Below are 56,981 nucleotides of genomic sequence, written 5' to 3' on the forward strand. Positions count from 1 at the left end.
CCCACCCCGCACCTGCGCGAGCAGCAGGAGCAGTTGCGGGCCGAGCTGGAGGCCGAGGCCGAGTCGGAGGGGAGCACGCACCGATGACCACCGTCGCCGTCAAGCCGGCCACCATGGCGCAGGCCCTCACGCGCGCGCTGCGCGACGCCATGGCCGCCGACCCCGCCGTGCACGTCATGGGCGAGGACGTCGGCACCCTCGGCGGCGTCTTCCGCGTCACCGACGGACTCGCCAAGGAGTTCGGCGAGGACCGCTGCACGGACACCCCGCTCGCGGAGGCGGGGATCCTGGGCACCGCGGTGGGCATGGCCATGTACGGCCTCAGGCCGGTCGTCGAGATGCAGTTCGACGCGTTCGCCTACCCGGCGTTCGAGCAGCTCATCTCCCATGTCTCGCGGATGCGCAACCGCACCCGCGGCTCGATGCCCCTGCCGATCACCATCCGCGTCCCGTACGGCGGCGGCATCGGCGGCGTCGAGCACCACAGCGACTCCTCCGAGGCGTACTACATGGCGACTCCGGGGCTCCATGTCGTCACGCCCGCCACGGTCGCCGACGCCTACGGGCTGCTGCGCGCCGCCATCGCCTCCGACGACCCCGTCGTCTTCCTGGAGCCCAAGCGGCTGTACTGGTCCAAGGACTCCTGGAACCCCGAGGAGCCCACGCCCGTTGAGCCGATAGGCCGCGCGGTGGTGCGGCGCTCGGGCCGGAGCGCCACGCTCATCACGTACGGGCCGTCCGTACCCGTCTGCATGGAGGCGGCCGAGGCGGCCCGGGCCGAGGGCTGGGACCTCGAAGTCGTCGACCTGCGCTCCCTGGTGCCGTTCGACGACGAGACGGTGTGCGCCTCGGTGCGGCGGACGGGACGCGCGGTCGTCGTCCACGAGTCGGGCTCCTTCGGGGGCCCGGGCGGGGAGATCGCTGCCCGGGTCACGGAGCGCTGCTTCCACCACCTGGAGGCGCCGGTGCTGCGGGTGGCCGGGTTCGACGTCCCGTATCCGCCGCCGATGCTGGAGCGCCACCACCTGCCCGGTGTGGACCGGATCCTGGATGCGGTGGGGCGTCTGCAGTGGGAGGCCGAGAGCTGATGGCACAGGTGCTGGAGTTCAAGCTGCCCGACCTCGGTGAGGGGCTGACCGAGGCGGAGATCGTGCGCTGGCTGGTCGAGGTCGGCGACGTGGTCGCCGTGGACCAGCCGGTCGTCGAGGTGGAGACGGCCAAGGCGATGGTCGAGGTCCCGTGCCCCTACGGCGGCGTGGTCACGGCCCGCTTCGGCGAGGAGGGCACGGAACTGCCCGTCGGGGCGCCGCTGATCACGGTGGCGGTGGGGGAGCGCCCGGCGTCCGGTGACGGCACGGCGGGAACCGAGGCCGAGGGCTCGGCTGGAGCCGGTGGCTCGGGCAACGTCCTCGTCGGCTACGGCACGTCCGAGGCACCCGCGCGGCGACGCAGGGTCCGGCCGGGACGGCCGGTGCCGGGCGTCTCCGCAGGGGCCGGGGAGAGCGGCGCGCGTCCCGGCGCGGGCGGGAGCGGTCGTGCCGACGCTGCCGCGCGCGGTCGTGCCCAGGCGGCTCCGGGCGGTCGTGCCGACGCGGCGGTACAGGCCGATGTCCGTGGCTCCACCGGAGTGGTGAACGGCCACACCGGCGACCCTGAGACCGACGACGGCCCCGTCCCCGTGATCTCGCCCCTGGTCCGCCGACTGGCCCGGCAGAACGGCCTGGACCTGCGCGAGCTGACCGGCTCCGGACCGGACGGGCTGATCCTGCGGGCGGACGTGGAGTACGCCCTGCGTGCCGTCGGCCGATCCGCCGCGACAGAGGCCCCCGCGGTCCAGCCGTCGACGACGGCGGCCCCCGGCGAGACCCGCACCCCCCTCAAGGGCGTCCGCGGCGCCGTCGCCGACAAGCTGGCGCGCAGCCGCCGGGAGATCCCGGACGCGACCTGCTGGGTGGACGCCGACGCCACGGAGCTGATGCGGGTGCGCACGGCCATGAACGCGGCCGGAGGACCGAAGATCTCCCTCCTGGCCCTGCTGGCCCGGATCTGCACGGCGGCGCTCGCCCGCTTCCCCGAGCTGAACGCCACGGTGGACGCGGAGGCCAGGGAGGTCGTCCGGTTCGACCACGTGCACCTGGGCTTCGCGGCGCAGACCGACCGGGGGCTCGTCGTCCCGGTCGTCCGGGACGCGCACGCGCGCGACGCCGAGTCGCTGACCGCCGAGTTCGCCCGGCTGACCGAGGCGGGCCGCGCCGGAACGCTGACTCCCGCGGAACTCACCGGCGGGACCTTCACGTTGAACAACTACGGCGTCTTCGGCGTCGACGGCTCCACGCCGATCATCAACCACCCCGAGGCCGCCATGCTCGGCGTCGGCCGCATCGTCCCCAAGCCCTGGGTGCACGAGGGCGAGCTGGCGGTGCGGCAGGTCGTCCAGCTCTCGCTCACCTTCGATCACCGGGTGTGCGACGGCGGCGTGGCGGGCGGCTTCCTGCGCTACGTGGCGGACTGCGTGGAACAGCCGGCGGTGCTGCTGCGGACGCTGTGATTCCTGTTCCTGGCGTGAGCAGGCGTCCTTGATCGCGCCGGTTCCCCCGCGTTCCGTGTGATCGCGGGGGCACGCATACTCGGGGTGTGACCGCCTTCGAGACCTCCGGAGAACCCGGCGCCGGCACCGGCCCCGGGCAGGGGTCGGACCCCGCCGCGTACGACGCCGTCGTGCTGGCCGGCGGTGCCGCCCGGCGTCTCGGCGGTGCCGACAAACCCGGAGTGCGCGTGGGCGGGCGGGCCCTGCTCGACCGTGTGCTCGCCGCGTGCGGTGGCGCCCGCACCACCGTCGTCGTCGCCGCGCCCCGGCCGACCGCGCGGCCCGTGACCTGGGCCCGCGAGGACCCGCCCGGTGGCGGGCCGCTCGCCGCGCTCGCCGCCGGGCTGCGGCCCACCACGGCGGAGCACGTCGTGGTGCTCTCGGCCGACCTGCCGTTCCTCCGGGAGCGGACGGTCGGACGGCTGCTGGGCACGCTCCGGGCGGGCGGGGCCGACGGCGTGCTGCTGACCGACCCCGACGGCCGCGACCAGCCGCTCGTGGCCGCGTACCGCACGCGGCGCCTGCACGAGACGCTCGCACGCCTCGCCGGCCGGCACGGCGGTCTGGACGGTCTGCCGCTGCGGCGCCTCATCGCCGAGCTGGATCTCACCCGCATCTCCGACCCCGTGGCGTCGTTCGACTGCGACACCTGGGACGACATCGCCACCGCCAGGGCACGCATCAGGGAGCATGGTCACGTGCTGGATGAATGGATTTCCGCCGTCAAGGACGAACTGGGGATCGACCTCGACGTCGACCCCCGCGGCCTGCTCGACCTCGCCCGCGACGCCGCCCACGGTGTGGACCGGCCCGCGGCGCCGCTGACCACCTTCCTCGTCGGCTACGCGGCCGCGCGGGCCGGCGGAGGCCCCGAGGCGGTCGCCGAGGCCGCCCGCAAGGCCGCGGCCCTCGCCGCCCGCTGGGCGGAGGAGAGCGCTGCGAGCACGGAGCAGGGCGCCGCGGGCGCGGAGGGCACCGCCGGTTCCCAGCCCGCCCGCCCCCAGGCCGACGTCGCCCCCGACGCGACGCCCGACACCCGCCCGGACGCCGGATGACCCCGCACGGCACCCGCGCCGGCGAGGACGCCGAGGACCTCGACGTCGAGGAGGTGCTCGCCCTCGTGAAGAACAGCAACGACAGCCATCCGCCCGCCCCCGCCGCACACGGTGAGACGGACCGCACCCGCACGCCGAACCGGCCGGACACCCGCCACCGCGCCACGCCCTGGCCCGAGGCCCGTGCCCACGCCGAACGCGCCGCCCGGAACACCATCCGGGCCGCCCGCCGCGCCCCCGTCTCCGTACCACTCAGCGCCGCCCTCGGCCTCACCCTGGCCGCCCCGCTCGACGCCCTCACCGACCTGCCCTCCTTCGACACCTCCGCGATGGACGGCTGGGCGGTCGCCGGCCCCGCCCCCTGGGCCGTACGGGACGAGGGCGTCCTGGCCGGACACGCCGCGCCCGAGGCCCTCACCGACGGGGAGGCCGTCCGGATCGCCACCGGCGCCCGCATCCCGCCGGACACCACCGCCGTCCTGCGCAGCGAGCACGGCCGCACTGACGACAAGGGCCGCCTGCACGCGACCCGAGAGGTCGTCCCCGGCCAGGACATCCGCCCGCGCGGCCAGGAATGCCGCGACGGCGACCAGCTCCTTCCCGTCGGCACCCTCGTCACCCCGGCCGTACTCGGGCTCGCCGCGGCGGCCGGATACGACACCGTCACCGCCGTCCCCCTGCCCCGCGTCGCGGTCCTGGTCCTCGGCGACGAGCTGCTCACCGAAGGGCGCCCGCACGACGGCCTGATCCGGGACGCCCTCGGCCCGATGCTGCCGCCCTGGCTGCGGGCGCTGGGAGCCGAGGTCACCGCCGTACGGCGGATCCGCGACGACGCCGACGCCCTGCACGAGGCGATCGCCACGGCCGACGCCGACGTCGTCGTCACCACCGGCGGCACCGCCGCGGGCCCCGTCGACCACGTCCACCCCACGCTGCGCCGCATCGGCGCCGAACTCCTGGTGGACGGCGTCAAGGTGCGCCCGGGCCACCCCATGCTGCTGGCCCGCGTCACGGAGACCCAGCATCTCGTCGGCCTGCCGGGCAACCCGCTCGCCGCGGTCTCCGGCCTGCTGACCCTCGCCGAGCCGCTGCTGCGGACCCTCGCGGCCCGCCCGGCCCCGGAGCCGTACACGCTGCCGCTCAGGGACGCCGTGCAGGGCCACCCGTACGACACCCGGCTCGTCCCCGTCGTGCTGCGCGGCGACGAGGCCGCGCCGCTGCACTACAACGGCCCGGCCATGCTCCGCGGCATCGCGGCGGCCGACGCGCTGGCCGTCGTACCACCGGGCGGCATCCGCCCCGGGCAGGAGGCGGAACTGCTCGACCTGCCCTGGGCGTCCGGAGGAATCGGGGTGTGTTTCACGTGAAACTTCCGGGCCAGGACGCGATCGCCCGCCAGGCGGACGAGCATCTGGTGACCCATCGGGTGAAACTCCCGAGGAAAGTGGTGGAACATCCGATCCGCCAGGTCGCCAAGCGGCTCTCCATGGCCCTGGTGGTCCTCGTCGCCACCGCGCTGATCGTCTACGCCGACCGCGACGGCTACAACGACAACGCGGGCGGCGGCCTCACCCTCCTCGACGCCTTCTACTACGCGACCGTCACCCTCTCCACTACCGGCTACGGCGACATCACCCCCGCCGGCGATGCCGCCCGGCTCACGAACATCCTCATCGTCACGCCTCTGCGCGTGCTGTTCCTGATCATCCTGGTCGGCACCACCCTCGAGGCCCTCACCGAACGCACCCGGGAGGAGTGGCGACTGACCCGCTGGAGGTCCACGTTGCGCGATCACACCGTCGTCATCGGCTTTGGCACGAAGGGCAGGTCGGCGATCCGGACCGTCTGCGCGACGGGCCTGAAGAAGGAGCAGGTCGTCGTGGTCGACCCGAGCTCCAAGGTGATCGATGCCGCGACCGCCGAGGGCTACACGGGCATCGTCGGGGACGCGACCCGCAGCGAGGTGCTCAAGCGGGCCGAGGTCCACAAGGCACGGCAGATCATCATCGCGACCCAGCGCGACGACACGGCGGTCCTGGTGACGCTGACGGCCCGACAGCTCAACCGCGGGGCGAAGATCGTCGCCACGGTGCGGGAGGAGGAGAACGCGCCGCTGGTCAAGCAGTCCGGCGCCGACGCCGTCATCACCAGCGCCAGCGCCGCAGGGCGTCTGCTCGGCCTGTCCGTGCTCAGCCCCTCCGCCGGCATGGTGATGGAGGACCTCATCCAGCAGGGCAGCGGGCTCGACATCGTCGAACGGCCGGTCGTCAAGGCCGAGGTGGGCAAGACGCCTCGGGAGGTCGCCGACCTGGTGGTGAGTGTCATACGCGGGCACCGGGTGCTCGGCTACGACGATCCGGCCGTCGGGAGGCTGGAGTTGACCGACCGGCTCATCACGATCGTGCGGAAGACACCGGCCACCCAGGTCACGCCCGACATCCGCCCCATGTCACGCGACTGACCGGCGCGGCACCGGACAGCCGGCCGCCCGCACCCACCTCGTGCGCGACGGCCGGCCAGGGTCCCAGGGCTACTTCCGGTTGTACAGCCGCATCGTGACCGGCCCGAAGACCAGCAGGAACAGCCCGGCCCAGCCCAGCGTCCAGGCGACCTCGCCGGCCGGCCAGTCGCCGCCCATCAGACCGCGCACCGCCGACGCCAGATGGGTGATGGGGCTGTTGTTGACGAAGGCCTGGAGCCAGCCCGGCATGGTCTTCGGGTCGACGAAGACGTTGGACAGGAAGGTGAGCGGGAAGATCACCATCATGCTGACGCCCATCACCGACTTCTCGGTGCGCAGCATCAGCCCGAACATCGTCCAGATCCACGAGAACGCGAACGAGAACAGCACCAGCAGGGCGATCCCGGCGAGCACACCGGCGATCCCGCCGTCCGGCCGGTAGCCGAGGATGATGCCGACGGTGAGCATCACGACCGACGCGATCGTGTAGCGCAGGGCGTCGCCGAGCAGATAGCCCACCATCGTGGACGGCCGCCAGATCGGCAGGCTGCGGAACCGGTCGAAGACGCCCTTCTCGATGTCGGTGTTCACCGAGACGCCCGTGTACATCGTGATCATCACGACCGACATCACGAGGATGCCCGGCAGCAGGAACTGGATGTACTCCTTCGGCGAACCGGCCAGCGCCCCGCCGAACAGGTACGTGTACATCAGCACCATCATGATCGGGAACGCCGTGACGTCGAAGAGCTGCTCCGGCACGTGCTTGATCTTCAGGATCGCCCGCCAGCCGAAGGTCATCGAGGCCGACCAGGCGCTGGGCCGCGGCGGCCGCTCCTTGGCGATGAGCAGCGCGGCGAGGGACTCGGCGCTGACCGGGGCGAGTTCCTTGCTCTCGGTGGTCGTCGCGGTGCTCATGCCGCCACCTCGTCCTTCGGGTCGTCGGAGCGGTCGGAGGAGTCGTGCGTGTCATGGCCGGTGAGGGCGAGGAACACCTCGTCCAGGCTGGGCTGGCCCAGCGAGAAGTTGTCGACGGTGATCCCGGCACGGGCCAGCTCGCTCAGTGCGCGGGCCGCCTGCTCGGCCGCGGTGTCGTCGCTGGCCGCCGTACCGAGCCGGGCGGTCAGGGCCACCGGGTCGGGCTCCTGCTGCACCTGCGCGTCCAGGGCCCGGCGCAGCAGGTCGGCCGCGACGGTCCGCTGCCCGGGGTCCCGGAGCCGCAGATGGACGGATCCGGCGCCGACGGACGACTTCAGCTCGCCCTTGGTGCCCTCGGCGATCACCCGGCCGCGGTCGATGACGGCGATCCGGGACGCCAGCTGGTCGGCCTCGTCCAGATACTGCGTGGTCAGCAGCACCGTGGTGCCCTGGGCGACCACGGCCCGCACGATGTCCCACACCTGGTTGCGGCTGCGCGGGTCCAGGCCGGTCGTCGGCTCGTCGAGGAACAGCAGGTCCGGGGTGTTGAGGATGGACGCGGCGATGTCGATGCGGCGCCGCATGCCGCCCGAGTAGTGCTTGACCTGCTTCCCGGCCGCCTCCGTGAGCCCGAAGGCCTCCAGCAGCTGGGCGGCACGCTCGCGGGCGGCCTTCTTGTGGTGGCCGAGCAGCCGGCCCAGCAGGACCAGGTTCTCGGTGCCGGTGAGGTCCTCGTCGACCGAGGCGTACTGGCCGGTGAGGCTCACCCTGCCGCGCACCTCGTCGGCCTCGCGGACGATGTCGTGGCCGAAGACATGGGCCTCGCCGCCGTCCGGCCGCAGGAGCGTGGCGAGCATCTTCACGGTGGTGGTCTTGCCGGCGCCGTTCGGGCCGAGGACGCCGTAGACCGTGCCCGCGGGCACGGACAGGTCAACTCCGTCGACCGCCCTCGTCTCACCGAAGGTCTTCACCAGGCCGGCGGTCTCGATCGCCAGACCGGACGTCTGCGTGCTCATACTTCGGGTCCTTCCGAGTACCTGGGCTACGCATGGGGAGACCTTCACCGTCGCCCAAACTCATCGGTCCCGCACAGGGAAGTTCGCCAGGACCGGTCCAATGACGTAGGCGGGCGGGCCCGGGGACGGAGCGGACTCGGTCCGGGGACCTAGGGGTAGCGTCCTTCTCATGCATGCGATCACGATTCCCGAACCCGGTGGGCCCGAGGCGCTGGTCTGGGACGAGGTCCCGGATCCCGTGCCCGGCGAGGGCGAGGTCCTGGTCGAGGTGACGGCCGGCGCCGTCAACCGGGCCGACCTCCTGCAACGGCAGGGCTTCTACGACCCGCCGCCCGGCGCGTCCCCCTACCCCGGCCTGGAGTGCTCCGGGCGGATCACCGAGATCGGCCCCGGCGTCTCCGGCTGGAACGTCGGCGACGAGGTGTGCGCGCTGCTCGCCGGCGGCGGTTACGCCGAGAAGGTGGTCGTCCCGGCCGGACAGCTGCTGCCCGTGCCCGAGGGGGTCGAGCTGACCCACGCCGCGGCCCTGCCCGAGGTGGTCTGCACCGTCTGGTCGAACGTCTTCATGATCGCCCACCTGCGCCCCGGCGAGACGCTCCTCGTGCACGGCGGCTCCAGCGGCATCGGCACCATGGCCATCCAGCTCGCCAAGACCGTCGGCGCCCGGGTCGCCGTCACGGCCGGGACCAAGGAGAAGCTGGACCGGTGCGCCGAGCTGGGCGCCGACATCCTGATCAACTACCGCGAGCAGGACTTCGTCGAAGAGATCAGGAAGGCCACGGACGGCGCGGGTGCCGACGTCATCCTCGACAACATGGGCGCCAAGTACCTGGAGCGCAACGTCAAGGCCCTCGCCGTCAACGGCCGGCTCGCGATCATCGGCATGCAGGGCGGCGTCAAGGGCGAGCTGAACCTCGGAGCCCTGCTCGCCAAGCGCGCCGCCATCACCGCGGCGTCCCTGCGCGCCCGGCCCCTGGAGGAGAAGGCGGCCATCGTCGCGGCCGTGCGCGAACACGTCTGGCCCCTGTTCACCGGCGGCCGTCTCCGCCCGGTCGTCGACCGCGAACTCCCGATGCCGGAGGCGGCCGCCGCGCACCGCGTCGTGGAGGAGAGCGGCCACATCGGAAAGGTGCTGCTGATCGCCCCGCAGGGGGCCTGACAGCCGAGCCATGCCGACAGCGGCGTTTCTGGGACCGTCCCTAGACCCGCCGCAACCGCAGCGCGACGAACGCGAGGCCCAGTCCCAGCCCGATCAGCACCAGCCCGCCGCCCAGCGGCAGGATGCGCAGGACCGGCCCGTTGGGACGCTCGGTGGTCGCGGCCTCGCGTACCGGCTGCTCCGTCGGCGCGGAGGGCACCGGCGCGGCCTCCCGGGACGCCTCGGGTGCGGCGCTGGGGGCGTCGGCCTCCGGCCGCTCCTCGGTGTCCTGCGGCCGCCCCGGCCGCTCCCGCCCCTCACCCGCCCTGCTCCCGGCCCTCGAGGGCTCGCCGGGCGCGGAGGGGGCGGACGGCGCGGGCAGGGCGGACGGCGCGGACGGTGCAGTGGGGGCGGCGGCGACCGCACCGGCCCCGGCCTCTATGTCGTACGTGAGAACAGCGTCGTACGTGAGAACAGCGTCGTACCTGAGAACAGCGTCGTACGTGAGAACAGCACCGTGGGACGGAACGGATCCGTAGGGTGAGACGACCGCGCCCGCCCCCAGGGCGGCCACCAGTCCGGCCGCCCGCAGTGCGCGTAGCCATGGAGTCACGTTGGTGACCCCCTCCCGCCGTGCCCGGTAGGGCAGATCGGCAAGTTCGGTCATATCGAGGCAATCAGCCTCACATTCCCCCGGACATCCGGCATTCCGGGTTCGGCCGACGGGCGGAATCGCTGCACAATCCGGTTATGTCGATACGTCACGGGCTGCTGGCGCTCCTGGCGGCCGGCCCCCGCTACGGCGCCCGCCTGCGCACGGACTTCGAGACCCGCACCGGCGGGACCTGGCCGCTGAACATCGGGCAGGTCTACACGACGCTGGGCCGCCTGGAGCGGGACGGCATGGTGGTCCAGGACGGCGTCGACGAGGCGGGCAGGGCGCTGTACACGCTCACCGAGGCGGGCCGCGACGAGCTGCGGTCCTGGTACGCGCGCCCCGTGGAGCGGGCCGGGCCGCCGCGCGACGAGCTGGCGATCAAGCTGGTCATGGCGGTCGGCGCGGACGGCGTCGACGTACGGGAGGTCGTCGAGGCCCAGCGCCGGCACGTGACGCGGGCGCTGCACGACCATGTGCGGCAGCGGGCCGAGGCCCTGGCCGGGGCGCACGAGCACCCCCAGGAGATGGCCCGGCTGCTCGTCCTCGAACAGCTCGTCCTCCAGGCCGAGGCCGAGGTCCGCTGGCTGGACCACTGCGAAGCCCGCCTGATCCGTTTCACCCGCGAGGGGGAACCGCCCGCCGGGGAGCAACCCGGGGCCTGAGGAACACGTCTCCTCCAGCACGGTGGATCAGCCTCCCGTGGGGGCACCACGGAGGTGAGGTGCAGGCGTGCGAGAGAATGGCGGCATGGAGATGCCGAGGAACGAAAGGTCGCCGGAGAACCCGCAGATCCTGGTCGTGGGCCAGGACGGCATGGCGCTCGGCGGCGGCAGCGGAGACGAGGAGTCCCGCGAGACCCCGGTCACGGAACAGGTGGAGCAGCCCGCCAAGGTCATGCGCATCGGCAGCATGATCAAGCAGCTTCTCGAAGAGGTGCGCGCTGCTCCCCTGGACGAGGCAAGCCGGGTCCGGCTCAAGGAGATCCACGCCAGTTCGGTGAAGGAGCTGGAGGACGGTCTGGCGCCCGAGCTGGTCGAGGAGCTGGAGCGGCTCTCCCTGCCCTTCACGGACGAGGCGACCCCGAGCGACGCGGAACTGCGCATCGCGCAGGCCCAGCTGGTCGGCTGGCTGGAGGGGCTGTTCCACGGCATCCAGACCACGCTGTTCGCCCAGCAGATGGCGGCCCGCGCCCAGCTGGAGCAGATGCGCCGCGCCCTCCCGCCGGGCATGAGCCACGACGGCCTCGACGAGCAGCACCCGGGCGGCCGTTCGGGCGGCCCGTACCTGTAGACCGCCAGGGACCCTGTAGACCTCCAGAGACCCTGTAGACCTCCAGGGACGAAAAAGGGGCCCGGCGGCCGAAGCCGCCGGGCCCCTTCTCATGTCCGGGCCGTCATGTCCGGGCCGTCAGGACGGCGGGTTGCCCGTCGAGACGCTGAGCTCGATCTCGGGCATGTTCTCCGGGTCGACGTCGGTGTCGGCGGACGGGAACTGGTTCATGACGGTGCCGTCGCCGTAGGTGTTCTCGTCCACGTCCGTGGTCTTCAGCTGCCAGCCGGCCGCCTGGAGACAGGCCTTGACCGACGTGATGTTCTTGAACTTGAAGTCCGGGATCTGGATCTTGTCGGGGTCGTTGTACGACTCCCGCGGCTCCGTGCACTCCTCCGTGTCGATCGTCTTGGCGGTGTCCGGACCGCGGTAGCCGGGCTTCTTGGCCGCGGAAGCCGACGCCGACGCGCTCGCGCCGCCGCCCCCGCCCTGGTTGTCCTCGCCGCCGCTCAGCAGGAGCGCGGTGACCAGGCCGCCGACCGCGACGACGGACACGATGATCGAGCCGATGATCACCGGCCGGTTGCCCCTGCCACCGCCCGAGGCGGCCGGCGCGGTCTGGGGCGTGAGGTTGTACGGCGGCGGCGTCGACGGGCCCGGCTGCGGGGAGTACGCGGCCGGGGACGGCGTCTGGTAGCCGCCCTGCTGCGGATAGCCGTAGGCCGGGGACGGCGCCGACGGGGCGGGCGTGCCGTACGGGTTCGGGGGCGGGGTCGGCTGGTACGGCGTCTGGACCTGGCCCGAGGGCGCCGGGGTCGCCTGGTCGACCGGCGGGAAGACGGCCGAGCCGACGCCCGCGCCGCTCGGGGTCTGCGCCCCCGGGACGATGCTGGGCGGCGCGGCCCGGAAGGACGCCGCCACGCGCAGGCACTCGTCGCGCATGGCCTCGGCGCTGGGGAAGCGCTCGTTCGGGTTCTTCTTCAGCGCGCGGGCGATCAGGGCGTCCACGGCCGGCGGCAGCGCGCGGTTGACCGAGGACGGAACCGGCGGTTCCTCCTGCACGTGCGCGTAGGCGATGGCCAGCGGCGAGTCCGCGTCGAACGGCAGCCGCCCGGTGACCAGTTGGAACAGCATGATGCCGACCGAGTAGAGGTCGGAGCGGGCGTCCACGCCGCGGCCGAGGGCCTGTTCCGGCGAGAGGTACTGCGGGGTGCCGACGACCATGCCGGTCTGCGTCATCGACGTCACACCGGACTGCATGGCGCGGGCGATGCCGAAGTCCATGACCTTGACCACGCCGCGCTTGGTCATCATCACGTTGCCCGGCTTGATGTCGCGGTGGACCAGCCCCATCTCGTGGCTGATCTCCAGCGCGGCCATCACATCGGCGGTGATCTTCAGTGCCTTGTCGGCGGGCATCGCCCCCTGCTGCCGGATGTCCTCGTCGAGCACCGAGCCGAGCGGGCGGCCCTCGACGTACTCCATGACGATGTACGGCGTCGTCATGCCGTCGAGGGTGTCCTCGCCGGTGTCGAAGACCGAGACGATGTTGGTGTGCGTGAGCTTGGCCACGGACTGGGCCTCGCGGCGGAACCGCTCGCGGAAGGCCTGTTCCCGTCCGAGATCGGTGTGAAGTGTCTTGATCGCGACCTGTCGGTCGAGCACGCTGTCGTAGGCGAGGTGCACCGAGGCCATGCCGCCCTGGCCGAGGAGGTCACGCAGCTGATAGCGGCCACTGGCGAGCGCCCGCCCCGTGTACTGGCCCTGTGCGCCGTCCTGGCTCATGTTCCCTGTCCCCCGTAGCCCTTGAAGGCGCCGCCGACCGTCGCTGATCCGTCGTTGATCCAACCGCCATTCCCGGCCAAGTCTGCCCCAGGGCACTGACACGTCAAGCGCGGTGCCCGTTCCGTGACCGTACGCGAAGGAAGCGTCGCGGAAGCGTTACAGGGGGCGTACGGCCGGTGCACAGAATTTGCACGACAGTGCGGAGTGAAGGTTTCATGGCCGGTCCGTCCCGTGCCGGTCCTGGCACCCGTCTCGGACCGGAGGCTTGCGCGGAGGCTGTAGCGTGGCCGACGGAGACCGTAACAACACCGCGCGCACCGCGGGCAGAAACGACGGCGAGGACTGATGGCACAGCAGCAGCGCGCTCAGGGCCCGTCCGACCCCGAGGCGACTGGCGGCGGCATGTCGGACGCGCCGGAGTCCTGGGGCAACGGCGGGCTGGTCGGGGACGGCCGGTACCGGCTGACCCACAGACTCGGCCGGGGCGGCATGGCCGAGGTGTTCGCAGCCGAGGACGTCCGCCTCGGGCGCACCGTCGCCGTCAAGCTGCTCCGCTCCGACCTCGCCGAGGACCCGGTGTCCAAGGCGCGCTTCACGCGCGAGGCCCAGTCGGTGGCCGGCCTCAACCACCACGCGATCGTCGCCGTGTACGACTCCGGCGAGGACTTCGTGGGCGGCCAGTCCGTGCCGTACATCGTCATGGAGCTGGTCGAGGGCCGCACCATCCGCGACCTGCTGCTGAACGCCGAGGCGCCCGGTCCGGAGCAGGCGCTGATCATCGTCTCGGGCGTCCTGGAGGCGCTCGCCTACTCGCACCAGCACGGCATCGTGCACCGCGACATCAAGCCGGCCAACGTCATCATCACGCACAACGGCGCCGTGAAGGTGATGGACTTCGGCATCGCCCGCGCCCTGCACGGCGCGTCCACCACGATGACGCAGACCGGCATGGTCATGGGCACCCCGCAGTACCTCTCCCCCGAGCAGGCCCTCGGCAAGGCCGTCGACCACCGCTCCGACCTGTACGCCACGGGCTGCCTGCTCTACGAACTCCTCGCGCTGCGCCCGCCCTTCACCGGCGAGACCCCGCTGTCGGTGGTCTACCAGCACGTCCAGGACATCCCGACGCCGCCGTCCGAGGCCTCCGACGCCTGCCCGCCGGAGCTGGACGGCCTGGCCATGCGCGCTCTCGCCAAGGAGCCCGACGACCGCTTCCAGACGGCCGAGGAGATGCGCGGGCTGGTCCAGTACGCGCTCCAGATGCTCTACGACCAAGGCGGCCACACCGGCACCTGGAACACCGGCCCGGTCGACATGCACGAGGGCCGGCACACCCCCTCGGGCGGCTTGGCCGGCACGGCCGTAATGGGCCACCCCGGCGACGCCTCGGGCACCACGCAGATCCCCTCGCCGATCCTGCCCGGCGGCTACGGCAACAGGGACGACGGCGGTTTCGAGGGGCAGGGCAACCGGGGCAGCGGCCGCGGCAAGCTGTGGATCCTCGCCGTGCTCGCGGTGATCGCCGTCGCCGCGGGTGTCGCCCTGGCGCTCCAGAACACCGGTGACAACCAGGACGACCCGAGCAAGAAGCAGTCGCCGACCTCCTCGCAGACGACCGAGGAGAAGACGCCCAGCGAGACGCCGAGCGACGAGGTCACCGACGAGCCGACGGACACCTCCACGGACGGCGGCACGGGCGCGGGCTCCGGCAGCGGCGACTGGACGCCGTCGTACTCGCCGTCCTACACGCCGTCGCAGAGCGCTCCCGAGTCGCCCACCGGCGAGCCGACGGACCAGCCGACGACCCCGGCGCCGACCGACGAGCCGACCGACCCGGAGCCCACGGACCCGGCCGGCACGCCGACGCCCCCGACGGGCGGAGCCGACGGCGGTGTGACGAACGGGGCCGTCGGCGGCCCGGGCGGCGAAGGCGGCGGCTGACCGCCGCGGAAACGCATGATCCACGCGCGCGTGGGTCCCGGAGACGGGGCCCACGCGCGCGTGCCGTTCCGGCACGCCGAGAAAAGAAGTCTTCCCGTGACCTGGGTCACCGGGTTAACGTGCGGTAGCTCCGGCCTCCTGCAAGGCTGTGACCAGGGCCCCTTCCGGACCTCCCCGATTTACTTGGATATCCAAGCAAAATCGCAGGTCAGGAGAGGTTTCACAGACATGTGACGCACTGGGTAACGTGCCTTTTGCAGGGCGCTCGCCGGGGCACCTGTCCCGCCTGTTCCCGGTCGAGTGGCACCCACCCCGTGCCCGGTGGTCGGAACAGGTGAGCCGCACTGGCCTACCGGTAACCCCGGGGGCCGGACCGACGGAGGAGCACACGTGACCGTGGAGAGCACTGCCGCGCGCACACCGCGACGCAGCGCCGGAAGCAAGGCCGGCACCACCGGCACCAAGCGCACCACCCGCACAAAGAAGGACGCCGGCACCGAGCCCCAGCTCGTGCAGCTGCTGACGCCCGAGGGCAAGCGCGTCAAGAACGCCGAGTACGACAAGTACGTCGCCGGTGTCACCCCGGAAGAGCTCCGCGGCCTCTACCGCGACATGGTGCTCACCCGCCGCTTCGACGCCGAGGCGACCTCCCTCCAGCGCCAGGGCGAGCTGGGCCTGTGGGCCTCGCTGCTCGGCCAGGAGGCCGCCCAGATCGGCTCCGGCCGGGCCCTGCGCGACGACGACTACGTCTTCCCCACCTACCGGGAGCACGGCGTCGCCTGGTGCCGCGGGGTGGACCCGACCAACCTGCTCGGCATGTTCCGCGGTGTGAACAACGGCGGCTGGGACCCGAACGGCAACAACTTCCAGCTCTACACGATCGTCATCGGCTCCCAGACGCTGCACGCCACCGGCTACGCCATGGGCATCGCCAAGGACGGCGCGGACAGCGCGGTGATCGCCTACTTCGGCGACGGCGCCTCCAGCCAGGGCGACGTGGCCGAGTCGTTCACCTTCTCCGCGGTCTACAACGCCCCGGTCGTGTTCTTCTGCCAGAACAACCAGTGGGCCATCTCCGAGCCGACCGAGAAGCAGTCCCGCGTCCCGATCTACCAGCGCGCCCAGGGCTTCGGCTTCCCGGGCGTCCGCGTGGACGGCAACGACGTGCTCGGCTGCCTCGCGGTCACCCGGTGGGCCCTGGAGCGGGCCCGCTCCGGCGAGGGCCCGACCCTCGTCGAGGCGTTCACCTACCGCATGGGCGCCCACACCACCTCCGACGACCCGACCCGCTACCGCGGCGACGAGGAGCGCCAGGCCTGGGAGGCCAAGGACCCGATCCTGCGCCTGCGCCGCTACCTGGAGGCCTCAAACCACGCGGACGAGGGATTCTTCGCGGAACTGGAGGCCGAGTCCGAGGCGTTGGGCAAACGAGTGCGCGAGGCGGTCCGTGCCATGCCGGACCCGGACCACTTCGCCATCTTCGAGAACGTCTACGCGGACGGACACGCGCTCGTCGACGAGGAGCGCGCCCAGTTCGCCGCGTACCAGGCGTCGTTCGCCGATGAGGGGGGCAACTGACATGGCCGACAAGATGGCTCTGGCCAAGGCGATCAACGAGTCGCTGCGCCGCGCTCTGGATTCCGACCCCAAGGTCCTGATCATGGGCGAGGACGTCGGCAAGCTCGGCGGTGTCTTCCGCGTGACGGACGGCCTCCAGAAGGACTTCGGCGAGAGCCGCGTCATCGACACCCCCCTCGCCGAGTCGGGCATCGTCGGCACGGCGATCGGCCTGGCCCTGCGTGGCTACCGCCCGGTGGTGGAGATCCAGTTCGACGGCTTCGTCTTCCCGGCCTACGACCAGATCGTCACGCAGCTCGCGAAGATGCACGCCCGCTCGCTGGGCAAGGTCAAGCTCCCGGTCGTCGTGCGCATCCCGTACGGCGGCGGCATCGGCGCGGTGGAGCACCACTCCGAGTCGCCCGAGGCGCTCTTCGCGCACGTGGCGGGCCTGAAGATCGTCAGCCCGTCTAACGCGTCGGACGCGTACTGGATGATGCAGCAGGCCATCCAGAGCGACGACCCGGTGATCTTCTTCGAGCCCAAGCGCCGCTACTGGGACAAGGGCGAGGTCAACACCGAGGCGATCCCGGGCCCGCTGCACAGGGCCCAGGTGGTCCGCGAGGGCGCCGACCTGACCCTCGCCGCCTACGGCCCGATGGTGAAGCTCTGCCAGGAGGTCGCGGACGCGGCCGCCGAGGAGGGGCGGAACCTGGAGGTCCTGGACCTGCGCTCGGTCTCCCCGATCGACTTCGACTCGATCCAGGCGTCGGTGGAGAAGACGCGCCGCCTGGTCGTCGTCCACGAGGCCCCGGTGTTCTTCGGCTCGGGCGCGGAGATCGCCGCCCGGATCACGGAGCGCTGCTTCTACCACCTGGAGGCCCCGGTGCTCCGGGTCGGCGGCTACCACGCGCCGTACCCGCCGGCCCGCCTGGAGGAGGAGTACCTGCCGAACCTGGACCGGGTGCTGGATGCCGTCGACCGCTCGCTGGCGTACTGAGGAGAGGGTCGTGACGACGATGACGGAAGCGTCCGTACGCGAGTTCAAGATGCCGGACGTGGGCGAGGGGCTCACGGAGGCCGAGATCCTCAAGTGGTACGTCCAGCCCGGCGACACGGTCACCGACGGCCAGGTGGTGTGCGAGGTCGAGACGGCCAAGGCGGCCGTCGAGCTGCCCATCCCGTACGACGGTGTCGTCCGGGAGCTGCACTTCCCCGAGGGCACCACGGTCGACGTGGGCACGGCGATCATCGCGGTGGACGTGGGCGGAGGGGCCGCACAGGCCGAGCAGCGGCAGGCGGCTCCCAAGGCCGTCGAGGCCGTCGAGTCGGTCGAGGAGCCGAAGGCGGAAGGTTCCGGCTCCGGCAGGCAGCCGGTCCTGGTCGGCTACGGGGTGGCGACCTCGTCCACCCGCCGCCGCCCCCGCAAGGGTCCGGAGGTCCCGGTCCAGCAGGCCTCGACGGCGATCCAGACGGAGCTGAACGGCCACGCGCCGGCGGCCCCGGCCCCGACCGCCCCGGCCCCGGCCGGAGTGGACCGACCGCTGGCCAAGCCCCCGGTCCGCAAGCTGGCCAAGGACCTGGGCGTCGACCTGGCGACGGTCGTCCCGACCGGCCCGGACGGCATCATCACGCGCGAGGACGTGCACGCGGCGGTGGCCGCCACCGCGCCGAAGGCCCCCGAGCCGGAGGTGGCGCCCGCCCCGACAGCCGCCCCGGCACCGGCGTCGTACGACACCGCGCGCGAGACCCGTATCCCGGTCAAGGGCGTCCGCAAGGCGACGGCGGCGGCGATGGTCGGCTCGGCGTTCACGGCGCCGCATGTCACGGAGTTCGTGACGGTCGACGTGACGCGCACGATGAAGCTGGTCGAGGAGCTGAAGGAGGACAAGGAGTTCGCGGGCCTGCGCGTGAACCCCCTCCTGCTGATCGCCAAGGCCCTGCTCGTCGCGATCCGGCGCCACCCGGAGATCAACGCGTCCTGGGACGAGGCGGCCCAGGAGATCGTGGTCAAGCACTACGTGAACCTGGGCATCGCGGCGGCGACCCCGCGCGGCCTGCTCGTGCCGAACATCAAGGACGCCCACGCCAAGACGCTGCCGCAGCTGGCCCAGGCGCTGGGCGAGCTGGTGGCGACGGCGCGGGACGGCAAGACGTCCCCGGCGGCCATGCAGGGCGGCACGGTGACGATCACCAACGTCGGCGTCTTCGGCGTCGACACGGGCACGCCGATCCTCAACCCCGGGGAGTCCGCGATCCTCGCGGTCGGCGCGATCAAGCTCCAGCCGTGGGTCCACAAGGGCAAGGTGAAGCCCCGTCAGGTCACCACTCTGGCCCTCTCCTTCGACCATCGCCTGGTCGACGGCGAGCTGGGCTCGAAGGTCCTGGCGGACGTGGCGGCGATCCTGGAGCAGCCGAAGCGGCTGATCACCTGGGCGTGAGCCGACCGACGGCGGCTCCCTGTCCCACCTCGGGGCGGGGGGCCGCCGGCGTCTGTCCGCGAGGGTGAACCGGCGGGGGCCCGAAGCGCACAAGAAGCTGCTCGGATCCGCCCAAGTACCCCACAGTAAGAGGTTTAGCCGGACATACGATCACGTTCATGCGCGACGCGATGGTGCTCAAGGCCCAGAGATTCGTGAACTCCGTCTACGGCAGCCGTATCGGCACGACCGTGGAGGAGACCGGCGAGGCCGACTGGGCGACCATGTACGCACTGACCCGTGCCCTCCAGTACGAGCTGGGCATCACGGCACTGTCGGACAACTTCGGCCCCACCACGCTCTCCACGCTGACCGCCAAGTACCCGAAGCTCGACGCGGACACCGTCCCCTCGCCCGACTTCTGCCGCATCATCCAGGCCGGCCTGTACTGCAAGGGCTACGACGGCAGCGACCTCGACGGCACGTACGGCGCGCGGACCCAGGCGGCCGTCACGAAGCTGAAGACGGACATGGGCGTCGAACAGGCCTTCCCGGGCGCGGATCTGACGCCCAAGGTGTTCAAGGCGCTGCTGACGATGGACGCCTACGTCCTCGGCCCCACGGGCACCCGGCAGGCGCGCGAGGTCCAGCGCTGGCTCAACGGCCGCTACCTCCAGCGGCAGGACTTCTTCGTCATCGCCTGCGACGGACGGGTCTCCCGGGACACCGCCAGGGCGCTGGTCCTCGGCGTGCAGTACGAGGTCGGCATGGCGGACGGCACCGCCAACGGCAACTTCGGGCCCGGCACCCAGTCGGCCCTGAAGGCGCACCCGGTGAAGCAGGGAGACACGGGCGTCTACGTCCAGCTGTTCTCCGCCGGGATGGTCGTCAACCGGCGGCCCGTCGCCCTCACCGACACCTTCGACTCCTACCTCGCCTCGGCCGTCCGGGCCTTCCAGACCTTCGTCGCGCTCCCGGCCACGGGAGAGGGCGACTTCTCCACCTTCGCCTCTCTCCTGGCGTCCTACGGCGACCAGTCCCGCCCGGGCCGGGCGTGCGACACCGTCTCGAAGGTCACCCCGGCGCGCGCGGCGACGCTCAAGGCGGCCGGCATCACCTACATCGGCCGCTACCTCACCAACCCGAGCGCCACCTCCCTGCCGGAGAAGGCCGTCCAGCCGGGCGAGCTGGCCATCATCGCCCAGCACGGACTGCGCTGCTTCCCGATCTACCAGACCGTCAACAACGACGCCTCCGACTTCGACTACGTCGCCGGGCGCACCGCCGGGTACGCGGCGGTCAACGCCGCCCGGGACCACGGCTTCAAGCGGGGCACCCGGATCTTCTTCGCCGTCGACTTCGACGCGATCGACGCCGAGATCACCGCGAACGTCCTGCCCCACTTCAAGGGCATCAAGGAGGCGATGGCGGACTCCGGGCACCCGTACGAGATCGGCGTCTACGGCTCCCGCAACGTCTGCGCGCGGGTCGGCGCGGCCGGCTACTCCACCGCGAGCTTCGTGGCCGACATGTCCCCGGGCTTCGACGGCAACGCCGGGCGCCCGCTGCCGCAGGACTGGGCCTACGACCAGTTCGTCATCCGGACCCTCGGCTCGGGCGACGGCCAGCTGGAGGTCGACGTCGACATCGCCTCCGGGCGGGACACCGGCCAGGGCTCGTTCGACCGGCCGCGGCCCGCCGTCCCCGACGTCGCCTTCGACACCCGCCAGGTGCCGGCGCTGCGGGCCGATCTCGCGCGCTACATGCGGTCGATCGGGCGCCCGGACATGGGCGGCGTCGGCGGCGACGCCAAGCTCTACACCAACGCCCAGGCCGTGGAGGCGATCCAGGACCAGGACGCGCTGATCACCCAGCTGTCGAACACGTACCAGATGCGCAAGGCGCTGATCCAGACGGCCGTCTACTGGGCCATGCGCGACTACAGCCTCGCCGACCAGGCCACCGACCAGCAGGTCGCCGACCACCACCTGTCGGGCTCCGGCTCGGTCCGGGACTCGCACACCGGCATCGGCGAGATCAGCGCGGCCGACGCCATCCAGGCCTGGAACCACTGCATCGGCTGGGGGTTCGCCACCGGCGACCACCGCGACCCGGCCAAGGACGCCGACCTCTGGGCCGTGTGGCAGCAGTTGAGCAAGGACAACGCGTTCAGCGTGCGCACCGCGGCCCTGGTCCACCTGTGGGGCACCCGCGGCAGGCCCGGGGGCCAACTGCCCCCCGGCGACCGCGTCACGACCCCGCGGTCCATGCGCCTCGACCTCGCCGAGTTCGAGATCACCGAACTGCTGCGCCGCTACCGGGCCTGGGATCCCGACGTGGAGTCCCAGACGCACCAGAGCCTGGCCGTCTACCAGATCTTCGAGAAGTACAACAGCATCGCCCGCAACGCGTGAACCTTCCGGAATGAGATCCCGTTGAAGCTCAGTCTCCCCGGCATCCCCCGCAGAGGGGCCCGGCCCGGCGCCGCGCACCGCCGCGGCCTGTCCCGCCGCGCCCTGCTCGGCCGGATCGCCGCGATCGGCGGCGCCGTGGGCGTCGCCGCCCTGCCCCTCTCCCACTTCCTCTCCCAGGCGTACGCCGACGCGAACAACCCCATCCCGGGCCGCGTGCGGGACGCGCTGCGCAGCGCGCAGGACCGGACCCGGCGCGTGCTGGCCGGCTCGCGCTCCCACAACGGCTGGGAGATGGAGAACGTCGCCGACGACGGCGGCACCGTCTACACCCGCCCCGTGCCCGGCACCCCGCTCAAGGGCGTCGCCGTGCGCATGGGAGACGTGGAGACCGTCCTCGTCCATCTGCTGCGCCGGTTCCACTACGAGGTCGAGGCCCTGCGCCGGGGCGACGTCGTCGGCTGGCACGACCCGTCCGAGGTCGGCAGGGCCCGGCCGGAGTCCAACCTGGCGTCCGGCACGGCGGTGCGGATCCGGCCGGGCTCCTATCCGCGCGGCGTCCGGGGCGGCTTCTTCCCGCAGCAGGAGGTCGTGATCCGCGACATCCTCGCCGAGCTCGACGGCGTGGTCCGCTGGGGCGGCGACGACCGTACGCCCGACGAGTCCCTGTTCTCCATCGACGTACGGCCCGGTGACCAGCGGCTGGCCGAGGTCGCCGCGCGGATCCGCGGCTGGCAGCTGGAGCCGGGAGCCGGTGCGGGCTCCCCCGTGAACGTGCTGGCCGGCGCCCGGCGCAAGGCGGCCCGGGCGCTGGAGCGCCGCCAGCGGACGGCGGCGTAGAGCTCCGTAGAGCTCCAGGGCGCGCGAAGGGGGGCTCGCCACCGGCTGCGGCGAGCCCCCCTTTCGTGTGCCCGTGGTGCTTGTTGCGTGGGCTCCGCTACTTGGCGAAGCCGTAGTTCAGCAGCTTCGTCGCGTCCGACTTCCGGGTGGTCCCGTTGGTCGAGGACAGGACCGTGCCGATGACGGTCTTGCCGTTGCGGGTGGCGGCGAAGACCAGGCAGTACCCGGCCTCCGGACCCGAGCCGGTCTTCACACCGATCGCGCCGGTGTAGCTGGACAGCAGCGGGTTGGTGTTCTCCCACGGCGCCATCGTCCGCGTGCCGCCGGACTTGGTGGTCGTCTTGGCCGTGTACTTCTTCGTCTTGACGACCGTGCGGAACGTGGCGTTCTTCATGGCGTTGCTGGCGAGCTTCGTCAGGTCGCGCGGCGTGGAGTAGTTGGCGCCCTTGCCGATGCCGTCGAACGAGTCGAAGTGGGTGTTCTTCAGACCCAGGTCCTTGGCGGTGGTGTTCATCTTGCCGATGAACGACTTCACGCGCGCCGCCCGCGTCGAGCCCGAGCCGAACTTGTCGGCGAGCGCGTACGCCGCGTCGCAGCCGGACGGCAGCATCAGCCCGTACAGCAGCTGGCGGACGGTGACCTTGTCGCCGACGATCAGCTTGGCGTTGGACGCCCAGTTGTTGTCGACGATGTAGTCGCTGTACGCCTTCTGGATCGTGACCTTGCTGTCCAGGTTGAGGTTCGGCTGCTTCAGCACGACCAGGGCGGTCATGATCTTGGTGGTCGAGCCGGTGGAGCGAGGCGTGTCGGCAGCCTTGTTGTAGAGCGACGTGCCGGTCGCGTTGTTCATCACGTAGCCGCCCTTGGCGGCGATCGTGGGCGCCGTGGCGGCCTGCGCCGGCGCGATGGTGAGGGCTCCGCTCGCGAGCATGGCCCCGGTGGTCACGGCGACGGCCGCGGCTCTGCGGAGACGGGTGCCCTTAATGCCGGTTATCAAGTGAAGTACCCCGATTGCGTTGAATGCCCCATCGATGCGGCCGAGTTGAGGACGAGGGGAAAGGGGCCGCACGTGTCTGACTTGTAACTAGCACACCTGGTTGTGCCCTTGCCGAACGGGGCCCCTGTTTTGCCACAGACGTGTGACATTCGAGTCCGCATCCTGGACGTATCCATCCATGCGTACCTGTTGTATCTATGCTGTCGGCATGACCCTGGCCGTGAAGCAACCGCCCGCCGCCGACCGCGTCTACACCCACGTCAAACAGGGCGTCCTGGAACGCCGCTACGAGGGCGGGACCCTCCTCACCGAGGGCGAGCTCGCCGAGGCCGTCGGGGTCTCGCGCACGCCCGTGCGCGAGGCGCTGCTCCGGCTGGAGGCCGAGGGTCTGATCCGGCTCTACCCGAAGAAGGGCGCCCTCGTCCTGCCCGTCTCCGCGCAGGAGATCGCCGACGTCGTCGAGACGCGGCTGCTCGTGGAGGAGCACGCGGCGCGCAAGGCCGTCCCCGCGCCCCCCGGGCTCATCGAGCGCCTGGAGGAGCTGCTGGCCCGGCAGAAGAAGCAGGCCGCCGCCGGAGACCTCGCCGGGGCCGCCGTCACGGACCGCTGCTTCCACGCCGAGATCGTCCGCAGCGGCGGCAACGAGATCCTCTCCCGCCTCTACGACCAGCTGCGCGACCGCCAGCTGCGGATGGGCGTCGCCGTCATGCACTCCCACCCCGACCGGATCGCCAAGACCCTCGCCGAGCACGAGGAGATCCTCGAAGCGCTGCGCGCGGGGGACGCCGAGGCGGCCGTCGGGCTCGTCCACCGGCACATCGGCTGGTTCTCGCACCTGGCCCGGGGGGAGGTCCGATGAGCGCCACCGCGATGCCGGGCGATCCTCCGGGCGGCCGGCGGGCGCTGGCCGTCTGGGGCATCGGCGTCTCCGTCTACTTCGTCGCGGTCATCTTCCGCACGTCGCTGGGCGTCGCCGGCCTCGACGCCGCCGACCGCTTCCACGTCAACGCCTCCGCGCTCTCCACCTTCTCGATCCTCCAGCTGCTGGTCTACGCGGGCATGCAGATACCCGTCGGCCTGCTCGTCGACCGGCTCGGCACCAAGAAGGTGCTGGCGCTCGGCGCGGTGCTGTTCACGGCCGGGCAGCTGGGCTTCGCGTTCTCCCCGTCGTACGGCATGGCGCTCGCCTCCCGGGCACTGCTCGGCTGCGGTGACGCGCTGACGTTCATCAGCGTGCTGCGCCTCGGCAGCCGGTGGTTCCCGGCCCGGCGCGGGCCGCTCGTCGCCCAGTTCGCGGGGCTGGTCGGCATGGCGGGCAACCTCGTCTCCACGCTCGTCCTCGCCCGGCTGCTGCACGGCATCGGCTGGACGGCGGCCTTCGCGGGCAGCGCGGCCGCCGGAGCCGTGGTGTTCGTGCTGGTGCTGCTGTTCCTGAAGGACCACCCGGAGGGCCACGAGCCGGAGCCGCTCCCGCACCAGGGCGCGGCCTACGTACGGCGGCAGATCGCCGCATCCTGGCGGGAGCCGGGGACGCGACTGGGCCTGTGGGTGCACTTCACCACCCAGTTCCCGGCGATGGTGTTCCTGCTGCTGTGGGGCCTGCCGTTCCTGGTCGAGGCCCAGGGGCTGTCCCGTGCCGTCGCCGGTGAACTCCTCACGCTCGTCGTGCTGTCGAACATGGTCGTCGGCCTGGTCTACGGCCAGATCGTCGCCCGGCACCACGGGGCGCGGCTGCCGCTCGCGCTCGGCACGGTCGGGGCGACGGCGGTGCTGTGGGCCGCCACGCTCGTCTACCCCGGCGCGCACGCCCCGATGTGGCTGCTGGTCGTGCTCTGCACGGTGCTCGGGGCGTGCGGGCCCGCGTCGATGATCGGCTTCGACTTCGCCCGCCCGGCGAACCCGCCCGAGCGGCAGGGCACGGCGTCCGGCATCACCAACATGGGCGGCTTCCTGGCCTCCATGACCACGCTGTTCGCGGTCGGGGTGCTGCTGGACGCGACCGGGGACGACTACACCGTGGCCTTCTCGGTGGTGTTCGTGCTGCAGGCCCTCGGGGTCACCCAGATCCTGCGGCTGCGCAGGCGGGCGGCCCGGCGGGAGCGGGAGCGGCTGGTGACGAGCCGGGTGGAGACGGTGCACGTGCCGGTGTAGCCCGCCGGGTCATCGGGTCATCGGGCCCACCGGTACGAGGGTGAGGTACGCGAGTCCGAGGACGCCGCGGTAGGTGAGCCAGGCGGCGCGGTGGCGGTCGGCGCGCTGCCGTGTCTCCTGTGCCCGGGGGTGGTCGGGGTGCTCGGCGAGCCACACCTCGGTGTCCGCGAGGTACGCCGACTCGAACTCCTCCCACTCGTCGAGGCTCGCGGTCTCCGTCCACTCGGGCCGGAACCCCGCCTCGATGGCCAGGTCGACGAGGGTCGCGAGGTCGGGGTGGTCGGTGGCGGCGGCGTCCGGCCACATGCGGGACAGTTCGGCCGGGGTCGGGGTGCGCTGCCAGAACCCCTCGCCGAGCAGGACGCGACCGTGGTCGGAGACGAGGCGGCGTAGGTCGGCGAGGGCCTTGGGGAGTTGGTCGCCGAGGGCTTGGCTCGCGCCTACGCACAGGACGAGGTCGGCGGGGCCGTGCGCGGTGCCGGTGGCGGACTCCTCGAGGAAACGGACCCGGTCCGTGAGCCCGCGTGCCTCGGCGGCTTGCCGGCCGCGGGCCAGGTCCTCGGCGTTGAGGTCGATGCCGGTGCCGGTCGCCTTCGGCGCGGCGGCCAGGACGCGGAGCATGAGCTCGCCCCAGCCGCAGCCGATGTCCAGGACGGTCGCGGGGGTGTTGCTCGCGAGGCGTTGTACGAGGCGGTCTGCGCGGGCCTCGGACAACGGGCCGTGGAAGGTGAGGCGGGTGCGGGTGCGGGTGCGGGTGCGGTGGGGTGGGGTCATGCCGGGGGACGCTACGGCGGGGGGTGGGGCGGGGGCATGGGGATTTCCGGTGCTGGGCGTTGGGGCGGGGCCGGGTGGGTGCGCAGCTCGGCGCGACGAGGTGCCTCCCCCAAGCTCTTCGAGCAGGGGGTACCCCCAGCGCCCACCCGTGCCGCCCTTAGCGGCACGATTGCCCGCAGCTCAAGCTGCCTACCGCGTCACCGTGAAGTTCCTCAGAATCGCCGCCGTCAGGTCCGCGTCGCCCTCCAGCTTCAGCCTGTCGGAGACCGACTCCGGCGTCACGCGGCCGCAGGCCAGGCGGACGTACGTCTCCCAGTCGAGGGTGAGGGTCGCGGCGGGGCCGAGCGCGGGGGCCGTTTCGAGGGTGCCGCGGCCCTGGATGTCCACGCGGATCGTGCGCAGGAACTCGACGGGGCCGTGGACGTCGAAGACGATGGCCGAGCTGCGCGGGGCCTGCGCGTCCTCGGCGACCACGCGGGGGAGTTCGCCGAGCAGCACGTCGCGGGCGACCAGCGCGCCGGGGGAGTCGAGGTTGCCGGGGCGGCCGAGGGCCGTGCGCAGGTCCTGCTCGTGCACCCACACGTCGAACGCGTGCCGCCGCATCGACTCCTCCAGGGTGAGCTCCTGGCCCAGCGGGCCCCGCACCTTGGTGCCCGGGTCACGCGAGTCGTTCCGCAGCTGGCGGTTGCGGCGGATGATCACGTACTCCAGCTCGGAGGTCATCTCCGGCGCCGTGTGGTGACGGCGGACGTCGACCTGCATCTCCATGTAGCGCTGGTGGTCGTTCGTGACGTGGAAGAGGTCCCGCGGGAGTGTGTGGATCGGGCGCGGGTCGCCCAGCATCTCGCAGTCCAGGCCTATGACATGCGACACCACGTCCCGCACCGACCAGCCGGGGCACGGTGTGCGGCGGTTCCAGTCGGCCTCCCCGAGCGGCTGGAGCAGCTCGGATATCGCTTCGATGGAGTGGGTCCAGGCGTCGGCGTAGGGCTGGAGGGTGGGATGCAGACTCACGGAACGGGACCCCTCGGCGGTCGGTACACGGGCAGGTGGTGGCGGCGTTGCCAGTGGGAGGTGGCGGCTGTCGGCGGGTGTCTTGGCAGCTAAGTTACGCTGCTGTGAGGCACCCCGGCAGTGCTTTCGTGTGACGATCGTAGGCCCGTGGGGACCGCACGTGTGGACGGCCCGAATGCCAGGACGGTGGTAGTGTGCGCGCCTCTGTGATCCAGATCGCCGTAGACGAGGGCGAATCGGTCGAATCGCGCCGCCGACGGGCGGCCCGGCTCGTCCGGGACCAGGCCGGGGCCGATCTCGTCGTCCTGCCGGAGCTGTGGACCACGGGTGCCTTCGCCTACGAGGAGTTCGGGCGCGAGGCCGAGCCGCTCGAAGGCCCGACGTACGAGGCGATGGCGAAGGCCGCGAGCGACGCGGGTGTGTGGCTGCACGCGGGCTCCGTTCCCGAGCGTGACCCTGAGGGGCCGCTGTACAACACCTCCCTGGTCTTCTCCCCCTCCGGTGACCTCGCCGCCGCCTATCGCAAGATCCACCGGTTCGGCTTCGACAAGGGCGAGGCCGTGCTGATGGGGGCGGGCACGGAGCTGGTGACCGTCCGCCTGCCGTCGACCGTCCTGGGCCTCGGCACCTGCTACGACCTCCGTTTCCCCGAACTCTTCCGCGGTCTCGTCGACGCCGGTGCCGAGACGCTCGTCGTCCCGGCGGGCTGGCCGGAGCGCCGCCGGTCCCACTGGACGCTGCTGGCTCAGGCGCGGGCGGTGGAGAACCAGTCGTTCGTCGTCGCGTGTGGAACGGCCGGGACGCACGCCGGAGTTCCCCAGGCCGGTCACTCGATCGTGGTCGACCCGTGGGGCGAGGTGCTGGCCGAGGCGGGCGCCGGCGAGGAGGTCCTGACGGTGGAGTTCGACCCGGGGAAGGTCGCCGCGACGCGGGAGCAGTTCCCGGCGCTGAAGGACCGGGTGCTGGGGCTCCAGCCCCCGCGCAGGCCCTGACCAGTCCCCGGGAAGGCTGACCGGGCGCTCTCAGTCCTCCCGCTCCTTCTCCGCCAGGTGGATCACGCACACCGCCACGGCGATCAGCAGCGCCGGATCCGCGTCCTCGCGGACGACGTCCACACCGTAGGTGTCCCGTACGGTCAGCCACCGCCGGGAGATCACCGCCAGCAGCTCCCCGTCGTACTCGACGGCGAACTCCCGGTCGAGGACCTTGCCGCTGACGTCCAGTTCGTTGCCGTCGGCCAGGGACACCCGGTAGTGGTTGCGCAGCAGGGACAGCCGTTTCCGGCGGACCGTCGCCAGCGGCTCCCCGCCCCGCTGGAGCACCATCGTGTCGCGCAGGGCGAGCATCTTCTGGTGGATCTCGACGAGGACGTGACCCTGGGGGTCCTTCAGTTCCCAGGTGTCCCGCAGCCGCAGGGCCTTGCCGTCGACGAGGAACACCTTGGTGCCGTGCTCGTCCTCGATCCAGTAGTCGTCACCGAAGCCGAGGAGCCGGTCGTACACGAGGAATCTCATGAGACCAGGGCTTCCCCGCCGCGGGTTCCGAAACGCCGCCGATAGGCCGACGGGCTGAGCCCGGTCGCCCGCCGCAGCCGCGCCCGCAGGTTGGCGGCCGTACCGAGCCCGCTGCGGGCCGCCACCACGTCCAGCCGCTCCTCGCCCCGCTCGATGAGTCGGCAGGCCAGCGCCACCCGCTCCCCGGTGAGCCACGCCAGCGGTGTCGTCCCGAGCTGGGCGCGGAAGCGCCGGTGGAGCGTGGCGGGGCTGACACGCGCGCGTGCGGCCATGTCCGCCACCGTCAGCGGCTCGCCCAGCCGCTCCTGCGCCCAGGCCAGCAGGGGCGCCAGGGACTCGTCCCGCACCTGAGGCACCGGCCGCTCCACGAACTGCCGCTGCCCGCCGTCGCGGTGGGAGGCGAACACCAGGCGTCGGGAGACGTGGTTGGCGATCTCGGCGCCGTGGTCGCGGCGCCAGATGTGCAGCCCGAGATCGAGCGCGGCCGCGCTGCCCGCGGCGGTGAGGATGTCGCCCTCGTCCATGTACAGCACGTCCGGCTCCAGCAGCACCTTCGGGTGCAGCCGGCGGAAGGAATCCGCCCAGCGCCAGTGGGTCGCGGCCCGCCGCCCGTCCAGCAGCCCGGCCTCGGCCAGGGCGAAGGTGCCCGTGCAGAAGCTCATGACCCGGGCGCCACGCGCGTGTGCCCGCCGGATGGCGTCGAGCACGTCGGGGCCGCGCGGTACGACGTTGTCCGGCCGGCCCGGCACGACCAGCGTGTCCGCCTCCGCCACGGCGTCCAGGCCACGGACGCCGGTGAGCGTGAAGAAGCCGTGGTTCATCCGGATCTCCGGCGCGGGCGCGCACAGCGTCACCTCGTACAACGGCCCCGGCAGCCCCAGCTCCGGCCGCGGCAGCCCGAACAGCTCGGTGGCCACCCCCACTTCGAAGGGGTTGGTGCCCTCGTCCACGATCACGGCGACCCGGTGCGGACGGTGCGGACGGTGCGGACGGTGCGAGGATCCTTGCGACATGTGCGATTCCTAGCACTCGCACGACCCGTACGGCACCCCGCAGGATCACCTCATGACCAAGGAACCCGTCTCCCTCGCCCACGCCCTGGCCTCCTTCTCCGAGCAGTGGAGCCCCCGCATCGTCACCGCCGTCAACGACTACGACGTCCGGATCGCGAAGGTCGAGGGCGAGCACCTCTGGCACGTCCATGACGACACCGACGAGTTCTTCCTCGTCCTCGACGGCGAACTGCACATCGGCCTGCGCGAGCCGGCCGGAGAGCGCACGGTCGTGCTCCCCAAGGGCAGCGTCTTCACCGTCCCGCGCGGCACCGAGCACAAGCCGTACGCCCCCGTCCCGACCGCGATCCTCGTAATCGAGCCCACCGGCACCCTCACGGTCGGCGACCGCCACGACGAGATCCCGGACCATGTCGAAGCCACGACGGGGCACGCCCTGCGGTGACTGTCAGTGCCGGATGACACCCTGGACGCATGAACCACTCCGCACCCCGACGCGTCCGCGTCCGCGCCCCCGAGCTGACCGGCAGGGGCGGCTGGCTGAACACGGGCGAGGGCGAGTTAGCTCGATCGTGTGATGGCCCGCTCGCGAGCTTGCGGCGCACTGGGCCGACCGGGTTAACGTGATCGTGCGATCTGGGACGCCGGGCACGGCGCCAGCGCGCGGAGCCCCCGCTCCACCAGAGCGATGGTCCGGGGCCTCTCCGTCGCCTCTGGCCGCGTCCATCAGGCCAGGTCGCGCAGGGAACTGGCCTCCCGGGATCGGACCACGCACAGGATGCGTGTCGCCGCCCTGGGGTCGAGTACGCCGGGGACCAGTGCGCCCAAGACCGTTCGGGGCGTGCGGCTGAACAGGCTTACTCCTGCTCAGTCTTCAGGAACGGTACGTCGTCGCCCAGCACGCCGGTGAGGGGCATGTGCACGCCATCGAGCGGCTCGTGGCGGAGCTGGAGGCCGAGCACGCGGCGAAGGGCACGCTGCGGCGCGGTGACGGGCCGTACGTGGCGCCCGAGCCGGAGCCGACGGTGCTGCGCTTCCCGGGGAAGGCCCTGCTGCTGCCGGGTGGGACCTTCCTGGTGAGCGACACCACCCGGCACCAGCTGGCGGAGCTCGCCGCGGACGGGGAGAGCGTCGTCCGGCGGATCGGCTCGGGTGCGCGCGGATTCGCCGACGGCTCCGCCGGAACGGCCCGCTTCAACGAGCCGCAGGGGCTCGCCCTCCTCGACGACGGCTCGGTGGTCGTCGCCGACACCGTCAACCACGCGCTGCGGCGTCTGGACCTCGCCACCGGCGAGGTCACCACCCTCGCCGGCACGGGCCGCCAGTGGTGGCAGGGCTCACCCACCTCGGGCCCGGCCCGCGAGGTCGACCTCTCCTCCCCCTGGGACGTGGCCTGGTGGCGGGGCAGGGTGTGGATCGCCATGGCCGGCGTCCACCAGCTGTGGGCGTACGACCCGGCCGAGGGGACGGTCGCGGTCACGGCCGGCACGACCAACGAGGGGCTGGTGGACGGGCCCGGCGCCGAGTCCTGGTTCGCGCAGCCCTCCGGCCTCGCGGCGACGCCCGACCGGCTCTGGCTCGCGGACTCCGAGACGTCCGCCCTGCGCTGGGTGGAGCCGGACGGCTCCGTCCACACCGCCGTCGGCACCGGCCTGTTCGACTTCGGCCACCGGGACGGCGCCGCCGAACAGGCCCTGCTCCAGCACCCGCTGGGCGTCACGGCCCTGCCGGACGGCTCGGTCGCGGTCAGCGACACCTACAACCACGCCCTGCGCCGCTACGACCCGGCGACCGGCGAGGTGACGACCCTGGCCACGGACCTGCGCGAGCCCAGCGACGCGGTGCTCGCCGGCGACGACATCGTGGTCGTGGAGTCGGCCCGGCACCGGCTGACCCGGCTGCGGCTGCCGGAGGAGGCGGTGAAGGTGCCCGAGGTTGCCCACCGCACGCGGCGCGAGGCCACCGAAGTCGCCCCCGGGCGGCTCCGGTTGGACGTCGTCTTCCAGGCCCCCGCGGGCCAGAAGCTCGACACCCGGTACGGCCCCTCCACCCGCCTGCTCGTCTCCGCCACCCCGCCGGAGCTGCTGCGCAGCGGCGAGGGCGCGGGAACCGAGCTGTCCCGCGCCCTCGAACTCGACCCCTCCGTGCCGGAGGGTGTGCTGCACGTCTCCGCGATGGCCGCCTCCTGCGACGACGATCCGTCGAACGAGTATCCGGCGTGTCACGTCCACCAGCAGGACTGGGGCGTCCCCGTCCGCCTCACGGAGACCGGGACGGACCGGCTTCCCCTGGTGCTGGCCGGGATGGACGCCTGATCGTCCGGGGCGTCACACCCCGTATCCGTCGCTGTAGCCGTCCCGGCGGTGGTGGACCGCCGGGTCCTCGACGACGCCGGGCGTCGTCGGTGGCACCACCACACGACGGCGCCGGGCGATGCTGCTGAAGGTCGTGACGCCGATCAGTCCGACGATCATCAAGATGACGCCGACCAGATCGAGGTTGACCCCCTGCATGTCCCAGTCGGTCGCGAACGTGAGGATGGCTCCCACGGCGATGAGAATGATGCATCCGCCGAGGCCCATGAGTGTCGCCTCCCTGTACGGTCCGGTCGTTCCGGTCCGCACACCGGGTACCCCGGCGGGGAACACCCATGCGGCGGTGGCCTGTTCTACGCCTCCAGGAACGCGGCCAGCGCGTTGGCCAGCAGGAACGGGTCGTCGGCGCCGCACAGTTCGCGCGCGCTGTGCATCGACAGGATGGCCACGCCGATGTCGACGGTCCTGATGCCGTGCCGGGCGGCCGTGATCGGGCCGATCGTGGTGCCGCAGGGCATGGAGTTGTTCGAGACGAAGGACTGGAAGGGCACGTCGGCCGCCTCGCAGGCCGCCGTGAACTCCGCGCGGCCCGAACCGTCCGTGGCGTAGCGGTTGTTGACGTTGACCTTGAGGATGGGGCCGCCGTTGACGCGCGGGTGGTGCGTCGGGTCGTGCCGCTCCGCGTAGTTGGGGTGGACGGCGTGGCCCGTGTCGGAGGACAGGCAGACCGTGCCGGCGAAGGCGCGGGCCCGGTCCTCGTAGGAGCCGCCGCGCGCGTACACCGAGCGCTCCAGCACATTGCCGAGCAGCGGCCCGTCCGCGCCCGTGTCCGACTGGGAGCCGTTCTCCTCGTGGTCGAAGGCGGCCAGGACCGGGATGGACGTCGGCTTGGCCGCCCCGGAGGCCACGGCCGCGAGGGCCGCCGTGCCGGCGTGCACGGACAGCAGGTTGTCCATGCGGGGGCCGGCCAGCAGCTCACGGTCGCGGCCCAGGTAGGCGGGCGGTTCCACGGAGTGCGTCATCAGGTCCCAGCCGGTGACCTCGCCCGCCGGGATGCCGGCCGTCTCCTCCAGGAACGCGATCAGGTCGCCGTCGCGTACGTCGTGGCCCAGGCCCCAGACCGGCTGCATGTGCCGCTGCTTGTCGAGCTTGAGGCCGTCGGCCGTCACCGAGCGGTCCAGGTGGATCGCGAGCTGCGGGACGCGCAGCAGCGGGCGGTCGACGTTGACCAGGCGCGTCGAGCCGTCGCGCAGGGTCAGCCGGCCCGCGAGGCCCAGGTCGCGGTCCAGCCAGGAGTTGAGCAGGGGTCCGCCGTAGATCTCGACGGCCACCTGGCGCCAGCCGTGCGCCCCGCTGTCGGGGAGCGGCTTGACGCGCAGGTTGGGGGAGTCGGTGTGGGCGCCGATGATCCGGAACGGCGTGTGCGGCGCGGCCCCCTCCGGCACGTACCAGGCGACGATCGCGCCGCCGCGCAGCACGTACTTGCCGCCACGGGTCCCGTCCCAGGCGTCCGTCTCCGCGACCTGCTTGAAGCCGGCCTTCTCCAGCCGCTCGGCGGCGTTCGCCACGGCGTGGTACGGCGACGGGCTGGCCGCCAGGAAGGTCATGAGGTCGTCGGTGTGGCCGCGGTCGAAGCGGGCTGGTTCGCTCATGGGTTCACCTTAACGACGGACGAGGGCCTGTTCCCGTTGAAGGGAACAGGCCCTCGAACAGAGGACGTGAGGATCAGAACGCGGCCTCGTCCAGCTCCATCAGGTCCAGCTCGACGCCCTCGGCGACCTTGCGGGCCAGCGTGACGCCGGGCAGGACGTTGGCGGCGAAGAACTTCGCCGCGGCGATCTTGCCGGTGTAGAAGGCCTTGTCCTTGGCGGAGGCGGTCTCCAGCTTCTCGGCGGCGATCGCGGCGCCCTTGAGCAGCAGGTAGCCGACGACGACGTCACCGGAGGCCATCAGCAGGCGGGTGGTGTTGAGCCCGACCTTGTAGATGTTCTTGACGTCCTGCTCGGTGGCCGCGAGGTCGGTGAGCATCAGGCCGACGATGGCCTCCAGCTCGACGGCGGCCTTGGCGAGGTGCTCGCGGGCCCCGGCCAGCTCCTCGCCGCCGGTGCCGAGGGCGAGGAACTTCTTGATGTCCTCGGCGAGGGAGTTCAGCGCGGCGCCCTGGTTGCGGACGATCTTCCGGAAGAAGAAGTCCTGGCCCTGGATGGCCGTGGTGCCCTCGTAGAGGGTGTCGATCTTGGAGTCCCGGATGTACTGCTCGATCGGGTACTCCTGGAGGAAGCCGGAGCCGCCGAAGGTCTGGAGCGACTGGGCGAGCTGCTCGTAGCCCTTCTCGGAGCCGTAGCCCTTGACGATGGGCAGGAGCAGGTCGTTCAGCGCGTGCTCGGTGGCGGCGTCCTCGCCGGCGGCCTCCTTGATCTGGATCGCGTCCTGGATCGAGGCGGTGTACATCACCAGGGCGCGCATGCCCTCCGCGTACGCCTTCTGCGTCATCAGCGAGCGGCGCACGTCCGGGTGGTGCGTGATGGTGACCTTGGGCGCGGTCTTGTCCATGAAGTTGGCCAGATCCGGGCCCTGGACGCGCTCCTTGGCGTACTCCAGCGCGTTCAGGTAGCCCGTGGACAGCGTGGAGATCGCCTTCGTGCCGACCATCATGCGGGCGAACTCGATGATGCGGAACATCTGGCGGATGCCGTCGTGCTTGTCGCCGATCAGCCAGCCCTTGGCGGGGTGCTGGTCGCCGAAGGTCATCTCGCAGGTGTTGGAGGCCTTCAGGCCCATCTTGTGCTCGACGTTCGTGGCGTAGACGCCGTTGCGCTCGCCCAGCTCGCCGGTCTCGAAGTCGAAGAGGTACTTCGGGACGAGGAAGAGGGACAGGCCCTTGGTGCCGGGGCCGGCGCCCTCGGGGCGGGCCAGCACGTAGTGGAGGATGTTCTCCGACATGTCGTGCTCACCGGAGGTGATGAAGCGCTTCACGCCCTCGATGTGCCAGGAGCCGTCCTCCTGCTGCACGGCCTTGGCGCGGCCGGCGCCCACGTCGGAGCCCGCGTCGGGCTCGGTGAGCACCATCGTGGAGCCCCACTGCTTCTCCGTGGCGATCTTGGCTATGTGCTTCTGGACCTCGTTGCCCTCTTCGAAGAGGATGCCGGCGAAGGCCGGGCCCGAGGAGTACATCCACACGGCCGGGTTGGCGCCCAGGATCAGCTCGGCGTACGCCCAGATCAGGGAGCGGGGCGAGGTCGTACCGCCGATCTCCTCGGGCAGGCCGAGGCGCCAGTACTCGGAGTCCATGAAGGCCTGGTAGCTCTTCTTGAAGGACGCCGGGACCGGCGCGGTGTTGGTCTCCGGGTCGAAGACCGGCGGGTTGCGGTCGGCGTCGGCGAAGGACTCCGCCAGCTCGTTCTCCGAGAGGCGCGTCAGCTCCTCCAGGATGCTCTTCGCGGTCTCGACGTCCATCTCCTCGAACGGGCCGGTGCCGTACACCTTGTCGCGCCCGAGTACTTCGAAGAGATTGAACTCGATGTCGCGGAGATTCGACTTGTAGTGCCCCATGGCGACGGCTCCCGGCTCCGTAGAGAGATCGGCGAGGCACTGGATCCTCGCGCTAGTTCACGTACCAACAAGTAGCTCCGATGATGCTACCCGCCGGTAATAAGAAGCAACCCCGATCTCGTCATCTGTGACAGGTCACACCGGAACGGTCAGTGTCGCGGTGTAGCCCTGCCCGACGCTGCCCCGCACCGTCGCCATCTGCTGTGCGTGGCTGTCGCTGAAGATATTGTCCGTCTCCAGGGAGAGGCTGCTCAGGTTCCGCACGCTCGCGTCGTAGCCGTCCGTGGCGTACACCGTGTCGCAGACGTCCTTCGGGAACGCGAGCTGCGAGGTGTTCGTGATGGACGTGGCCGCCGTGGCGTCGGCCAGGCTGCCGTAGACCTCGAAGTGGATGTGCGGCCAGCGTCCCTGGTAGCAGCCGGGGAAGATGCTCGTGAAGGTGACCTGCCCCTTGTCGTCCGTCTCCTGGACGCCCCGCAGGTAGTTCTCGTCGGTGACGCCCTCGGAGTACAGGGAGTAGTTGCCCTCCCGGTCGCAGTGCCAGAGGTAGACGGCGGCCCCCTTCTTGGGGGTGCCGCAGCCGGAGGCCGCGTCCACCACCGTCAACGTGATCGTCAGGGGCACGCCCTCGGCGGTGCCGCCCGCGGAGTCGCCGAAGCTCTTCGTGATGTCGCCGCGCACGACACCGCTCTCCTTCAGGACGTTCACGCCGTTGGAGCCGTCGCCGGGGAAGGGGCCGGCCGTCTCCTCGGGGATCTCCGCGCAGGCGGCGGACGACGAGGAGGAGGACGAGGCCGACGCGGACGACGGGGTCTGCTCCTGCGAAGTGCAGCCCACCAGCGGTATCAGGCTCGCGCCGGCCATCAGCCGGATCATCCGGCGGCGGGCGAGGACGGGAAGGTCGTAGGAGAGGCCTCGGTCGTGCTCGTGCGGGCCGTCGTCGTGGCGTTCGGTCATGTTCCGACGCTATGAGCCGTGGCTGTGCCGATCCATAGCCGCGGCTGTCAAGTGGCTGTCGAGTCACTGTCGGTTCCCCGTCACCGCCGTACGGCACCGTCCGCCCGGCCGCTCTCGGTACGCTTGCGCCCATGTACGGCTACGACCAGACAGCGGGCGCGCAGCAGCAGTACGCCCCTCCGCAGCAGCCGATGTCCGGCGGGTACGGGCAGCAGCCGCCGCTGTACCCCGAGCCGTCCCCGCCCTCGCTCGCGGACGCGGTCCGGGCCTTCACCACGGGGCAGATGGCCGCCGAGGACTTCCAGCAGGTCTTCGCGACGTCGAAGGTCTACTGCCCGCGCGGCGACAACCCCGGCTTCCTCGCCCTGCACAACACCCAGCAGCCGGTGATCCCGATGTTCACCACGCTCAAGGAGCTGCGCCGGTACGCGGGCAAGGAGTCCAAGTACTTCGTGATCACCGGCGCCGAGGTGCTGGACCTGCTGCCCACCGGCTACGGCTTCGTCCTCGACATGGAGGGCGAGCACCGGATGGTGTTCGACGCGAAGGCCGTGGAGCAGATGGTCGAGTTCGCGATGCGCCGCATGTATGGCGGCTGACCCTACTTCGCGAGGCGCAGCGCCAGGCCGTCCAGGACGACCTCCAGCCCGTAGGTGAACTTGTCGTCGCGGAGCTTCGCGGGGTCGGCGGCCTGTGCGCTGGTCTCGGGGCCGGCGGCCGCCAGGTGGTCGTAGTCGGCCGAGACCTGCTGGGCCGTGGGCAGCAGGCGCGCGACGAACTCGGACTCCGTCTCGCCCGAGCGGGCGACCGTGGTGAGCCACGCGGCCTCCGTGGTGGACATGCCGATGACGTACGAGAAGACGGTGTCGATCGCCCGGCTCGGCTCGGGGAATCCCGCGGCCGTGAAGAGGGCCGCCAGCCGCTCCGAGAAGCTCATGTAGTTCGGCCCGAGGTAGGCGAGCCCGGCCTGCCCCAGTACCAGCGTCAGCCACGGATGCCGTAGCGCCGTCGTACGGAAGGACCCGGCCGCCTCGGTCACCGCCGCGCGCCAGTCCGGGCTGTCGGACGGCGGGACGTGGATCTCGGCGGCGACCTCGTCCACCGCGAGCTCCATCAGCTCGTCCTTCGTGGCGACGTGCCGGTACAGCGAGGTCGCGCCGGCGTTCAGGCGGGCGCCCAGCTTGCGCATGCTGAGCGCCTCGATGCCCTCGGCGTCGAGCATCGCGATGGCCTCGCGGACGATCGCGTCCCGGCTGAGCGCGGGCTGGTCGGTACGGCGCTGCTCGCGGGCCCATACGGACGGGATCCGGGTCTTCTCCGTGCCCTTGCTCCTGCTCATCGGCGCTCCTCCTGGCTTCGTGCGAACGGCGTGCGCAATCAGCGTACAGAACTCAGCGGTTGCGCACACTGTTCCGCTGTGCGTACAGTGTGCGCATCGAAGGAACGGTGTTCGCGGGAGGGGAATCTCAAAATGGACGCTCGTCATCCACGCCGCTGGTGGATCCTGATCGTGCTCTGCCTGAGCACGCTCGTGCTGGTCGTCGACAACATGGCGCTGACGGTCGCGGTGCCCGCGCTCACCGAGGACCTCGGGGCGAGCGCCCAGGACATGCAGTGGATCCTCGACTCCTACACCCTGGTCTTCGCCGGGCTGCTGCTGACCTCCGGCAGCCTGGGGGACCGGTTCGGGCGCCGGAAGGTGATGCTGATCGGCCTGCTGCTGTTCGGGGCGGCTTCGCTGGGGGCGGTGTTCTGCTCCAGTCCGGGTGAGCTGATCGCGGTGCGGATCGCGATGGGCGTCGGCGGGGCGCTGATCATGCCGTCCACGCTGTCGATCCTGATCACCGTCTTCGACGAGGACGAGCGGCCCAAGGCGATGGCGGCGTGGGGCTCGGTGTCGATGCTGGGGCTGGTCGGCAGCCCGGTGCTGGGTGGTGTGCTGATCGACCACTTCGCCTGGCAGGCGATCTTCCTGATCAACGTGCCGATCGTCGGTCTCGCGCTGCTGGCCGGTGTGCTGCTGATGCCGGAGTCGAAGGCGCCGTGGCAGAAGCCGGACCCGCTGGGCGCGGTGCTGTCGGCGGTGGGCATGACGGCCCTGGTGTGGTGGATCATCGAGATCCCGCAGCACGGCGCCTTCGAGGGCCGTTCCCTGCTCGTCCTGGCCGTCGCGGTGGTCGCCCTGGTCGGCTTCGTGATCTGGCAGAACGTCACCTCCGCGCCGATGGTCCCGCTGGTGCTGTTCCGGCACCGCGACTTCAGCGGCGGCTCGCTCTCCCTGGCCCTCGTCCAGATCGGCAACGCCGGCCTGCTGCTGGTCCTGACCCAGTACCTGCAGTTCGTGCTCGGCTGGTCCGCGGTCAAGGCGGGCCTGGCCTTCCTGCCGCTGGCCGTGGCCGCGCTGGCCGGCAACGCGGCCGGGGCGCAGCTCGCCGTGAAGACCGGCAACCGGCTGGTGATCCTCAGTGGGATGCTGCTGATGGCCGTCTCCTTCGGGCTGCTGACCACGCTCACCGCCGACAGCGGGTTCACCGTCCCGGCCGTGGCGCTGGGGATCCTGGGCCTGGGTGCCGGTCTGGCGATGCCGGCCGCGGTGGCCGCGCTGATGGGCACCATCCCGGAGGAGAAGGCGGGCGTCGGGTCGGCCCTCAACGACACCATCCAGCAGTCCGGCACCGCCCTCGGCATCGCGATCCTCGGCTCCCTGCTCTCCGGCGGCTACGCGGACGAGATGCCGGCCGGCGCCCCCGAGCAGGCCAGGGAGTCCATCGGCGGGGCCCTGGCCGTGGCGGGCGGCGACTCGGGCCTGGTGCGGGCGGCCCGGGAGGCCTTCACCGCCTCGATGTCGACGACCTTCACGATCAGCGCGATCGGCGTCCTGGCCGCGGCCGTCGTCGCCACGCTGGTGATGCGGGGCCGCACGGCGGAGCCCGCCGGGGACGCGAGCGAGGAGCGCGAGCTGGTCGCCTGACCAGGACGGACGAAGGCCGGTGCCCCCGGGGTGCCGGCCTTCGTCCGTTCCGGGGCCGGATCCTCCGTCCGCCGGGAATGCCCTCCCGGGTTTCTCTGTTGGGGGTGGCAGAAAGTTCAACGCTCAACTAAACTGGGCGTACACGAGGAGGAACCACGTACATCATCGACGGGATCTTCGACCACCAGGACTCCAACGGCGGTGGCGGAACCATCACCAACGGGGACACCCAGTGGATGACCGCGGGCTCGGGCCTCCTGCACATCGAGGCGCCACCCGAGCACCTCGTCATGTCCGGCGGGCTCTTCCACGGTCTCCAGCTGTGGGTGAACCTCCCGGCCCGGGACAAGATGATGGCCCCGCGCTACCAGGACATCCGCGGCGGCTCGGTCCAGCTGCTCACCACCCCCGACGGCGGCGCGCTGCTCCGCGTCATCGCCGGTGAGCTGGACGGCCACCAGGGCCCCGGCATCACGCACACGCCGATCACGATGATCCACGCGACGCTGGCGCCGGGTGCGGAGCTGACCCTGCCGTGGCGCGAGGACTTCAACGGCCTGGCGTACGTGCTGGCCGGGCGCGGCAGCGTCGGCGCCGAGCGCCGGCCGGTCCACATGGGCCAGACCGCCGTCTTCGGCGCCGGCTCCTCGCTGACCGTCCGCGCGGACGAGAAGCAGGACTCCCACACGCCGGACCTGGAGGTCGTCCTGCTCGGCGGGCAGCCGATCCGCGAGCCGATGGCCCACTACGGCCCGTTCGTGATGAACACCAAGGACGAGCTCATGCAGGCCTTCGAGGACTTCCAGAAGGGCCGGCTGGGCACCGTCCCGGCCGTCCATGGGATGACTGAGGGCGGGCCGCAGGGCTGACGCGGCAGGTGGGGCTGACGCTCCGTCACCCGGGCGGGCCGTCCTGACGGGACGGTCCGCCCGGGGCGTGTTCGGGTGGAGGCGTGCAGGTCTCCAAGCCGCCCCCTCCCGCCCCCGGGCCGCCCCTCCCGGACCCCCTCCGGCGCCTCGCCGCCTGGTGTGCGCTCCTCCTGCTCGTCTCCGGAGTCGTCTACGTCGGGATCCGGCTGTGCGACGAGTTCCGGACCGCCGTCGTGCCCGTGCTGCTCGCGCTGCTCGGGACGGCGCTGCTCCGGCCGCTGCACCGGCGGCTCGTGACGGCCGGGGTGCACCGCTCGGTCGCGGCCGCGCTCACCTGTGTCGCCGTCGTCGCCGTGGTCGGCGGGGCCGTGTACATCGTGGTCGCCGCGCTCATCGACACGGGCGACGAGATCGTCGCCTCGCTCAGACAGGCCGCGCGCGGCGTCTCCGAGCACTTCGGGGCGGCCGGGACCTCGCTGGACGACATCGCCTCCAACGCCCGGGAGCTGCTGGGCCGGTTCGGCGGTACGGCCGCCTCCGGCGTGATCAGCGGGGTCAGCGTGGTCGGCGAGTCCCTCGCCATGGCCGTGCTCGCGCTGCTGCTGGTCTTCTTCTTCCTGCGCGACTCCGACAAGGCGTCCGGCACGCTGCGGGCCCTGTCCCCGCGCGGCTCGGCCGACACCCTGGAGGCCATGGCGCGGCGGGCGTTCCACGCCGTCGAGGGGTTCATGCGCGGCACCACCTTCATCGCCCTCATCGACGCCCTCTGCATCACCGTCGGGCTGCTCGTCCTCGACGTGCCCGGGGCGGCCGGGCTGGGGGCGCTGGTCTTCGTCGGGGCGTACATCCCCTACCTCGGCGCCTTCATCTCGGGAGCCGTGGCCGTGCTCGTCGCGCTGGCCGACCGGGGGTTCGTCATCGCGCTGTGGGCGCTCGGGGTGGTGCTCGCCGTGCAGGTGCTGGAAGGGCACGTGCTCCAGCCGGTGATCCAGAGCCGGACCGTGCAGATGCACCCGGCGGTGGTGATGGTGGCGATCACGGCCGGGGCGTCGGTCGCCGGAGTCCTCGGCATGCTGCTGGCCGTGCCGCTCACCGCGGCCGCCTTCGGCGTGGTCCAGGAGCTGCGCGTCCGCTACGGCGACCAGGAGCCGGCGCCGGCCGAGAAGTCCTGACCCCTCACGGCACTACGGCGACCAGACGCCGTCGCCCGAGCCGTCCACCGACTCGTAGAGCTCGAACCAGATGCTCTTGCCCTCGCCGCGCGGATCCACCCCCCAGGTGTGCGCGAGCAGTTCGATCAGCACCAGGCCGCGGCCGGAGGACGCCAGCTCCCCGGGTCTGCGCTTGTGCGGCAGGTCGTCACCCGCGTCGGTGACCTCGATCCGCAGCCGCCGATCGCCCGGCTCGCCGGTCACCTCGACGACGAGCAGCGCGTCGGAGTCGGTGTGCACGAGGACGTTCGTCAGCATCTCGGACAGCAGCAGCACCGCCGAGTCGACCTGGTCCGGCCAGGCCCAGTCGTGCAGCAGCTCGCGCAGCTGCTGCCGGGCCACCGCGACCCGCTCGGGCTCGGCCTGCGCGACCGTCAGCACCGAGCGCCGCACCGGAGGCCGTACGGCCACGGCCTCACCGCAGCCGCAGCCCTCGCCGTCCCGGCACAGCAGCAGCATCGCGATGTCGTCCTCGCGGCGGTCGGCCAGCGGGCCGGTGGTGTGGTGCGAGGACGGCCCGTGCACGGCCTGCACCAGGGTGTCGGCGAGCTCCTCCAGATCGCCCTTGTGCTCCTCCAGGATCGCCCGCAGCCGCCGCCAGCCGGTGTCCAGGTCGTGGCCGCCGGTCTCGATCAGGCCGTCCGTGCAGATCAGCATCGTCTCGCCGGACTCCAGGGCGAGCCGGGTCGTCGGGTAGTCGGCGTCCGGGTCGATGCCCAGCGGCAGACCGCCCGAGGTCGGCCGCGTCAGCACCGTGCCGTCGGCCATCCGGATCGCCGGGTCCGGGTGCCCGGCACGGGCGATGTCCAGCACCCCCGTCGCCGGGTCGACCTCGACGTAGACGCAGGTCGCGAAGCGCGGGTCGGCCGGGTCCTCGTCGCTGATGCCGTGCAGGAAGCGGGAGGCGCGGGACAGCACCGCGTCCGGCCGGTGGCCCTCCGAGGCGTAGGCCCGCAGGGCGATGCGGAGCTGGCCCATCAGACCCGCCGCCCGCACGTCATGGCCCTGGACGTCCCCGATGACCAGCGCGAACCGTCCGCTCGGCAGCGGGATCACGTCGTACCAGTCGCCGCCGACCTGGAGCCCGCCGCCGGTGGGGACGTAGCGGGCGGCGACGCTCATGCCCGGGATGCGCTGCGGGCCGAGCCTCGGCAGCATCGTGCGCTGGAGCCCGTCGGTCAGGGCCCGCTCGCTCTCGGCCACGCCCGCCCGGGTCAGGGCCTGGGCCAGCATCCGCGCCACCGTCGCCAGCACGGACCGCTCGTCCGGCGTGAACGCGACCGGGTAGGCGAAGGCGGCCATCCAGGCGCCCATCGTGCGGCCGGCCACGGTCAGCGGCAGGAACGCCCAGGACCGGCGGCCGAACCGCTCGGCGAGCGGCCAGGTCAGCGGATAGCGGGCCTTGTACTGTTCGGCGGAGGACAGATACACGGCCCGGCCGGTCCGGGCCACCTCGGCGGCCGGGTAGTCCGTGTCCAGCGGCATGTCCGAGAACGGGTTCTCGTCGCCCTGCTGCTGCCCGTGGTGGCCGATGACCGTCAGCCGGTCGCCCTCCACGCCGAACACCGCGAGACCGTCCGGCGAGAACCCCGGCATCGACAGGTTGGCCGTGACCCGCAGGACCTCCTGCGTGGAGCGCGCCTCCGCCAGCGCCCGGCCCGCGTCCAGCAGGAACGCCTCCCGCGAGCGCCGCCAGTCGCCCGTGACCGCGCTGCGCCCGGCCGGGGTGCCCGGCGTCGGCTCGGTGACCTCCTGGAGGGTGCCGATCAGCCGGTACGCCTTGCGGGCCCGGTCGAAGGACGGCTTGGAGCGGCTGCGGACCACCCGGACGACCCGGCCCTGCTCGTCCATGATCCGGATCCGCACCTCGGCGAGGGTGCCCTCGGAGACGGCGAGCTGGACCACGCCGGTGATCTCGTTCCAGTCGACCGGGTGCAGCCGGGCCCGGGCCTGGGCCTCCGTGAGGCTGACCTGCTCGGCGGGCAGCCCGAGCAACCGTGCCGCCTCGGCGTCGACCGTGACCAGCCCGGTGGCGGTGTCCCAGTGCCACAGGCCGGTCGCGAGGGCGGCGAGAGCCTCCCCCACGGCGGGCAGGGGCTCGCCAGTGCGCATTGCCCTACTTTAAGAAGAGTCGATCGAACACTGCCACCGAAAGCGGAACCGTGCTCGATCGTTACCCGTGGAGAACTAGGGAGAGCCGATCTTCGCCTGCCCGGTACGCTGGGGACCAGTTTCACGTGAAACACAGACCCCGATCAGCGAAGACTGGATGAACGACGATGCATCGGTACAGGTCCCACACCTGCGGCGAGCTCCGCTCCTCTGACGTCGGCACCGACGTCCGGCTGAGTGGCTGGCTGCACAATCGGCGCGACCTGGGCGGCATCCTCTTCATCGATCTGCGCGACCACTACGGCATCACGCAGCTCGTGGCCCGTCCCGGCACCCCCGCCTACGAGGCCCTCGACAAGCTCTCCAAGGAGTCGACCGTCCGCGTCGACGGCAAGGTCGTCTCCCGGGGCGCCGAGAACATCAACCCCGAGCTGCCGACCGGTGAGGTCGAGGTCGAGGTCGGCGAGGTCGAGCTGCTCGGCGCCGCCGCCCCGCTGCCGTTCACGATCAACACCGAGGACGGGGTCAACGAGGAGCGGCGCCTGGAGTACCGCTTCCTGGACCTGCGCCGCGAGCGCATGCACCGCAACATCATGCTGCGCACGGCGGTCATCTCCGCCATCCGCCACAAGATGACGGCCCTCGGCTTCAACGAGATGGCGACGCCGATCCTGTCCGCGACCTCCCCCGAGGGCGCCCGCGACTTCGTCGTCCCGTCCCGCCTGCACCCGGGCAAGTTCTACGCCCTCCCCCAGGCGCCCCAGCAGTTCAAGCAGCTGCTGATGATCTCCGGCTTCGACCGCTACTTCCAGATCGCGCCCTGCTTCCGCGACGAGGACGCGCGCGCCGACCGCTCGCCGGGCGAGTTCTACCAGCTCGACATCGAGATGAGCTTCGTCGAGCAGGAGGACGTCTTCCAGCCCGTCGAGAAGCTGATGACGGAGCTGTTCGAGGAGTTCGGGGGCGGCCGCCACGTCACCTCGCCGTTCCCACGGATCCCCTTCCGCGAGGCGATGCTGAAGTACGGCTCCGACAAGCCCGACCTGCGCGCCAAGCTCGAACTCGTCGACATCACCGACATCTTCGAGGGCTCGGAGTTCAAGGCGTTCGCCGGCAAGCACGTCCGTGCCCTGCCGGTGCCGGACGTCTCGGGCCAGCCGCGCAAGTTCTTCGACCAGCTGGGTGACTACGCCGTCTCCCAGGGCGCCAAGGGCCTGGCCTGGGTCCGCGTCGCCGAGGACGGCTCGCTGTCCGGCCCGATCGCGAAGTTCCTCACCGAGGAGAACGTCGCCGAGCTGACCAAGCGCCTGTCGCTGGCGGCCGGCCACGCGGTCTTCTTCGGCGCGGGCGAGTTCGACGAGGTCTCCAAGATCATGGGCGCGGTGCGGGTGGAAGCCGCCAAGCGCGCCGGGCACTTCGAGGAGGGCGTCTTCCGGTTCTGCTGGATCGTCGACTTCCCGATGTACGAGAAGGACGAGGAGACCGGCGCGATCGACTTCTCGCACAACCCCTTCTCGATGCCGCAGGGCGGCCTGGAGGCCCTGGAGACCCAGGACCCGCTGGACATCCTCGGCTGGCAGTACGACATCGTCTGCAACGGCGTCGAGCTGTCCTCCGGCGCGATCCGGAACCACGAGCCGGAGATCATGCTCAAGGCCTTCGAGATCGCCGGATACGACCGCGACACGGTCGAGGAGAAGTTCGCCGGCATGCTGCGCGCCTTCCGCTTCGGCGCCCCGCCGCACGGCGGCATCGCCCCGGGCGTCGACCGCATCGTGATGCTGCTCGCCGACGAGCCCAACATCCGCGAGACCATCGCCTTCCCGCTCAACGGCAACGCCCAGGACCTGATGATGGGCGCGCCGACGGAGCTGGAGGAGGCGCGGCTGAAGGAGCTGCACCTGTCGGTGCGCAAGCCGCAGCCGAAGTAGGCGACCTGTAGGGAGTGGCTCGGAACCGGCGCCGGTTCCGAGCCACTTTCGTACCCAGGGCTCCCACCCAGCTCTCGCCCAGGCTCCTGACAGGCGGGCTCCCTAGCTTCCCTTCCCATGACGGGACAGGAAACGGCCCACGGGCCGAAACACAAGCGGGATCTGACACGCCGCAAGGTCATCGCCGCGGGCGCCGGCGCGGTGGTGGCGGCGGGCGTCGGAGGGACGTTCGCGGCGGGCGCGTTCGCCGGGGAGAAGACTGCGGACACGAACGGGAAGACCGCCGGCGAGGTCTGCTACAAGCTGACCTCCGAGACCACGGAGGGCCCCTACTACATCGACGCCGACAAGCTCCGCCGGGACGTCACCGAGGACCAGGAGGGCATCCCGCTCACCCTGCGCCTGAAGGTGATCGACTCCGAGACGTGCAGGCCCCTCGCTAACGCCGCCGTCGACATCTGGCACTGCAACGCGCTGGGCGTGTACTCCGGGTACGAGGCGATGGGCAGCGGCGGGGGCGGAGGCGGCGGGGGCGGTACACCGCCCTCCGGGACACTGACCGGCACTCCCACGGGTACGCCCACGGGTGCGCCTCCCGGAGGCGGCGGGGGCGGCCACGAGGAGCCCACCGACGACGAGCGCTATCTGCGCGGCACCTGGCGGACGGACAAGAAGGGCGAGGTCGTGTTCCGCACGGTCTTCCCCGGCTGGTACCAGGGCCGCTGCGTGCACATCCACACCAAGGTGCACGTCAACGGCACCTGGACCGACGCGGGCTACGAGGGCGGCACGACCTGCCACACCGGCCAGCTCTTCTTCGATGAGGAGTCCGTACTGGCCTCCGCCGAGGTCGAGCCGTACTCCACCAACAGCACGACCCGCACCACCCTGGACGAGGACACCATTTACCCGGGCAACGGCACCGAGGGCGGTCTGCTGACGCTGAAGTACAAGAAGGGCGCCATCGCCCGGGGCGTCGTCGCCACCCTCACCATGGGGGTCGACCCGGAGGCGACGCACGACGGCACGGACGGCTCGGTCCAGCCGGGCGCGTCGGCCTCGGCGTCCACGGCCTGACGGAGGTCTGCGGGGCGGACGCATACAGGCCGTCCGCCCCGCATTCACATATATGTACTTCTACTCAACCCGTTGACCCAGAACCGGAGCCTCCCTAAGGTCCCTTCGAGAACGCGTACGTGATCTCTGTTCATGTACGTGTACAGCAAGGGAGACAACGATGTCAGAAGCCGCGACAGCCATACCCGAGGCCGAGCAGCGTGCGGTCAGTAAATTCCTGCGCCGCATGCTGCCGATCCTGGTCCTGATGCTGCTGGTCAACCAGATGGACCGGACGAACGTGGGCTTCGTCCAGGACGAGTTGCGGGCCGACGTCGGAGTGAGCGCCACGGCCTACGGGCTCGGCGCGGGCCTGTTCTTCATCGGCTACGCGTTGTTCGAGGTGCCGAGCAACATGTGGCTGGAGCGGTTCGGTGCCCGGATCTGGCTGACCCGGATCATGATCACCTGGGGTGCGGTGATCGTGGCGATGTGCTTCATCCACAACGTGTGGATGTTCTACGCCCTGCGCTTCCTGCTCGGTGTCGCGGAGGCGGGCTTCTTCCCCGGTGTGCTCCTGTACTTCACCCAGTGGCTGCCGGACTCCAGCCGGGGCCGGGCGAGTGCGATCTTCCTCGGCGGCTCGGCCACGGCGTACATCGTGACCGGCCCGATCACCGGCGCGCTGCTGGAGCTGCACGGCGCGGGCGGCATCGCCGGCTGGCGGTGGATGTTCGCGCTGGAGGGGGCCTTCTCCATCCTGGTCGGCTTCGTCGCCGGGTTCTTCCTCGTCTCCCGGATCCAGGACGCCAAGTGGCTCACGCAGGAGGAGAAGGACGCGCTGAGCGAGGCGGTGGCCCGGGACCAGGAGGCGCGGGACCGGGCGCCGTCGGTGTCGCGATGGAAGCTGATCTTCCATCCGCAGGTGGCGGTGCTGACCGCGGTCTTCTTCGCGATGGCGCTCACCGGTTACGCGATTACGTTCTGGCTGCCGAGCCTGGTGGAGGAGATCGGCGGACTGTCGCCCTTCCAGATCGGGCTGCTGTCGGCGATCCCGTGGATCTGCGCGGTGATCGCGATGTACACGATGAGCCACTTCACGGACCGGGCCCCGGACCGCCGCCCCTACCTGGCGATCGCCCTGGTCCTCTCCGCGACCGGCACGTTCCTGGCGACTCTGGGATCCCCCTGGTTCGGCCTCGCCGCCCTCACGTTGGCCGCGGTCGGCGGCAAGTGCGCGGCGACTCTTTTCTGGCCGATGGCCCAGTCGGGCCTGGACCTGAAGATCGCGGCACCGGGGCTGGCCCTGGTCAACTCCATCGGCAACCTGGGCGGGTTCGTGTCACCGACCCTCTTCGGCTACCTGAAGGACACGACGGGCAGTACGAACGGGGGGCTGTACACGTTGTCGGCGGCTTCTGTGCTGGCGGTGGTGGGGGTGGCGTTTGTACGGCATACGAACCGGGGGGCGCAGGCGGGGCCTGGCGGTAAGACCGCGGCAGTGACGGGGGAGCCTGTTGTGGGGGAGGCGCGCTGAGCGGCGCCCGGCGCCTCAGGGCCCGAGCCCTTGCGAGGACTCGGGCCGTGCGGCGAACAGTTCCCTGGCGTCCGTGACGGTGAGGGCAAGGTCCAGATAGTCGGTGAGGGCTTTGAGATCGGTGCGGGTGGTGAGGAAGCCGTCGATCTCGTCGGAGACGGATACGTCGCGCTGCTCCAAGACCCGCAGAATGGCCACGGCCAAGCCCTCCGCGTAACCATGGGCCCAGCCGGCCGCGTGGTCGTCGGTCCAGCTGCCGAGCCGGGCGCGCGTCTCGCTTCAGCCGCTGTCTCCGCGTCCATCAGCACAGGCTATGGCGAGGGAGAGAGGAGGGCCGGGGCTTGGGAGACGATCACTCGATCAGGGACGTTCGGTGCGGGTGCCTCGCCCGGAGGTGATGCGGTTCCGGGTGGCTCACTACTGCTCCCTGGTCCCGCCTTCGTAGCGTGGGAGATCCTCGCTGGAGATCGTCCAGTCGGCGATGGTGACGTCCTCGCCGTAGACGAAGTCCTTGCGGGTGGCGTAGCGGGGGCCGTCGGGGGTGGCGTGGATGTCGCTGAGGACGGTTCCGGTGCCGGTGCGCGGGTCGAAGATCGCGTATACGGGGATGCCCATCAGGGGGTAGTCGCGCATCTTGGTGACCCAGTCGTTGTCCGGGTTGGAGCGCGAGATGATCTCCACTGCGGCGACGAGCGACCGGGGGTCGAAGGAGCCCTCTCCTTCCATGTCCGCCTCGGCGATCACCATCACGTCGGGTCGGCGCATGATGCCCTCGGGCTCGTCCTCCACGTCGGGCTCACCCGTGTGGGCAACGATCTCGGCCGGCATCACCTTTTCCAGACGCCTCCGGACGCGCAGCACGGTGAGTTCGTGCGGCTTCATGGGCGACATCATGTCGAGGACGATTCCTTCCTTGGTGATCTCGAACTTGCCGGGGAGGTTGTCGTCCGCCGACTGAACGAAATCCCGCATGACCCGGTACAGCTGGGAGGCGCCCTGCCGCGCGTTCTCCGGGGCGATAGTCATGGCGCTCGCTCCTCGTCGTCTGTGCCCAGGGGCAAGGATCGTCCCGTTCATGCTAGGCGGCCTCCGGCGAGAACGGATCGGCAGTCGCGGCAGCGGCCGGGGGCCGGGGCGCGGAAGGGTCGGTCGCAGCCGTCACAGGTCTGGAAGGGGTGTCTGGGCTCCGGGGCCGTTGGCGCCGGTGGCCGGACGGGTGGCAGGGGTGGCAGCTGTGCGGTGAGGCGGTGGGCCAGGAAGGCGGCCGGGCGGCGCAGGGGCTCTGGTGGCAGGTCGCTGGTCAGGGCGTGGCGTACGGCGGTGGGGGTGAGGTCCCGTTCGAGCCAGGCGGCGACGCCCGGCGCGAGGTGTTCGGCGTCGGTGGCGGAGAGGAGTAGGCGGGGGTCCGCTCGGCGGAGGCCTGCGAGGACTTCGGTGGCTGTCTGGAGGAGAGCGGGAGAGATGTACGCGGGTTTCGGTACGGCGGGGAGGGCGCGGCGGCGTGCGGGTTCCTGGTGCGCGGCGGTGGTGGCGCGGCGGGCCGGGGGCCTGGGCGGTGCCCCGTCGGACGTGGCCCGGTCGCGTCGGCGGCCCGGCTGGTTGCAGGAGACGGTGCGGGTGACGATTCGGCCGGCCGGCGTGCGTTCGCGGGTGCGGTGCAGGTAGCCGTGGGTCTCCAGCTCGCGCAGGGCGGCTGCGATGCGGGTGGGGCCCTCGGGGAAGCGGGCGGCGAGGGACTTGATGTCGACACTGGCGCCGGTGGGCAGTGACTGGATGTGGCAGGCCAGTCCGATCGCGAGGAGCGACAGGTCCGGGTGCTGGGTGAGGTGGTTGCCGATCACCGTGAACCGGGAGGTGTGGCGGGTGTTGTCGTGGATGACGCCGCCGCCCGGGTGGGCGTGCCCGTTGGTGTGCCGGTGCGGGTGGTTTTTGCCGCTGTTTCGGGACTGGGCGTGCGGGCGCACGCTAGTGTCTTGGGTGTCCATCGGGAAGGTTGCTGCTTCCTTGGTGGTCAGGCCCTCGCATTGGGATGCCAGTCCCGGCGAGGGCCGTTGCATGTCTGGGGTTGTTCGTGCCGCTTGGTGTTGCGCTGAGCGTAGGGCAGGCAACCGGTGCGGAATCCAGCTCAGTTGGCGATGTTCACTCGCGGGAGTGAGCGTGCGCCGTGGGCGGGAGGGGTGGGGCTTGGTGCGGTTTCTTTCCCTCTCGTGTTCCTTGGGGAAGACCGCCGACGGCACCGGAGCACACGCGGTCGCGCTCCGGTCTTGCAGGGGGACGGGTGGACATTTCCTGGTTCTCGTCACTGAGCGTGGCGGTGCGCTTACCTTTGCGGCACGGCGGTACGAAGGAGGGTGCGGCATGTCGGTGGACGGCGAGGCGCGACAGCTCAAGGACGAGGAGTGAGGCGGTGGGGATGCGGGCTGCCGAGTTCGGGACGGCGGTCGGGTACGGGGAGGACCTTGTCTACAAGGTCGAGGGCGGGAAGCGGATCCCTCGGCAGGAGTACCTGGACAGGGCCGACGAGGTGTTGGGAGCGGGTGGGCTCATCGCGGCGGCTTGGGAGGACGTGAAGAAGGTCCGGTATCCGAAGAAGGTTCGGGAGCTGGGCAAGTTGGAGGCCAAGGCGATCGAGATCGCTCTGTACGAATGCCACATCATCGCTGGGCTGCTGCAGACATCAGAGCACGCACGATCGGTGATCGGGGCAGCACAGCCGCCGTACTCGCCGGACGATGTGGAACGCATGGTGGCCGCTCGTCTGGCGCGCCAGTCGGTTTTCGAGCGCTCGCCCGCACCAGCGCTCAGCTTCGTCCTGGAAGAGGGGGTCCTGCGGCGCCCCATCGGGGGCACAATGGTGTGGCGTCAGCAGCTTGAACGTCTGCTGGAGGTGGGGCGGTTGCACAACGTCGTGCTTCAGGTGATGCCGATGAACTGTGACACCCATTCCGGCCTGGACGGCAGGATCGAGCTGCTGAAGTTTCCGGACGGTACGGCCGTGGGGCGCTCGGATGGTGCCTTCAATGGTCGGCCGGTCTCCGAACCCAAACACCTGCGCATCCTTGAGCTGCGGTATGGCACCATCCGGGCTCAGGCGCTCTCTCCACGGGAGTCGCTGGCCTTCATCGAGCAACTGCTGGGAGAGACATGATCCGCAAAACCACTGCCGGGGACAGCTGTGAGCTGGCGTGGTTCAAGAGCAGCTACAGCGGCGGCAACGACGGAAACTCCTGCGTTGAACTTGCCTTCACCCCCGGCACCGTGCATGTTCGCGACTCCAAGGACGTCTCAGGCCCCCGTCTGGCGATCACGCCCGGTGCGTGGGCGGACTTCGTGCCTTACGCCGTGAAAAGCTGACGCCTCTACCTCGCCACGAACTGGGTCAGGATGGCCTGGACCTCGTAGATGTCGACGCCCTTGGTGAAGGTTTTCTCGATGGGGGTCGGGGTGCCGGAGATCCAGATCTTCAGTTCGGCGTCGAGGTCGAACGTGCCGGCCGTCTCCACCGCGAAGTGGGTGATGCTGCGGTAGGGGACCGAGTGGTACTCGACCTTCTTGCCGGTGATGCCCTGTTTGTCGATCAGGATCAGGCGGCGGTCGGTGAAGAGGATGGTGTCGCGGATCAGCAGGAACGCGGCGTGGACCTGTTCGCCGTGGCCGAGGAGGCGGGCGTAGTCCTGCTGGGCGGAGGCCGGGTCTACGGTGTGGGCGTTGCCGAACAGTGCCATGGAAGGTCCCCCAGGTGTGTGGCGGCGGTTTTGTAGCCGCTTTCCCGCGATCTTCGCAAAGCGCGGGGCCCGGGAGAAGGTTCTCGTTCTCCCGGGCCCTGTGCTGTAGCGAGCGTGTTACCGCTGTTACGCGGTCGGCTTCTCCTCCAGGCGCGGGAAGAGGACCGCGCCCTTGGTGACCGTCGTGCCGGCGGGGAGCCTGCCCCACTCACCGGCCTCGCCGATCTTCTGCTCCGCGAGGGCGCCGAGGGAGGTCTCCGCGCCGAGCGAGTCCCAGAGCTTCTGGGAGGTCTCCGGCATCACCGGGTTGAGGAGGACCGCTACCGCGCGGAGGGACTCCGCGGCCGTGTAGAGGATCGTCGCGAGGCGGGCCTTGCCCTCGTCCGACGTGTCCTTCGCGACCTTCCAGGGCTCCTGCTCGGTGATGTAGCCGTTGACCTGCTTGACGAAGTCGAAGACCGCGAGGATGCCGCCCTGGAAGTCCAGGTCGTCGCCGATCCGGCGGTCCGCCTCCGTGACGGCCTTCCTGAGGCCCTCGTGGATCGCCGTCTCCGCCTCGCCGTCGGCCGTCGACGCCGGCAGCTCGCCGCCGAAGTACTTGCCGACCATCGCCGCGACGCGGGACGCCAGGTTGCCGTAGTCGTTCGCCAGCTCGCTGGTGTAGCGGGCCGAGAAGTCCTCCCAGGAGAAGGAGCCGTCCTGGCCGAAGGCGATCGCGCGCAGGAAGTACCAGCGGTACGCGTCCACGCCGAAGTGCGAGGTCAGGTCCTGCGGCTTGATGCCGGTCAGGTTCGACTTCGACATCTTCTCGCCGCCGACCATCAGCCAGCCGTTGGCCGCGATCTTGCCGGGGAGGGGGAGGCCCTGCGCCATCAGCATCGCGGGCCAGATCACCGCGTGGAAGCGGAGGATGTCCTTGCCGACCAGGTGGACGTCGGCCGGGAAGGTCTCCTCGAACTTGGCCTGGTTCTCGTTGTAGCCGACGGCCGTGGCGTAGTTCAGCAGCGCGTCGACCCACACGTAGATCACGTGCTTGTCGTCCCACGGGATCGGGATGCCCCAGTCGAACGTGGAACGGGAGATGGAGAGGTCCTGGAGGCCCTGGCGTACGAAGTTCACGACCTCGTTGCGCGCGGACTCGGGCTGGATGAAGCCGGGGTTCGCCTCGTAGTGGGCGAGGAGCTTCTCGCCGTACTCGCTCAGCTTGAAGAAGTAGTTCTCCTCGCTGAGGATCTCCACCGGCTTCTTGTGGATCGGGCAGAGCTTCTGACCTGCGAAGTCGCCCTCGCCGTCGAGGAGCTCGCCGGGGAGTTTGTACTCCTCGCAGCCGACGCAGTACGGGCCCTCGTAGCCGCCCTTGTAGATCTCGCCCTTGTCGTACAGGTCCTGGACGAACTCCTGGACGCGGTCCGTGTGCCGCTTCTGCGTGGTGCGGATGAAGTCGTCGTTCGCGATCTCCAGGTGCTCCCAGAGAGGCATCCACGCTTCGGTGACGAGTTTGTCGGCCCACGCCTGGGGGGTGAGCCCGTTGGCCTCGGCCGTGCGCATGATCTTCTGACCGTGCTCGTCCGTGCCGGTGAGGTACCACACCTTCTCGCCGCGCTGGCGGTGCCAGCGGGTGAGCACGTCGCCTGCGACGGTCGTATAGGCGTGGCCCAGGTGAGGAGCGTCGTTGACGTAGTAGATGGGGGTCGAGACGTAGTACGCCTTCGCCCCCTGCTTCTCGGATCCAGTGGCCGCCATGGTCGAAATCCTACTGGTCCGCTGAAGATCGACTCACACGCGTTTCGGGGGGTGGACGGCTTGCTGTGCGCTGTCCACCCCCCGGGGTGCTACGGGCGCCAGTTCGCCAGTACGCCGTCGTAGAGCTCCTTGTCCGTGAGCTCTCGGGGGGTTTCGCCGGCGAGGAAGTGGGACGTGTTGGGGGTCTTGAGCTTGCGGAGGTAGTCGAAGGCCTTGTTCTCCGGGTCGCCGAAGGCGACGAAGGAGAAGAAGACGGTGGGGTGGGTCTTGGCGGCGTTGGTGAGGGACTGGGTGGCGGGGGTCTTGGCGTCTGGGGCGCCGTCGGTCTGGAAGACCACGAGGGCGGGGGTGCCGGGGGCTTCCTTGTCGTGGTGGGCGAGGACTGCTTCGACCGCTGCGTGGTAGCTGGTGCGGCCCATGCGGCCGAGGCTGGCGTGCAGGTCGTCGATCTTGTTCTCGTGGTCGGTGAGGGTGATCTCGCCGGTGCCGTCGAGTTCGGTGGAGAAGAAGACGACCGGGACGGTGGCCTCGGGGTCGAGGTGGGCCGCGAGGGCGAGGGTCTGTTCGGCGAGGGCCTGGGCGGAGCCGTCCTTGTAGTACGGGCGCATGGAGGCGGAGCGGTCGAGGACGAGGTAGACCTTGGCTCGGGTGCCGGTGAGGTTGTGGGTCTTGAGGGTGGTGGCGGCGGCGCGGTAGGCGGTGGTCAGGCTGGGGGCGCGGGTCTTGAGCTGGGTGAGGGTGAGGGCGGGCTTCTCGGCCTTGGCCTCGGCTTCGCCTTCGGCCGTGTCGTTCCCACCCGCACCACCCGTGCTGCTTTCGTTGTCGGGTGCGGGTGGCCCCTGTGGGGGCTGGGCGCCGTCGGCGGCTGCGGCTTCGGCTGCGGGTTCGGCTGCGGGTTCGGGGGTGACCGGCGGCTCCGCCTTGGCCGCGGGCTCCGTGTCGGCCGTCGGCTTTGCCTCGGCCTCAGGTGCCGCCGTCTCCGGCTCGGGCGTCGGCTCCGTCGTCGGGGAGGCGGTTGCTGCGGCTGCCGGTTCCGGTGTTGCCGGCTGGGCCGGGGTGGGCTCGGGCTCGGCTTCCGCCTTCGGGGCGGTTTCCGTCGCCGCCGGGGCGTCGGACTCGGCCGCAGTCTTCGCCTCCGGCTTGGCCGCGGGCTCGGGCTGCGCCTCGCCCTCCGGGCCGGCCTTGGACTTCTCCGCCGACGTCTCGGACGCCGATGACTTCTCGGGGTCCTCGGTCGTCTGAGGCGCCTCGGTCGTCTGGGGCTCGGCGGTGGTCGCAGCTTCCGCCTCGGCCGGGGTCTCTGCCTCGGCCGGGGTCTCTGCCTGGGCCGGGGTCTCCGCCTCGGCCGCAGCCTCCGTCGGCTCCGCAGCCTCCGTCGGCTCCTCTGCGGCCGACGGCTTCTCGGCGACCGGCTCCTCGACGATCTCCGGCTCGTCGGCCTTCGGCTGCTCGACCTTCGGCTCCTCGACGGCCGGCTTCTCGTCCGTAGCCGCCTCCGCCTCCGGCTCCGCCTGGGCCACCGGCTCCTCGACGGCGGACTCCGCAGCGCCCGCCGGCTCCTCGGCAGCCGTCGGCTTTTCCGCGACGGTCGGCTCGTCCACGCCCTCCGGCTCCGCGATGGTCGGCTCCGCGGAGCGGTCGGCAGCCGTCGGCTTTTCCGCGACGGCCGGCTCGTCCACGCCCTCCGGCTCCGCGATGGTCGGCTCCGCGGAGCGGTCGGCAGCCGTCGGCTTCTCCGCGACGGCCGGCTCGTCCACGCCCTCCGGCTCCGCGACGGTCGCCTCCGCGGAGCGGTCGGTAACCGTCGGCTTCTCCGCCGTCGGCTCCTCGGCCATCCCCGGCTTCTCGACACCCCCCGCCTTCTCCCCCGGCTCCCCCTCAGCCGAGCGCGTCGGCCGGGGGACCGCCACCCGGTCGAAGGCCGCTGATACGAGGTCGTGTGCCTCGGGGGACGTCGGGCGGGGGTCGGGGACCGTGGCCGAGTGGTGCGGGGTCGGCTCGGGGGAGGGGGACGGGACCTTCGTGTCCGGGGAGGGGGGCGTCGGGGTCTCCTGGGACGGGACCGTGTGCTGGGGTGCCGGCGGCTCCTGCGCAGGCGCTGTCCCCGTGGTCGTCGTCTGCGCCGCACCCTCCGCCTCGGCGGTCCGTGACTTGCGTGACCGTCCGAACGCGTTCCGCAAGAGAGTGAGAATGCCCATGTGCGCGCAACCCTTCGCGTGAGTTGATGCCCGTCAATCCCTGGCCAGGACGGACACGTAAGGTTAGCGGCCCTCCTGCGCGATCTTGGGCAGGGTCAGGTGTGCGGGGTCCACCCTGTCAAGAGGGACATCCGGCCTGCACAGGTGTCGCCGCGCCGAATCGCCGTAACCCCCGTACGGCTGCTGTGGGTTCACTCGTTGTTCACCAGGGCGCCCGGCTCCCGCACGTATGTGCCCCTACGGTCACGCTGACACCATGGGCATCCAAGGAGAGATCAAAGTGCGAAAGCTGCTGCCGTTGATCGGAACGCCGTCCGGATCGCACCCCGGCGGCCGGTCCGCGATGACCTGTCGTTTCCGGTGTGGTGACGCCTGCTTCCACGAGGTGCCCAACACCAGCACCAACGAGTACGTCGGTGACGTGATCGCCGGTGCCCTCAGCCGGCGGTCGATGATGCGCGCCGCGGCCGTGGTGACCGTGGCCGCCGCCGGGGCCGGTGCCGTCGGTGTCGGGCAGGCTCCCCAGGCCGGTGCTGCCGCCGCGGCCGTCCCGGCCGGCGCCGCTTCCGATGCCGCCCGCCGTAAGTCCGGCGCCCGCGGGCTGCGCTTCTCGCCCGTCGCGCCCAACACCGCCGACGCCGTGACCGTGCCGGAGGGGTACCGGCAGAACGTCGTCATCCGGTGGGGCGAGCCCATCCTGCGCGGGGCGCCCGCCTTCGACCCGGAGAAGCAGACCGCCAAGGCCCAGGCCGGTCAGTTCGGGTACAACTGCGACTTCCTCGCGCTGCTTCCGCTGCCGGGTGAGCGGGGGCGGCAGCTCCTCGTCGCCAACCACGAGTACACCGACGAGATTCTTATGTTCCGGGGGTACGACGCCGCCAACCCGACGCGGGAGCAGGTCGAGATCGCCTGGGCCGCGCACGGGCTTTCCGCCGTGGTGGTGGAAGGGGACCGGAAGACCGGGAAGCTCACCGCTGTTTCCCGGCATCAGCTGAACCGGCGTGTCACCGCCACCACCGAGTTCCGGCTCACCGGGCCCGTCGCCGGGTCCGACCTCGTGAAGACCTCCGCCGACCCGAGCGGCACCAAGGTGCTCGGCACCCTCAACAACTGCTCGGGCGGTGTCACCCCGTGGGGCACGACCCTGCACGGCGAGGAGAACTTCAACCAGTACTTCGCCAACAGCAGCCGGGCGACCGACAAGCGGTACGGCATCGGGACCGGGGCCAGCGAGCGCAAGTGGGAACGGTTCGACAAGCGGTTCGACGTCGCCCAGGAGCCGAAC

General features: G+C 71.3%; 48 protein-coding genes and 3 pseudogenes (2 of these 51 running past the window's edge). 30 read left to right on the forward strand and 21 right to left on the reverse strand.

The annotated features are described in order from the left end of the window. The 6 genes from pdhA (IE255_RS26660) to IE255_RS26685 all read left to right on the forward strand — a co-directional run. Window positions 1–87, forward strand: partial view of a pyruvate dehydrogenase (acetyl-transferring) E1 component subunit alpha gene (gene pdhA, locus IE255_RS26660; RefSeq protein ID WP_190052896.1) — the 3' portion only. Its footprint begins 1,059 nt before the window's first position; only the last 87 of its 1,146 coding nucleotides appear in the window; its start codon lies beyond the left edge, outside the window; it ends in the stop codon at window positions 85–87. Beyond that, window positions 84–1,088 carry an alpha-ketoacid dehydrogenase subunit beta gene (locus tag IE255_RS26665; RefSeq protein ID WP_190052897.1) on the forward strand — a complete coding sequence of 335 codons (1,005 nt, stop codon included), beginning with the start codon at window positions 84–86 and terminating at the stop codon, window positions 1,086–1,088. Before pdhA (IE255_RS26660) ends, IE255_RS26665 begins: the two co-directional genes overlap by 4 nt. Next, complete coding sequence (locus tag IE255_RS26670) at window positions 1,088–2,548, forward strand: dihydrolipoamide acetyltransferase family protein (protein WP_190052898.1); 1,461 nt, start codon at window positions 1,088–1,090, stop codon at window positions 2,546–2,548. Before IE255_RS26665 ends, IE255_RS26670 begins: the two co-directional genes overlap by 1 nt. Before the next feature lie 86 nt (window positions 2,549–2,634). After that, complete coding sequence (locus IE255_RS26675) at window positions 2,635–3,642, forward strand: NTP transferase domain-containing protein (protein ID WP_190052899.1); 1,008 nt, start codon at window positions 2,635–2,637, stop codon at window positions 3,640–3,642. Beyond that, the gene (locus IE255_RS26680; protein WP_190052900.1) at window positions 3,639–5,009 is read left to right on the forward strand and encodes a molybdopterin molybdotransferase MoeA; all 1,371 of its coding nucleotides are present in this window, start codon (window positions 3,639–3,641) and stop codon (window positions 5,007–5,009) included. The genes IE255_RS26675 and IE255_RS26680 overlap by 4 nt, the downstream gene beginning before the upstream one ends. Further along, complete coding sequence (locus IE255_RS26685) at window positions 5,006–6,103, forward strand: potassium channel family protein (protein WP_190052901.1); 1,098 nt, start codon at window positions 5,006–5,008, stop codon at window positions 6,101–6,103. The genes IE255_RS26680 and IE255_RS26685 overlap by 4 nt, the downstream gene beginning before the upstream one ends. Window positions 6,104–6,172: 69 nt before the next feature. Here IE255_RS26685 and IE255_RS26690 read toward each other — a convergent pair whose 3' ends face one another. Further along, complete coding sequence (locus IE255_RS26690; RefSeq protein WP_190052902.1) at window positions 6,173–7,021, reverse strand: ABC transporter permease; 849 nt, start codon at window positions 7,019–7,021, stop codon at window positions 6,173–6,175. Further along, window positions 7,018–8,037, reverse strand: coding sequence for an ATP-binding cassette domain-containing protein (locus IE255_RS26695; protein ID WP_190052903.1), 1,020 nt, complete (start codon window positions 8,035–8,037; stop codon window positions 7,018–7,020). The genes IE255_RS26690 and IE255_RS26695 overlap by 4 nt, the downstream gene beginning before the upstream one ends. A 169-nt stretch (window positions 8,038–8,206) precedes the next feature. Here IE255_RS26695 and IE255_RS26700 point away from each other — a divergent pair, with 169 nt between their 5' ends. After that, window positions 8,207–9,196, forward strand: a complete 990-nt coding sequence (locus IE255_RS26700; RefSeq protein ID WP_190052904.1) for an NAD(P)H-quinone oxidoreductase — start codon at window positions 8,207–8,209, stop codon at window positions 9,194–9,196. A gap of 40 nt (window positions 9,197–9,236) precedes the next feature. Here IE255_RS26700 and IE255_RS26705 read toward each other — a convergent pair whose 3' ends face one another. Next, the gene (locus tag IE255_RS26705; RefSeq protein ID WP_229906599.1) at window positions 9,237–9,842 is read right to left on the reverse strand and encodes a hypothetical protein; all 606 of its coding nucleotides are present in this window, start codon (window positions 9,840–9,842) and stop codon (window positions 9,237–9,239) included. Between the two features lie 83 nt (window positions 9,843–9,925). Here IE255_RS26705 and IE255_RS26710 point away from each other — a divergent pair, with 83 nt between their 5' ends. After that, the gene (locus IE255_RS26710; RefSeq protein WP_190052905.1) at window positions 9,926–10,495 is read left to right on the forward strand and encodes a PadR family transcriptional regulator; all 570 of its coding nucleotides are present in this window, start codon (window positions 9,926–9,928) and stop codon (window positions 10,493–10,495) included. An 85-nt stretch (window positions 10,496–10,580) separates the two neighbouring features. Continuing rightward, on the forward strand, window positions 10,581–11,123 hold the full coding sequence (locus tag IE255_RS26715) for a bacterial proteasome activator family protein (protein ID WP_190052906.1): 543 nt from the start codon (window positions 10,581–10,583) through the stop codon (window positions 11,121–11,123). A 117-nt stretch (window positions 11,124–11,240) separates the two neighbouring features. On the opposite strand, the gene IE255_RS26720 is transcribed toward IE255_RS26715, so the two are convergent. Continuing rightward, on the reverse strand, window positions 11,241–12,887 hold the full coding sequence (locus IE255_RS26720; RefSeq protein WP_190052907.1) for a protein kinase domain-containing protein: 1,647 nt from the start codon (window positions 12,885–12,887) through the stop codon (window positions 11,241–11,243). Between the two features lie 345 nt (window positions 12,888–13,232). Between IE255_RS26720 and IE255_RS26725 the strand changes: the two genes are divergently transcribed. From IE255_RS26725 to IE255_RS26750, 6 genes are all read left to right on the forward strand, one after another. Next, window positions 13,233–14,828, forward strand: coding sequence for a protein kinase domain-containing protein (locus IE255_RS26725; protein WP_190052908.1), 1,596 nt, complete (start codon window positions 13,233–13,235; stop codon window positions 14,826–14,828). 390 nt (window positions 14,829–15,218) lie between these two features. Further along, on the forward strand, window positions 15,219–16,406 hold the full coding sequence (gene pdhA, locus IE255_RS26730) for a pyruvate dehydrogenase (acetyl-transferring) E1 component subunit alpha (RefSeq protein WP_190052909.1): 1,188 nt from the start codon (window positions 15,219–15,221) through the stop codon (window positions 16,404–16,406). Window position 16,407: 1 nt separating this feature from the next. Continuing rightward, entirely contained in the window at window positions 16,408–17,385 is a 978-nt protein-coding gene (locus tag IE255_RS26735) for an alpha-ketoacid dehydrogenase subunit beta (RefSeq protein WP_190052910.1), read from the forward strand. Between the two features lie 10 nt (window positions 17,386–17,395). Beyond that, complete coding sequence (locus IE255_RS26740) at window positions 17,396–18,826, forward strand: dihydrolipoamide acetyltransferase family protein (RefSeq protein WP_190052911.1); 1,431 nt, start codon at window positions 17,396–17,398, stop codon at window positions 18,824–18,826. A gap of 158 nt (window positions 18,827–18,984) precedes the next feature. Continuing rightward, window positions 18,985–21,219, forward strand: coding sequence for a glycoside hydrolase domain-containing protein (locus IE255_RS26745; protein WP_190052912.1), 2,235 nt, complete (start codon window positions 18,985–18,987; stop codon window positions 21,217–21,219). Window positions 21,220–21,240: 21 nt separating this feature from the next. Further along, on the forward strand, window positions 21,241–22,056 hold the full coding sequence (locus tag IE255_RS26750) for a twin-arginine translocation signal domain-containing protein (protein WP_229906600.1): 816 nt from the start codon (window positions 21,241–21,243) through the stop codon (window positions 22,054–22,056). 97 nt (window positions 22,057–22,153) lie between these two features. On the opposite strand, the gene IE255_RS26755 is transcribed toward IE255_RS26750, so the two are convergent. Next, a complete protein-coding gene (locus IE255_RS26755; RefSeq protein WP_190052913.1) occupies window positions 22,154–23,053 on the reverse strand; it encodes a D-alanyl-D-alanine carboxypeptidase family protein in 900 nt (299 codons plus the stop codon). Between the two features lie 208 nt (window positions 23,054–23,261). Here IE255_RS26755 and IE255_RS26760 point away from each other — a divergent pair, with 208 nt between their 5' ends. Continuing rightward, the gene (locus IE255_RS26760; protein ID WP_190052914.1) at window positions 23,262–23,912 is read left to right on the forward strand and encodes a GntR family transcriptional regulator; all 651 of its coding nucleotides are present in this window, start codon (window positions 23,262–23,264) and stop codon (window positions 23,910–23,912) included. Continuing rightward, window positions 23,909–25,204 carry an MFS transporter gene (locus IE255_RS26765; protein WP_190052915.1) on the forward strand — a complete coding sequence of 432 codons (1,296 nt, stop codon included), beginning with the start codon at window positions 23,909–23,911 and terminating at the stop codon, window positions 25,202–25,204. Before IE255_RS26760 ends, IE255_RS26765 begins: the two co-directional genes overlap by 4 nt. Window positions 25,205–25,213: 9 nt before the next feature. Here IE255_RS26765 and IE255_RS26770 read toward each other — a convergent pair whose 3' ends face one another. Then, window positions 25,214–25,978 (reverse strand): class I SAM-dependent methyltransferase, encoded by a 765-nt coding sequence (locus IE255_RS26770; RefSeq protein WP_190052916.1) that lies wholly within the window; start codon window positions 25,976–25,978, stop codon window positions 25,214–25,216. 189 nt (window positions 25,979–26,167) lie between these two features. Further along, window positions 26,168–26,992, reverse strand: coding sequence for a maleylpyruvate isomerase family mycothiol-dependent enzyme (locus tag IE255_RS26775; RefSeq protein ID WP_190052917.1), 825 nt, complete (start codon window positions 26,990–26,992; stop codon window positions 26,168–26,170). Window positions 26,993–27,186: 194 nt separating this feature from the next. Here IE255_RS26775 and IE255_RS26780 point away from each other — a divergent pair, with 194 nt between their 5' ends. Continuing rightward, the gene (locus tag IE255_RS26780; protein WP_190052918.1) at window positions 27,187–27,984 is read left to right on the forward strand and encodes a carbon-nitrogen family hydrolase; all 798 of its coding nucleotides are present in this window, start codon (window positions 27,187–27,189) and stop codon (window positions 27,982–27,984) included. Window positions 27,985–28,014: 30 nt separating this feature from the next. Here IE255_RS26780 and IE255_RS26785 read toward each other — a convergent pair whose 3' ends face one another. Then, complete coding sequence (locus IE255_RS26785) at window positions 28,015–28,506, reverse strand: LURP-one-related/scramblase family protein (protein WP_190052919.1); 492 nt, start codon at window positions 28,504–28,506, stop codon at window positions 28,015–28,017. Then, window positions 28,503–29,519, reverse strand: a complete 1,017-nt coding sequence (locus tag IE255_RS26790) for a helix-turn-helix domain-containing protein (RefSeq protein WP_190052920.1) — start codon at window positions 29,517–29,519, stop codon at window positions 28,503–28,505. The genes IE255_RS26785 and IE255_RS26790 overlap by 4 nt, the downstream gene beginning before the upstream one ends. Window positions 29,520–29,571: 52 nt before the next feature. Here IE255_RS26790 and IE255_RS26795 point away from each other — a divergent pair, with 52 nt between their 5' ends. Both IE255_RS26795 and IE255_RS26800 read left to right on the forward strand, forming a co-directional pair. Beyond that, entirely contained in the window at window positions 29,572–29,964 is a 393-nt protein-coding gene (locus tag IE255_RS26795) for a cupin domain-containing protein (protein ID WP_190052921.1), read from the forward strand. A gap of 433 nt (window positions 29,965–30,397) precedes the next feature. Next, window positions 30,398–31,834, forward strand: a pseudogene (locus tag IE255_RS26800) (NHL repeat-containing protein); the annotation flags it as partial. Window positions 31,835–31,846: 12 nt separating this feature from the next. On the opposite strand, the gene IE255_RS26805 reads toward IE255_RS26800, so the two are convergent. The 4 genes from IE255_RS26805 to IE255_RS26820 form a co-directional block, all read right to left on the reverse strand. After that, on the reverse strand, window positions 31,847–32,101 hold the full coding sequence (locus tag IE255_RS26805) for a DUF6458 family protein (RefSeq protein ID WP_190052922.1): 255 nt from the start codon (window positions 32,099–32,101) through the stop codon (window positions 31,847–31,849). Window positions 32,102–32,187: 86 nt separating this feature from the next. Beyond that, on the reverse strand, window positions 32,188–33,486 hold the full coding sequence (locus IE255_RS26810) for a M18 family aminopeptidase (RefSeq protein WP_190052923.1): 1,299 nt from the start codon (window positions 33,484–33,486) through the stop codon (window positions 32,188–32,190). Between the two features lie 73 nt (window positions 33,487–33,559). Continuing rightward, on the reverse strand, window positions 33,560–35,386 hold the full coding sequence (locus IE255_RS26815; RefSeq protein ID WP_190052924.1) for an acyl-CoA dehydrogenase: 1,827 nt from the start codon (window positions 35,384–35,386) through the stop codon (window positions 33,560–33,562). Between the two features lie 135 nt (window positions 35,387–35,521). Beyond that, a complete protein-coding gene (locus tag IE255_RS26820) occupies window positions 35,522–36,343 on the reverse strand; it encodes an intradiol ring-cleavage dioxygenase (RefSeq protein ID WP_190052925.1) in 822 nt (273 codons plus the stop codon). A 131-nt stretch (window positions 36,344–36,474) separates the two neighbouring features. Here IE255_RS26820 and IE255_RS26825 point away from each other — a divergent pair, with 131 nt between their 5' ends. Then, the gene (locus tag IE255_RS26825) at window positions 36,475–36,942 is read left to right on the forward strand and encodes an SseB family protein (RefSeq protein WP_114254205.1); all 468 of its coding nucleotides are present in this window, start codon (window positions 36,475–36,477) and stop codon (window positions 36,940–36,942) included. A gap of 2 nt (window positions 36,943–36,944) precedes the next feature. On the opposite strand, the gene IE255_RS26830 is transcribed toward IE255_RS26825, so the two are convergent. Further along, window positions 36,945–37,682 carry a TetR/AcrR family transcriptional regulator C-terminal domain-containing protein gene (locus tag IE255_RS26830; RefSeq protein ID WP_190052926.1) on the reverse strand — a complete coding sequence of 246 codons (738 nt, stop codon included), beginning with the start codon at window positions 37,680–37,682 and terminating at the stop codon, window positions 36,945–36,947. A 132-nt stretch (window positions 37,683–37,814) separates the two neighbouring features. On the opposite strand from IE255_RS26830, the gene IE255_RS26835 reads away from it, so the two are divergent. The 3 genes and pseudogenes from IE255_RS26835 to IE255_RS26845 all read left to right on the forward strand — a co-directional run bounded on the left by IE255_RS26835 (window position 37,815) and on the right by IE255_RS26845 (window position 41,355). Further along, window positions 37,815–39,314, forward strand: coding sequence for an MFS transporter (locus tag IE255_RS26835; protein WP_190052927.1), 1,500 nt, complete (start codon window positions 37,815–37,817; stop codon window positions 39,312–39,314). Window positions 39,315–39,469: 155 nt separating this feature from the next. Further along, a pseudogene (locus tag IE255_RS26840) lies at window positions 39,470–40,183 on the forward strand (pirin family protein); the annotation flags it as partial. An 83-nt stretch (window positions 40,184–40,266) separates the two neighbouring features. Beyond that, window positions 40,267–41,355: an AI-2E family transporter gene (locus IE255_RS26845; protein WP_190052928.1), complete on the forward strand. Its 1,089-nt coding sequence runs from the start codon at window positions 40,267–40,269 to the stop codon at window positions 41,353–41,355. Between the two features lie 12 nt (window positions 41,356–41,367). Here the strand turns inward: IE255_RS26845 and IE255_RS26850 are convergent, their stop codons facing one another. Next, complete coding sequence (locus tag IE255_RS26850) at window positions 41,368–43,506, reverse strand: ATP-binding SpoIIE family protein phosphatase (RefSeq protein ID WP_190052929.1); 2,139 nt, start codon at window positions 43,504–43,506, stop codon at window positions 41,368–41,370. 167 nt (window positions 43,507–43,673) lie between these two features. Here IE255_RS26850 and aspS point away from each other — a divergent pair, with 167 nt between their 5' ends. The 3 genes from aspS to IE255_RS26865 all read left to right on the forward strand — a co-directional run bounded on the left by aspS (window position 43,674) and on the right by IE255_RS26865 (window position 48,030). Then, entirely contained in the window at window positions 43,674–45,437 is a 1,764-nt protein-coding gene (gene aspS, locus IE255_RS26855; protein WP_190052930.1) for an aspartate--tRNA ligase, read from the forward strand. A 117-nt stretch (window positions 45,438–45,554) separates the two neighbouring features. Then, window positions 45,555–46,514 carry an intradiol ring-cleavage dioxygenase gene (locus IE255_RS26860; RefSeq protein ID WP_190052931.1) on the forward strand — a complete coding sequence of 320 codons (960 nt, stop codon included), beginning with the start codon at window positions 45,555–45,557 and terminating at the stop codon, window positions 46,512–46,514. Between the two features lie 160 nt (window positions 46,515–46,674). Next, entirely contained in the window at window positions 46,675–48,030 is a 1,356-nt protein-coding gene (locus IE255_RS26865) for an MFS transporter (RefSeq protein ID WP_190052932.1), read from the forward strand. A 15-nt stretch (window positions 48,031–48,045) separates the two neighbouring features. On the opposite strand, the gene IE255_RS26870 is transcribed toward IE255_RS26865, so the two are convergent. From IE255_RS26870 to IE255_RS26880, 3 genes are all read right to left on the reverse strand, one after another. Beyond that, window positions 48,046–48,228 carry a hypothetical protein gene (locus tag IE255_RS26870; protein WP_190052933.1) on the reverse strand — a complete coding sequence of 61 codons (183 nt, stop codon included), beginning with the start codon at window positions 48,226–48,228 and terminating at the stop codon, window positions 48,046–48,048. Window positions 48,229–48,447: 219 nt separating this feature from the next. Further along, the gene (locus IE255_RS26875; RefSeq protein WP_190052934.1) at window positions 48,448–49,056 is read right to left on the reverse strand and encodes a Uma2 family endonuclease; all 609 of its coding nucleotides are present in this window, start codon (window positions 49,054–49,056) and stop codon (window positions 48,448–48,450) included. 47 nt (window positions 49,057–49,103) lie between these two features. Beyond that, window positions 49,104–50,015 carry a helix-turn-helix domain-containing protein gene (locus IE255_RS26880; RefSeq protein ID WP_190052935.1) on the reverse strand — a complete coding sequence of 304 codons (912 nt, stop codon included), beginning with the start codon at window positions 50,013–50,015 and terminating at the stop codon, window positions 49,104–49,106. A gap of 404 nt (window positions 50,016–50,419) precedes the next feature. On the opposite strand from IE255_RS26880, the pseudogene IE255_RS26885 reads away from it, so the two are divergent. Continuing rightward, a pseudogene (locus IE255_RS26885) lies at window positions 50,420–51,178 on the forward strand (DUF5753 domain-containing protein); the annotation flags it as partial. Further along, window positions 51,175–51,384: a DUF397 domain-containing protein gene (locus IE255_RS26890; RefSeq protein ID WP_190052936.1), complete on the forward strand. Its 210-nt coding sequence runs from the start codon at window positions 51,175–51,177 to the stop codon at window positions 51,382–51,384. The pseudogene IE255_RS26885 and the gene IE255_RS26890, both read left to right, overlap by 4 nt. A gap of 5 nt (window positions 51,385–51,389) precedes the next feature. On the opposite strand, the gene IE255_RS26895 is transcribed toward IE255_RS26890, so the two are convergent. The 3 genes from IE255_RS26895 to IE255_RS26905 form a co-directional block, all read right to left on the reverse strand. Further along, entirely contained in the window at window positions 51,390–51,755 is a 366-nt protein-coding gene (locus IE255_RS26895; protein ID WP_059417055.1) for a PH domain-containing protein, read from the reverse strand. 126 nt (window positions 51,756–51,881) lie between these two features. After that, entirely contained in the window at window positions 51,882–53,498 is a 1,617-nt protein-coding gene (metG, locus tag IE255_RS26900) for a methionine--tRNA ligase (RefSeq protein ID WP_190052937.1), read from the reverse strand. 89 nt (window positions 53,499–53,587) lie between these two features. Next, window positions 53,588–55,696, reverse strand: coding sequence for a VWA domain-containing protein (locus IE255_RS26905; protein WP_190052938.1), 2,109 nt, complete (start codon window positions 55,694–55,696; stop codon window positions 53,588–53,590). Between the two features lie 280 nt (window positions 55,697–55,976). On the opposite strand from IE255_RS26905, the gene IE255_RS26910 reads away from it, so the two are divergent. Further along, on the forward strand, window positions 55,977–56,981 hold the 5' portion of the coding sequence (locus IE255_RS26910; RefSeq protein ID WP_190052939.1) for a PhoX family protein. It continues 1,089 nt past the right edge of the window; only the first 1,005 of its 2,094 coding nucleotides appear in the window; the start codon lies at window positions 55,977–55,979; its stop codon lies off the right edge, out of view.

It is taken from the genome of Streptomyces lomondensis (assembly GCF_014651035.1).
In the GTDB taxonomy this organism is placed as follows: domain Bacteria; phylum Actinomycetota; class Actinomycetes; order Streptomycetales; family Streptomycetaceae; genus Streptomyces; species Streptomyces lomondensis.

Coding starts and splice junctions, on each gene's coding strand:
- IE255_RS26665 (WP_190052897.1), top strand. CDS start 84: ATGACCACCGTCGCCGTCAAGCCGGCCACCATGGCGCAGGCCCTCACG.
- IE255_RS26670 (WP_190052898.1), top strand. CDS start 1,088: ATGGCACAGGTGCTGGAGTTCAAGCTGCCCGACCTCGGTGAGGGGCTG.
- IE255_RS26680 (WP_190052900.1), top strand. CDS start 3,639: ATGACCCCGCACGGCACCCGCGCCGGCGAGGACGCCGAGGACCTCGAC.
- IE255_RS26690 (WP_190052902.1), bottom strand. CDS start 7,021: ATGAGCACCGCGACGACCACCGAGAGCAAGGAACTCGCCCCGGTCAGC.
- IE255_RS26695 (WP_190052903.1), bottom strand. CDS start 8,037: ATGAGCACGCAGACGTCCGGTCTGGCGATCGAGACCGCCGGCCTGGTG.
- IE255_RS26700 (WP_190052904.1), top strand. CDS start 8,207: ATGCATGCGATCACGATTCCCGAACCCGGTGGGCCCGAGGCGCTGGTC.
- IE255_RS26705 (WP_229906599.1), bottom strand. CDS start 9,842: ATGACCGAACTTGCCGATCTGCCCTACCGGGCACGGCGGGAGGGGGTC.
- IE255_RS26710 (WP_190052905.1), top strand. CDS start 9,926: ATGTCGATACGTCACGGGCTGCTGGCGCTCCTGGCGGCCGGCCCCCGC.
- IE255_RS26715 (WP_190052906.1), top strand. CDS start 10,581: ATGGAGATGCCGAGGAACGAAAGGTCGCCGGAGAACCCGCAGATCCTG.
- IE255_RS26720 (WP_190052907.1), bottom strand. CDS start 12,887: ATGAGCCAGGACGGCGCACAGGGCCAGTACACGGGGCGGGCGCTCGCC.
- IE255_RS26725 (WP_190052908.1), top strand. CDS start 13,233: ATGGCACAGCAGCAGCGCGCTCAGGGCCCGTCCGACCCCGAGGCGACT.
- IE255_RS26735 (WP_190052910.1), top strand. CDS start 16,408: ATGGCCGACAAGATGGCTCTGGCCAAGGCGATCAACGAGTCGCTGCGC.
- IE255_RS26745 (WP_190052912.1), top strand. CDS start 18,985: ATGCGCGACGCGATGGTGCTCAAGGCCCAGAGATTCGTGAACTCCGTC.
- IE255_RS26760 (WP_190052914.1), top strand. CDS start 23,262: ATGACCCTGGCCGTGAAGCAACCGCCCGCCGCCGACCGCGTCTACACC.
- IE255_RS26765 (WP_190052915.1), top strand. CDS start 23,909: ATGAGCGCCACCGCGATGCCGGGCGATCCTCCGGGCGGCCGGCGGGCG.
- IE255_RS26770 (WP_190052916.1), bottom strand. CDS start 25,978: ATGACCCCACCCCACCGCACCCGCACCCGCACCCGCACCCGCCTCACC.
- IE255_RS26785 (WP_190052919.1), bottom strand. CDS start 28,506: ATGAGATTCCTCGTGTACGACCGGCTCCTCGGCTTCGGTGACGACTAC.
- IE255_RS26790 (WP_190052920.1), bottom strand. CDS start 29,519: ATGTCGCAAGGATCCTCGCACCGTCCGCACCGTCCGCACCGTCCGCAC.
- IE255_RS26795 (WP_190052921.1), top strand. CDS start 29,572: ATGACCAAGGAACCCGTCTCCCTCGCCCACGCCCTGGCCTCCTTCTCC.
- IE255_RS26805 (WP_190052922.1), bottom strand. CDS start 32,101: ATGGGCCTCGGCGGATGCATCATTCTCATCGCCGTGGGAGCCATCCTC.
- IE255_RS26810 (WP_190052923.1), bottom strand. CDS start 33,486: ATGAGCGAACCAGCCCGCTTCGACCGCGGCCACACCGACGACCTCATG.
- IE255_RS26815 (WP_190052924.1), bottom strand. CDS start 35,386: ATGGGGCACTACAAGTCGAATCTCCGCGACATCGAGTTCAATCTCTTC.
- IE255_RS26820 (WP_190052925.1), bottom strand. CDS start 36,343: ATGACCGAACGCCACGACGACGGCCCGCACGAGCACGACCGAGGCCTC.
- IE255_RS26825 (WP_114254205.1), top strand. CDS start 36,475: ATGTACGGCTACGACCAGACAGCGGGCGCGCAGCAGCAGTACGCCCCT.
- IE255_RS26830 (WP_190052926.1), bottom strand. CDS start 37,682: ATGAGCAGGAGCAAGGGCACGGAGAAGACCCGGATCCCGTCCGTATGG.
- IE255_RS26835 (WP_190052927.1), top strand. CDS start 37,815: ATGGACGCTCGTCATCCACGCCGCTGGTGGATCCTGATCGTGCTCTGC.
- IE255_RS26850 (WP_190052929.1), bottom strand. CDS start 43,506: ATGCGCACTGGCGAGCCCCTGCCCGCCGTGGGGGAGGCTCTCGCCGCC.
- aspS (WP_190052930.1), top strand. CDS start 43,674: ATGCATCGGTACAGGTCCCACACCTGCGGCGAGCTCCGCTCCTCTGAC.
- IE255_RS26860 (WP_190052931.1), top strand. CDS start 45,555: ATGACGGGACAGGAAACGGCCCACGGGCCGAAACACAAGCGGGATCTG.
- IE255_RS26865 (WP_190052932.1), top strand. CDS start 46,675: ATGTCAGAAGCCGCGACAGCCATACCCGAGGCCGAGCAGCGTGCGGTC.
- IE255_RS26875 (WP_190052934.1), bottom strand. CDS start 49,056: ATGACTATCGCCCCGGAGAACGCGCGGCAGGGCGCCTCCCAGCTGTAC.
- IE255_RS26880 (WP_190052935.1), bottom strand. CDS start 50,015: ATGGACACCCAAGACACTAGCGTGCGCCCGCACGCCCAGTCCCGAAAC.
- IE255_RS26890 (WP_190052936.1), top strand. CDS start 51,175: ATGATCCGCAAAACCACTGCCGGGGACAGCTGTGAGCTGGCGTGGTTC.
- IE255_RS26895 (WP_059417055.1), bottom strand. CDS start 51,755: ATGGCACTGTTCGGCAACGCCCACACCGTAGACCCGGCCTCCGCCCAG.
- metG (WP_190052937.1), bottom strand. CDS start 53,498: ATGGCGGCCACTGGATCCGAGAAGCAGGGGGCGAAGGCGTACTACGTC.
- IE255_RS26905 (WP_190052938.1), bottom strand. CDS start 55,696: ATGGGCATTCTCACTCTCTTGCGGAACGCGTTCGGACGGTCACGCAAG.